We start from the raw sequence: 43,887 nt of genomic DNA on the forward strand, positions 1-43,887 counted from the left end.
TAACCTGTGACTGCATGCCGTTGGGTGTGTTCTGCACACCCAGCCCCATCCCTGCCGCGTATTGCACACCGTTGACATCCACACCGACCTTTATCGAATACAGCGCGTTCAGGTTGCCATTGATATCTGCAACTGCCTGAGCGTTAGTGGTGATGACCGTGGTCTGGTCGTTTACCGTGACGCTCAGTGAGTTGATTTTCGTCGCCGACGCCAGGCTGAAATCCGCCATCGCTTTCGAAAAATCAGTCACGTTTGATGTATTGCCACCAGCCGTGGCATCCAGGGTTTTCAGCGACTCGCTGAGTGCTTTCGTTGCATCGGCCATCACATTATCAACGCGATTAATGCCAGCCGCGTTGGCACCATACTGCGCACTCTGTTTTACCTGCTGGCTCACCTGCGCCAGTGTGTTCTGAATCAGTGCAATCGCCGTGTTTTGCACCCCTCCAGACGCATTAGCCGTTTTCCCTGACAGTTCGTCGAAACGGGATGCGGTAGAACTGTCGAGGGTGGACACCGCCTGTGTAAGCTGGGTTACGTTAGCGGCATTGTCCTCCGTTTGCGCCGTCAGTATATCAACCGCCGTGGCGCGGGCCTGCGTCTCGTCAGAGAGCGCCTGCGTGAGCTGCGTTACCTGTGCCGCGTTCTGGTCGGTTTTCGCCTCCAGGCGCGTCACGTCGGTAACGCGGGCCTGTGTTTCGGTGGTAATCACCTCCCGCAACTGAGTGAATGAGGCGCTGTTTGCGCCGTTCTGTGCAGATTGCCTGACAACTACGTCAGCGATGGCCAGGGCATTACCAATGATGGCCTCTGCCGTCTGCCGGTTCGCGCCCACTGCCGCCGCCAGTTGATCGGCGTTTTGACTTACCGCCTCTGCCAGTTCAGCAACCTTTTCACTGCTCTCCACGGCATTTTCAATAAGGTCTTTGAACAGTTCGGTATCCTTGATCTGCTCCAGCACGGCATCAGTGATATCAGACACATCAACACTGGACTGCCCCCTCACCCATCCGGTGTAACCCGACTCGTTCCCGGTCCTGTCCACCAGTTGTGCGCGGTACCAGAAAATCTGCCCCGCTTTGAGGCCCATCTGCTGATATTTGCGCAGCGGATACGGCACATCCGCCAGCAAAACCGCATCATCAGTCGTACCCGTGGCACTGTACTGAATTTCCGTTTTCAGCGTGTCGTCCGTGTTCGCAGGGAATCCCCAGTTCAGTTCAATGCCGAAAACCACATTGTCTGATGCGGTGAAACCGACAGGTTTCGGCGGGTTTCCTGTTTTCCCGGTCAGTGTTGTCTCGGTTGAATATCCCCAGCCTGAGGAAATTTCAGCCGCGTTAATAGCCCGCACCCGCGCAAGATAACGTCCGGTGTAAATGGCCGGCACCTCAAACGACGCAGTAGAACTGCGGGGTACGTTCACCCAGTCGCCATCGTTACGCCGCCACTGGGCCTCATACGAAATCGCGTTTGGTGCCTGGTCCCAACTGACGCGCATCGTCTCCAGGCTGATCCCCTGATTCACAACGGCGTAGCTGGAAATGACGATATTCGAAGGTGCAGACTGATTACCCGGCGGGATAACGCTTACCGGGCGCTGATCGATAATCGCGCCTGTATCGATGCGGGCATATTTATCCGGGTCGTGTGCGGCACCCACGATGGTGAATGTGCCGTCGTCATTTTCCGTAACACTGACGACGCGGTATTGCTGGGCATAAAGCGAATCTGACTCAACCACCCACACCGCCTGGGCTTCTGGCGTTGTCGTGAACACCGTCGAAACGGTGACTTTATTACCGCTGACAGCCTGAATGGTGCGGCTTTGTGATGCGCCTGTCGGCAGGTTCACCATGATGCGATCACCCGCCACGGCATCCGGCATACGGTCGAGCGTCAGTACCCGACCGCTTACCGCGCTGATGCGGCCGCCTGTCACTTTTCCGGCCAGATCCCTGTCACTGACCGCAATGATGTATCCCGGCTGCGGGATATTCCCGTCAAGACCAACGGAGAATGTAACCACGCGGTCTTTGTTATTGGTCAGAATGCCCCAGCGCCCCTTACGGTTTGCTTCCGATTGCCGGGTGCAACCGATAGCCGTCAGTTCAAGCTGGTTAAAGCCAAAGCGTCTGACCAGTTCCTGCTCGAAGACAGGTTCCATTGCGTCGGCGTAGCCGTTCGCCGGGTCGGAGTATGAAACCAGTGCAGTGGTATACCGGGTTTTTGAAGTGCTGCTGCTGTATGTGAATTTACCGTCAAGGGTATTCGCGTTGGTGTAGCTGTAATCGACGTCACGCGGCATATCAGCCAGAGCAACAATCTGATTGCCGCCCCAGTACGTCATACCCCGGAAAATAGCCGCAAAATCCCTCATGACTGTGTATGCGTCGTTACGGTCCTGCACATAAACATTGCAGGTGTAGCGGGGCTCCATACCATCTCCGCCCTTCCCGTCAGGGACAAGCTGATCGCAGTACTGCGCAACCTGATACAGCATCCATTTATCGATGTTAGCTGCCGTCAGCCTGTCGCCCAGCCCAAAACGATCCGTCACGACAAGATCGTAAAAAATCCACGCCGGGTTATCAGTCCAGGACCACTTAAAACCACCCTGCCATGTCCCAGAATATGAACGAGTAACGGGATCGTAATTATCCGGCACGCGGATAACACGCATATAGGGTTCGCAGGAAATCTGCGGCACTGAGCCATTAAACTGGCTGGAGTCGAACTCGATATAGAGAAGTGCTGTGTTGGGGTAGCGAAGCTTGGCATCGATAACCTCCGTGTAGCTCTGGAGCGTCATCGTGTCGCCGATTTTTGCGCTGTTTGCATCTGCCGTAATTTTGCGCAGTCGGACCGTCCACGTTGTGGCACCGGCTGGCAAATTGATGCGATGACTGCGCTCGTAACCGCTGGTCGTTTTACCGCTGACTGAGGTATTAATTACCGTCTGGAACGCGCCGCCGTCTGTCTGCAGATCAATGGCGTAGTTAATGCTGTAACCGACCAGATCGCCATCATCTTCCTGCCTGAAAATTGAGGGCCATTTAAGGCGCAGGCGAACTGCAGAAAGCTGGGGATTCGTAAATGTACGGGTCCAGGCTGTTGCGCTGGAAATGGTAATGCCGCCTGCGCTAATTTCGTTTTCACTGCCGGGCATCCCCTGAATGTAGGGCTGCGCCTGTGTGCCCGCACGAAACTCCCAGGTTACACCGCTGAAATTTGACGAACCGTCAGCATTAAGTAACGGCGTACCATCCAGAAAAATAGACTGCCCGGTTAGTCCGCCGGAAAATTCACCCTCACCAAGCGCCAGCAGGATTTTTGCTTTCGCGACCGACTGGAGGTCGTCAGGCTGTTCTGTCGGCGTGCGGGAACTGGAGCTGCCACCTTTGCGCCCCTGAATCTTTTTAGCCATATTGCGCCCATAAAAAAACCTCCCGAAGGAGGTTGTTAAATTGAGGTGATTTTATTGCTGGTCTTCAACGTAAATCCCCGCCGAAATAATTGCACCGCCGATACGACGCTTTCCATATCCCAATGGAACTGGATATCCTTGTGAGGCAGTATTCGTTACGCTCCCAAATGCATAAGACGGCTTATTATCAGCGTCTTGTTTACTGGCTAATCCCGCTGTTTGCGGGGAAAGCATCTGAATAACGCCACCAGCCATCATTGAAATCCCAAGGCTGGTTATTGCCCCACCGACTCCAACCCCTGCAACTGTCCAACTCGTGAATGTACTTATTAAGACACCAGCAACAACGAGTACGGCTCCCAAAACTGTTTGAAGCACTCCGCCACGTTTACTGCCAATCGCAACCGGAACAATTCGAATAACCTCACCCGACACAGGAAAACCAAGATCATCCTCACTAATATTCTTTTTGCCGCGAAAAACAGCATAAGTGAGCCCGCGGCGCTGGCTGGATATCATAAATTTTTCGAAGCCGGGAATGGTTGCCGCTAATGCTCGTGTTGCTTCATGAGTTGTACTGATCAGGCGATGATGAATTTTACCGAAGGTTTTACCCAGGATACCGCCAAGCTCAATTCTTGTCATAATTTCAGCCATAGATTCCCCATAAAAAAACCTCCCGGAGGAGGTTTCTTATTAATTTGATGTCGGCCTGATATCTAATCCAGTATTAGTATCACCCGCGATCCTGAATTTTTGAGTTTCATTATTAGAAATAACAGTGCTTGTTTCTTTATAAGGTTTACCGTTCCCGATGCCGCATAAACCTCCACCTTTAGGATCATCAGCAATGCCTAAAATATGTCTGCCAGCTTTAACTTTATAAGTGAGGGTCTCGCCCGTGCCAATTCTAGCAATGTGAGTACCGTCGAGAGTTAAAGTTGTGAAACAGCCACCACCGACCAACCATCCATTATCGCGCGTCACAATTAACTGAGCATCACCCCCACCCTCGGTTAAAACACGTTCATCTGGAACGATTTTAGCCTTGCTGGGTGAAACCGCTTCTGTTGCACAGCCAACTAAGCCCACAATCGCCAGCGCCAGTATGATTCGCTTCATATCCCTGCCCCTTCGTTTGTTTTGCCAAAGGTTAGCACAGAGTCTTATACCGCAGTATTTTCATTGTCCTTTCAGTCCAGTAACCACCGTACGGCACGCGATTGCTAAGCCTACCGTACAGGTGATGCAACATCATATTGCCTTCCAGCAAAACCCCTGCATGATTCCATTTGTTGGCCTGCACCTGCATGATCACCACATCACCCGGCTTCGGGTCGCCTGGCACCTCGCGGAATCCGCATTCATGCCAGTTATCCTGATATAAATTGTCTGGGTACTGGTCCTCCCACCACGGATAATCAACACGGTAATCCGGCAGTTCAATGCCGTACGTTTGCCGATAATAGGACATTACCAGCCCCCAGCAGTCGTAAATCCCCAGCACAAAAGGCCGCTCGAGCAACGGCAATTCGCCGCGCGGATTGATTGTGCGCAAGTCGCCTTCCGGCCAACTGACAATGTGCCAGGACACCGCCATCAGGTCGCATTGCGCTTTATCCAGTTCGCTGGGCTGGGTTGTCGCATCGGGGTGGCTATGCACAACAGCCGTAACCGTTCCCCAGTCTTCGGCGGCGGCGTAGTCTTCCGGGCAAAGGACAAAATTGTCCTCCGGCGCCACGGCAAGATTCCGACACGGGAAATACCGCTCAATGCGGCTTTTCTGTGCCACGACACCACAACATTCACGGGGATATACAGTGGCGGCATGCGCCATGATGGCATCTATGGTTTTCTGACGCATATCAGCTCCTGATGAGTGACGTGCCGGGGAATCCACCAAAAGAAAGTTCGTTATTTTCCCCAAAACGAAGTTTGCAGGCGGTCAGGGTGCCGTTGCACTGGTCCAGTGAAGGATCTGTCACCGGGTTGTTGTTTTTGTCGAAGTAGTTCGTGCCTGCATAGTCACAGCCATCACCGCTGCGGTACTTACCACGAATACACCAGGAGCAGAGAGAATGAAGCTGCCGGGTCGGGATCATTAACCCCTGCAGGTCCATCGGACTGGTTAACCGAAACTCGATAGCCTCTGATGTTTCGGTGTTTTTCCCGTCGATATACCAGACCTGCAATGTTTCCTGAGTGGGATCTGCAGTGGTATTGCCGGATGGGAAATTGCGCGCATCCAGATACTGCGCCAGCGTGTCATGTATCGTGACCGTCGCTTTCAACAGGTCGTCATATGCAAGACAAAGCGCCGTGATTGAACCATCGAGATTCGCAACAGTGAGTTTTGGCGTTGCACCACTACCGCTTGTCGATTTTTCAAGGCCATCAATCTGACAGGGCCATGCCGAATACTCAAAGCCCTGCCACCAGATGGATTTTGCCGTAAGTTTTGACTCATCCCCACCAGCAGAGGTTATTTCCGCTTCTGTATGGGGAATATTGTGATTGTGAAACCTCAAAACCTCGCCAGCGCCAAACGCGGTACCGTCCACCTCAAACAACCGAACGGTGTTACCCGGTTCCAGTTTCTGATAATCGTTGTTTAAACTCATGGTGCAAACGTCTGTTCAAAAGTCACGGAAAGGTTGTATTTTTTATTGCCCAGCGGCGTGGGTTTATAGCCTGCACAACGGTATAAGCCCAGCGGTTCAAGCGGCGGCGTCCACTGAAATGCTTTCACCCCACCATGCCTGTCCAGAAAGGCTTTAATAGTCGTGATATAGGTTTCGCTCCCCGTAAACTCCAGAGTCCACTTTTGCGAACGTGGATTGAGCCCATCGCCGGAAACCTGCGCATAACCATCACCAAACTGTGCTTTACGTGTTCGGAAACTGACTTCCTGCTCCGGGTTGATGCGCGGGCACCAGGTAAATGTTTCGATAGCCATTAACGACCTCCTTTAGCCAGATTCCATACGGCACCGCCTGGGGCAATATCACGCGCCATCAGTTCGCGATAACCCAATTCACGCAGTTCAGCAGCACCAGCCTTTGACGGCAAATCGCCATCCACCAGCGCACCACGGAAGAAAAGCGCATGCAGGACATCGACAGCAGCGCCGGATAGCTCTTTACTCATAGCCTTTTCAGGAGTAAGAAACCCACCACATGGATAATACAAATCATCAGAGACCGCTACGCCCCACCTGTCGTTAAATGGATGTGGCACGCCGAATTCATCCACAGCAATGGCTGAGAGTTCAAACCCATCGGGACAAATCACGGTCAGTGAACGTTTAAATCCACTCAGTGTTTTACCTAAAAAATCCAGTCGACCAACTAACAGCTTTTCAGCTTCATTGCTGGCGTACACGTGAACAGTAAGGTGATCACCGGAAAGTGTAGAGCCAAGTGATGAAATGCTGACGATCACTTTTTTAATGTGGCAGTTCATGTTTGTTTCCTTTTAGGTGTGAGCCTGTCGCACGGGAAGACCGCCCGATAACGCGGAATGCCCCAGGCTCACTACTGAAAGATATCGTTAGGCTGCGCGTGCGAGGCGCAATAAAAAAGCCCCGCGATTGCGAGGCTGATTTACTTCATATATTGCTTATTCCGGGCTATCTTCGACAATAAAATCGTCAGAGCCAAGACGATGAGTTTTATAGTCTCTGTCCAACATACCGTTTTTGTTCAGCCATTTTTTTGCGGCGAACACACCGACCAAATGCCAGTGGGTTAAAATTATATTATTTAGCCAATAGATATAATTAAACATGCAGCCCAATAACATTAATTCCAGGAATATTCTCTTTGAATGCCTTTGCCGACTGTTGATTTGTTATTACCGTAACCTCAGTAAAGGTGCATTTATAAAATGAGCAATTTAAAAATACTAACGCTCCATTTAGGTGTACCAACTCCTGAATATCTGGCAGTGCAATAACGTCGCCACAATTTGAAAAATTACTATGCTCAATCGAGCACCCTAAAATTGCGATAGTTAAGGGACCGACCAATCGGCAACGTCTAAATGTTTTATTTTGCTGTGCCTCAAGAACAGGCAATCTTAAATCGACAAGATGAATGATTGCATCAGAAAAATTTTCAGCCAATGGATTAACATCCGACTTAACCTCTAATAAATTGTTATAATATTTTTGTTGCGCACCAGCAAGAAGCGCTCTCTTAAACATATAAAAAGTTGCTGCAAGTAATAGTGAAGCTATTAATGCAATAGCAAATACACCAAACAAGCCAATATCTTTGTAGAAAGGAGCCGCCCTGGCTAAAACTCCAGCAATTGAACCACCAAAAAAAATCACAATAAAAGCTAGAAGTTTGTATATTCTCTCAGCAACTGAAAAATACGGATCTAATGACTTTAATTTTTTTAAGATTTCCATAGGTAGGTATTCTCTTATGAATTTTGAAATACTATCCATGAAGAATTACCTTTGGTCAATGGTGGATTATTACCAAAAACCAGAAAATATCTGCTGTAATGCCAGTTACTCAGCCTGTTGGTTGGATATCAATGTAATACTCTTTACCCTGCTCAAACTGGCTGAACGCAGCGGGGTTAGAGATGTGCATTTGCAGCAGGCCACGCGGCGTGTACTTCGACCAGGTTTTATTTTCTGACGTGTTGTCGGTAACGGGGCTCATGTGGACAGTGCAATGAGAATTGTCGTCAGCTTTTTGGATAAAGTGACAGCGGAACTTGGCACGAACGGTCATGGTGTATCCTCTGTTGGTTGATGTCGTTGTTGCTCAATGTAGCGAATTCCCGCTAACTGGTTATTCGCTGTTTCGATAGCGGCCAACAGTGGTTGAATCCACAACACCGCCTGGCAATATGTCAGGGTGCTGGTGGGAGTGGCGCCACTATCGGCTGAGTCAGCCCCGGCGGAATCGGCGTGCATTGCCCCGGCACGTAAACGGTTCGTGTATTCGAGCAGCCCACCAGCGATATCATCAGGAACAGGCAGATCGCAGGTTTTATCACGGCGTAATATCTCCCGGTATTTGATTACCGTTGTTTCGCTGTTCCCGGCCACAATTGCGTTTGCCCGCGCGGCGGTCTCAGCGGTTTTATTGAAGCGGTTTATGTTGAATGCCTGAGTGGCTATTACCTGACCCTGCAGAGCATTGTCTGATTTGAGTACGCGGTTTTCGCTCTCAGCAGTTGCGGCTTTGTCGCTGTAGTGAAATGCCGACCAGGACAGGCCACCGATGATGCTCAGAATAAAAGCGCCAATAACAATGAGGTACCTTGTTTTCACTGGTATTCCCCCCAGCACGTCAGGGCGCTTTCCTGATCCCGTCGCTCTACCTGGCCGTAACAGCCGTTCGCCTGGCCTTTGGTCAGCCGACAGTCGCGGCCCCCGTCTTTAATCCACCAGCGAATTGCTTCACATGCCCCTTTACGGTCGCCAGCATTAATGCGCTGGTAGAACGTCGAGGGGAAACACTTAGAGGGGCCAATGTTGTACGGACAGAATGACGCAATGCCTACTTTCTGGGGTTCAGTTAGCGGCACTTTTATATTTCGGTCTACCCATGCAAGTGCCTTATCACGCTCAACAGCGTTAACCTTCCTGCACTGTTCCTCTGTCGCTCTCTGCCCTTTGATAACTGGTTTGCCGTCAATGACCGTTACGCCATGACACAATGACCAGACGCCACCGGGATCGACGACGGCCACCAGCGCATTACCCTCTTTCTCGCTGATGAACTGATCAAACAGTACCGGCGCTGATGCGCCTGCAGCGATGAGAGACAACATTGCCGCGCTAAGCTTTGCCCTGTTTGCCATCACTCACCCCTGGCGGCTTTTCGCCGATCCTCTTTGATTTTGAAATACAGGCTTGTCAGATAAGTCAGCAAGCCAAAAAAAAGACTGCCAATTACACCAATCGCAGCCCACTGCTCAGGGGTGTAACCATCAAGAAGTTGTTTAAACCAGTAGGCGGCACTTCCGCCGGAAGCACCGTACGAAATGCCGGTTGTCAGTTTGTCCATTCGTAGCATGCTCCACCTCCGCATCCGGGAAGTGCTGTGTGAAGGAATTAAAAAGGCCGCCATATGGCAGCCTTGTGATGAGTAAAATAAGGGCATCGCTGAATCAAAAAAACATCATATTTGTCTGTGGCAAATGATAAAAAACTGCCATGATTGTTTTTTTACATTTTAGGGTATCTATGAAAAGCGAAGCTGAAATTATCGGGGGAGCGACTCTCAGAATTCTTAGGTCCTCACCACCCAGGTTACTATGCCGAAAATCTCTGATGATCGAAGTATCGAAAGAATTCGCAGAATTGTATGAACTGGATATGCATGTCGAGGATTCAATGACTTACGAGGCAGTCTTGCGGCTACTCATTAATTCCTCTGACTATCCATATAACATTCTAAAAGAGAACCCATTTTTGAACAGTCCTTACTAGAAGACGCGTATTGACCGTGCATGCTTAATGGTAAGCATCGATGCTTGTTAGCAAGGATGCTAAACATGGATATCAAGAGGCCCATAAACAACCTTGACGTTGTCTCCATGTTCAACCTCAACCCCACCATCAATAAGCCAGTAGTCACGTGCTTTTTGATCCCGTTCAACATCCCTTGCGCCTCCAGTGAGTAACAAAGCAATTTGAACCAGCCCGTTAAACTGAATCCAGTAAAATCCGTCTTTCATGGAAGCTCTCATATCCGTACGAAGTTGCACTCTGAAAACCAAAATGCGGCTTTACGATAAAAAATGGCCTGCTCGGACGAACAGGCTTCAAATCAGGTAAAGCATCTCTGAATGGTGCCGGGTGCCTCCCGGTGAAACGTCGACTGACTGCAACGTTCCGCATGCATATATAACTACAGGACCGTCAGTTATGCCCCTCCGCTTAGGGGGATTCACCATTTACTGAGCATTTTTTGTTTTTAATAACAAGACATGCAATGGAAGTGTAGCCCACCTTTCTGATAACTCACTGACAAGCGCAATTTTTTTCATGAAACATTAGATTCGGATCTCTCACCTTCGGTAGGCCGAGATGCAGTGCTGGTTGAAGATCTGGCCTTCGGGCTCTTTCGTAAAAGTGAAGGTTGTGTGTGATTCCCGAGGCCAGAAATGAAAAAGGCCCGCCGAAGCGAGCCTTAGAATTTGCTTTAATTTATTCACATGTGAACGATGGAGGAATCGAAGGTTTCAGCTCACTCCTGCAAGCCTGACACCATGATTGCACAATATGACGACCATCTCCCATGTCCCTGTCACCAAATTCTTCAATCCTGTAAAAAACGTGGTGACCAGCATCTGCTGAACATTTAGGACAAGACTTGTACTCCTGACCTTCAAGTTCTACGTACAGTGAATCGCGTAGTGGCTCTGAGCAACTGCTGCATCTATCCATATACTCTCCTTGCTGTGTGAAATCTCATTACTAGCAAGGGTTTAAATAAGATTCAATGACGAAAATCACGGCATAGAAGAATCTTTTAAGCTCGTGTCAATGAGACCACTCTTAACAGGTTAAAATAGTTTTTGCGTACGCGTTAGCTTTTTCGTATTCTCGTTGTAAAAATGATCTTGAGGAAACAAGGAATGGCTGGAATAGAGTTTTCTTTTGAAGGTTTATGTATTAACTGCGTGATCGCTCACAGAATTTTTCCCCGTTCTGCAACTAAGTCAATGACACCTGCCAAATTGAGTAAGCAGGTGCTCAATTTCAAAACAGAAGCCATAGATGCTTTACAACTGCGAATAACTGAGGCTTTAGCTGCTCGCTCCCATGGAATTGAAATGTCAATTCGACCAGGTGTCGCTGATAGTTTTCTAAATTTAGCTGCTTCTACATTTCGAAATAATGAGGCTACTTTCATCACTGTCAGTCATAGACTCGCAAATAAACTCACCGAAGCGCAGTTTAATAGTGGAGCCCCTGGCGGAATACTCTTGATAGTAAGTGGGCAGGTGGGAGAAGAACAGAGACCATTTTTAGCTGTGATTAAGGCTGAAACACAAACAGGTTTCAGCACGCAAGAAAATGAACAACAGTTAATGATGCAATATCTTAATGAACTTCTTCTCACACCATCTCAGCGGTTTTATAAAATAGGATTTATAGTTTCTATAGAGGATTGTGCTCCTGATGAGAAGGGAAACTACCCATCAGAATTATTTAAAGCATTTTTGTTCGATCACTTAATGACTTCTACAGACACTAGTAAAGCGGCTGCTTATTTTTACAACACATTCCTTGGGATGGACATCAATCAGTCTTCAAAAAAAATTACGCAAGACTTTTATGAGATAACTAGAGACTTTATTAACAATGCAGATATTGAGCAGGAAGAAAAACTAAACTTACATGAGGCGCTGCGCACCGAATTGCGCTCAAAAAAATCGACTTTAAATATAAATAATTTCGCTGACGAACACTTTCCTGATGAACTAAAAGATGATTACAAAAAAATAACAAAACAAAAGAAACTTCCAGAAACCTCTTTCATTAAAGATAACGATTATATAGCATCTAAATTAAAGAGAAGGAGCCGACTTATTTTCTCTAATGATATTTGGATGTCAGTACCGCCAGAAAACTTCAAAGAGTTAGTTGAAATAACACCAAATGAGAACGATAATACTACCACAGTTAAAATTAATGGTAGATTAACGAGTCGCTTATGACTGATTATGATGAATTTCAAAAGTACTTGGAGAATAACTATAAGGTATTTGAATCTTGGGGTCATTATGTGGCTGACACCATAATAGGTGATATCAGTGCAAAGTTAGGAGGCAGTCACATAAAGAGCTTCATTAAAATTCCAGTTGAACCAAGGGTCAAAGAAATAAATTCGGCTCTTGGAAAAGTCGCCAGAAAAGGTTATAGCGATCCAATATCGCAGATGACAGATCTTGTGGGAGCAAGGTTTGTTGTTCTTTTGTCTGAGGACTTAGAACTGATAAGCGATGTAATTGAAAACAATAGTTCGTTTATAGCTACGGTTTCAAAAAACTATCAAGAAGAAATAATGTTGAACCCGAAGTTGTTTGATTATCAATCGAAGCATTATGAAGTACGTCCTAAAGTTGCACTGGAGATCGATGGTTTAAAAGTACCTGAAAACATATGCTGCGAAGTTCAAATAAGAACACTTTTACAACATGCATATGCTGAGCTCGTTCATGATAATATATATAAACCGACAGGAGTTGTTCCGAAAGCAGCTGAACGTCACATAGCGCGCAGCATGGCCTTAATGGAAACCACCGATGATTTATTTTGTGCAACAATGAAGCTTCTTTACGATACTAACAAACATAGAAATCGTTTAAATGAGGCTTTATGTGAAATATATCGAGATACTATAGGATCTGGTTATATGCATTACGACGAGTCAACTAACTTTGTTGTTTTAGATGCTTTTAAAGAAAACTTTTCAAATGCAACGGAATCTGCAACCAGAGAGTTAATTTCGAAAAAATCATATCTCCCCCCCAGAATCAGGAGTCGCTCTACAAGTAAAACTTTATTTTCTCAGCCTTGCATTTTATTTATTTATTACTTAATTAAAAATCTCCCAGTTGAAAAAATAAGGGACCAATGGCCCCTTCCAGGTTATATTCATGAGCTTGAGTTAGCTTTTAGTGATTTGGGATTCAACTCAAGAAGATAGCAATTTTGATTCTTCAAGGGTGTATAGCACACCTTCAACATAACCTAATGCTGTTTGTAATTCTTTTCGAATAGTACCATCAGAACATCTCCTTTTTTTTGCAATTGTACGAAGCGATATTCCAATAACAAAATGAGCGATAATAATTTGGTATTCATTTGGTTTATTTTTTTTAAGTCTAGTAAGGCACCCATCAATCATCATTCCTTCATCGTCGCTGCATTGAAGTCGAGATTTTTTGCCATGTGGTAAGAGTCCCTTAAAACCTGCAGCTATTGGTTGCCAGTCCACTCCACTATTGTCTGATGCTGCCCATGCGCCCCATAAATCCATCACTTCATACATATCACGCATCAATTCTCTCCACATATTTACGCGAGCACGCCAATTGCTAACGCATGGTCTAAAAAACGAAACAGCAGCGTAAGCTGACTGCCATATTTGGCTTCGAAAGCCACAGGGTCCCGATGAAGTTCGTCGTGATGTGCTCTGCACAGCGGTATCACGAAGAGGTCGTGCGCTTTGGTTCCCATCCCTCCTTGTCCATGTCCAATAACGTGGTGTGGGTCGTCTGCCGGGTTGTTACAGCAGGCGCATCGTTGTGCTTTAACCCAGCGGGTGTATGTGGGGTTTTCCCAGCGGCGGCGCTTTGGGCGCAGCATGAAGGATTCCGGCGTCTCCGTGTCTATTGTGAGGGCCAGCACGCGCGCTGCGGTTTCCTGCACAATCTCAGAGGGTCCGCGTGTTGGCACAAGGTCGGCCTCTCTGGTTACTGATTGAATGACTGGTTTCGGCAGACGCAATACCTGACGCGCTGCGGTTTCGGGTATTGCATCAGCCAGGCCATTGCGGGCCAGCCACCAGCAAAGCTCGGGCAGCGTCAGTACGTGGGTATCATCAAACCCCAGCTCGCGGCGAACCGCTGTGAGGATGTAAGCGGCACAGTTCGCCAGGGCGATAGACTCCACTGCACTGGATTGCTGATCGCGTAGCAGGTTGTCGCAGTGCCAGCACAAGGCGTCTTGTCCCAGCAGTGTTCTCTCCGTTGTGGCGTCCTCAAGCGAGGTGCAGCGCTAGTAGTGGGATAAGACCCGAGAACCGACTGGGCAGATTGTTGTTTGCCAATACCAAAACAGGGCGTTCGGGAATTAAGCAGGGGTAGCGCCCTGGTGTCACAACTTAATTAGATTCGGAACGGGTCGCTCCTTGTCAGCATGAAGGGTGTGTTCTGGAGAAGGTGAACGACAAGTAGCCCTCCCTGGTGCAGCAGTGAAAGCGGTTGACGACGTAATCCCGCTTATAGAACGCCCTGCACGGCTTAAACCCCGTCCGACTGGTCCCCGTTAACGGACCACCACAATCAAAGAGCGCGGGCGTTCAAAACTGTAATCGACGTGGTGCGGCTGTTTTGTGTTCTCCCGGCAGCCTGCACAGGTAATCCCGGTACCTGCACCAATAGCGTGGATGGTTCGCTCTTTTTGATTGTGGTGAATGCGCAGGCTGATGCGCTATCAAAATGCGCTGTCGCCAGTCAGTAAAACCTGGCCGTGACGGACCTATGCCGGAGGTAGTTCAGCACCGGCCACCACAACCAAATCGCAGGAACGCGATAGCTGTGTGTAGTCTTTGGGCGGTATCAGCATCTTCCACTTATGAGGCAGATGATAATGTTCTGGCTGGTACCGCCCTCTTTTACACAACACACAAGAGCATCACCGCAGCGACGGCTCATAACCCAATCGCTACGGGCGGCACTCACCGCAGGTGCTCTTTTGTGTTGTGTGGAGAACTAACGGCGGGTGCAGCCGCCATTTTCAATCAAATCCAATTTATTTAATCGCCACTGGCGAGGGTTTCCTACAACCAAAAAACAGCGCGGTGCAGCGTGCACATATATGGAGAACTAACGATGAGAATGACTAAAGAGCAGTTGCTGGTAGCCGCACGCACAGCGGCAAAATATCTCCCGGCGGCTTCTGCCGACATCATGAACGAACTGGCTAACCGTCTGGACGTTACCAGCGTGGCGTTAAGCGAATCGCTGGAGCAGCGTAAGGCACTGGCAGTTGAAAATAACTTCTTGCTGGGGATGGCTGCTCGTGAACTAAGCACCTCATGGCTACATAACCGCGCCATGCTCGGTATGCAGGCGGCTTTGCTCTGCCTGTCTCAAGGCGACATCAAGGCGGCGCGTGAGTGGCTGGAGGGCACTACTGACGAAGCTGTTGCAGAAATGCCAGACGACATGACTCCGGATGGTTTGCAGTTGTGGTACGAGAGTTATATGCGCAGTAGTGACGGTAAGAATGGTTTTCTCACCCGCGAGGAATCTCTTCAAGAACTGAGTAAGCGGATACCAACCACCGACGCTCATATCGCAGCCCTACGTGCGGAAGTCCTCAATCATGCACGCAAGGAGGGGGCAATCTTTGCGGCAAACAGAATTCTGGCAGCGTGGGATGCTGGTTTTGTTGAAGACACGCCGGAAAATGCTGCCGATATTGCCCGAACTATCATCACATCAACTGAGTTTATGGATGATGCACCGGAAGGAGATTTTGACCGCTCTTTCGCTGATGAGATGATCAAAGCTATCGCCAACTTGATTCGCGAGAGCAAAGAGGAGGCCACCAGCAATGGCCGCTAACTCGTTCAAACTCATGTCCCGTTCTGGCGTTATCAAACGTGCTGATACCGGGATGTTTATCAGCCTCAACGATATTCACGTCAAAGAAGGATTTAACAAACGCGACGACGACGAACGCACCCGTCTGGCTGATGATGCTCTGTTTGAGTACCTCATGAACGGTGGCACAGTGCCACCTCTGGAAGTCACAGCCCGTAATGAAGGTGGTGTGTGGGTTGTTGAAGGGCACCGCCGCCGTCGCTGCTATGAACGCTGTAAAGCCGCTGGCAAACCCGTTGATCACATTCATATCGTTCCGTTTGTGGGCAATGACGTTGAGCGCCTGGCTCGTGTCATGACCAGTAATAACCAGTTGCCCCTCACCCCGCTGGAACAGGCGCAGGTAATTAAGGAACTGGCTACAACTTTCAACCTGACCACTCAGGAAATAGCGAAGCTTGTTCACAAGTCGGTCCCAACGGTTGAGAAGTTACTGACCCTCGCCACTGCTAACCATGATGTTCAGCAGATTGTTAAAAATGGCGAAGTTTCGGTAGGGATTGCGGTAGAGCGTGTAAGAGAGCACGGCGAGAACGCCGGGAAAGTTCTTGTACAGGATCGCGCTGTCGCAGCAGCCGCTGGCAAAAAGAAAATCACTAAAAAAGTTATCGCACCGGAGATCAGCGTCAAAAGCGCTCGCCGCCTCGTCGAACTAATCAGCCTAGCTGGTATTGATGATAATGGTGTAGTCACGCTTGAAGGGCTCGCGCTGGCAGAGGTACTGGCGATTGTTGATGAACATAAGGCTATTTCAGCACAGCGTGAAAGCAAAGGAGCGCGACCATGAAATGGGGACACAACGAATTAGCTCACGATCTGGCTGAACATTTACGCCAAAACACTGCTCGTATCTGCTGGGAAGATATGCAACTTGGTCCATCCGGGACATGCCGCCCTGACGTTTATTCAATGGCTCATAGCTACAGCAAGTTTTGCCCGGTGGTTTATGAGGTGAAAGTAAGCGTAAGCGACTTCCGCGCAGACGTCACAGCCGGAAAGTACACCAAATACTTCAAATACGCTGGCGGCGTAGTATTCGCGGTACCGGAAGGGCTACTTAAAAAGAGCGACATTCCAGAAGGGTGCGGCCTGATGATAAGGAAAGAATCAGGCTGGCACACTCTGAAAGGACCAACCATGCGCCAGATAGACAACCTTCCCCGCGATGCATGGATGAAATTGCTAATGGATGGTGTTACCCGGCAGGTAGAGCGCACACAAATTAAAAGTCGCGCAATTAACACCTACTTTGTTGACCAAAAACTTATGAAAACTCACGGTGCTGAGATTGCTGATCTTGTGTGTCGTGCTCTTCGGTCAAAAGAACGCCTGGAACAGGAAATTAAAGCCAGGGATGAACTCCTTAAAGAGGTTCGCAAGGAAAGCCAGGAAGAGATTGATCGCAGACGCAAGCGCCGTGAAGAGTCCGAAGAAAGGCTTACAGATGCACAGCAGGACCTGGCGAAGGCGTTGGGCCTTGAACCAAATGCGCCTATGTACATGTTAACCCGTACGCTCTGGGAGGCTACACGCCGACTTACTGGTGACGAAGAAATTCAAAGACTACGCGGTGTTTTAACTCGCTTGGAAAAAACTTTGAGTGAAGGATTGCAGGCTCTACCAGGGGAAAGCGCAGCATGAAAGCGACAAAAGAACAGGTTTTTGAAAAGCTCGAATCACTCATTACCGACGCATACCAGTTCGCTTGCTCCCTCGATATCGGCGAAGAACGCACGGAAGCGTTTGAACTGTATGAGGCACTTCGCAGGATGCAACGTCGAGGCGCAGCATCTGAAATGCTGGCAGCAACTAACCCACTCATTCGGCCTGGGATGATGGACTATGACAGTGATTGTTATGAGGACTGGGGTGAAGACGAGGATGACGACTGATGCCCAGTAAACTTAAACAACGGCGCTTGCGCCGCCTTAAATCAGATGTTACCTGGTGGCGCGATGAGGCCAAGGATTGGAAAGAGATCGCACTGGAGCACGCCGCCGAGATTGAGCGACTGAAAGGCCAGGTGATTCACGTAGTGTTGCCGATGATGGTGCCACCAGCAGTAATTCAGGATATGAAGGCGCGGCGTGTCGAACACGCGCTTTGTCTCAAATGTAACGAAGGTGCTCGCGGGGGCTGCTCCGCATGTGCCTACAATGAGCGATAACCGGGTGCAGCCGGTTATGTGGAGAGCTAGTAATGGGACAGCTTATAACTATCAATGATTGGGCGTCAGGTCCGAACGGTTTTAAAGAGCCAATCAGCCGAGCGGCTTTACATAAAATCGCCAAGACCAAACAGACCTACCCACCAGCAATTAAACAAGGTCGCCGTTGGGTGGTGGATGAAGATGCTCGTTTTATCGGTATGGTCGGAAAAGTCGATATTTCGTCTGGAATATCTGATACAGCCCGCCTGTTAGTGGAGAAAGCATTAAATGGCTGCTCGCCCAAGAAAGCATAATATCAACGTCCCTAACCTATATTCGAAATTAGATAAAAGAACTGAGAAAGTTTATTGGCAATACCGCCACCCATTAACAGGGCAATTTATCGGTTTTGGTACCGATCAGGAAGCGGCAAAATTAGCTGCTACTGAATTAAATCGTCTGCTTGCACAGCAGGAAGCCGCCCAGTCGTTTGCCCTTATTGATATGGTCAACCATAAAACGGTTAATTCCAAGAAATCCATACGCATGAATGCTTGGATCGGACGGTATCTGCAATTACAGGAGGAACGGCTTAAAAATAAGGAAATTAAAGTAAATACACTTAAGTCGAGAAAGACCTGCACCAACGTGCTGGCTGAAAGAATGCCTGACATCGGCATACAGGAGGTCACCACAAAAATGCTGGCAGCCATTACCGATGAATATAAATCCAATGGAAAGGCACGGATGGCCCAAACGCTCCGCAGTGTCTGGATTGATTTGTTTAAGGAAGCTCAACATGCGGGGGAAGTTGAACCTGGTTATAACCCAGCCCTTGCAACAAGAAAAATTTTTGTACGGGTAAGCCGCTCTCGGCTAAACCTCGAAATGTGGAAAGCGATCTTTGAAGCGGCCTCCAATATGGCACCCTACGTTCAAAATTCCATGTTATTGGCCGTAGTCACCGGACAACGACGCGGTGATATTGCAAAAATGAAGTTCTCTGACGTCTGGGACGGACATCTGCATGTTGAACAGCAAAAGACAGGGGCGAAATTAGCTATACCACTATCTTTGCGCTGCGAAATGTTAGATATCACACTTGCGCAGGTGATTAAGCGATGCAGAGACAGAGTTGTGAGTCCCTGGCTCCTTCATCACGTGGTATCAAGCGGTACTGTGAAAGCAGGAGATCAGATTGGAGAAAACAGCCTTAGCGTCTCCTTCAAACTCGCAGTTGATAGCACCGGCCTTTCAGTCGAGAGCGGCAAAACAATGCCGACCTTTCACGAACAACGCTCGCTATCCGAACGCTTGTATGAGGGGCAAGGCATCAATACCCAGCAACTCTTGGGTCATTCATCAGACAGAATGACCGCACAGTATCACAGCGATCGCGGTCTGGACTGGGTGAAAGTTAAGGTGTAGCTACGTGAAAAATTGGACCGTATCCCCCTGCAATTTTTACAGAATTTAAGGATTCATTTTGGGGAGGAATTTTGGAGGAGTTTTGGGGAAGAAAAAATCGGACAAAAAAACCGGGTATCACACCCGGTTCTTCTTTCTTGCTAAATGCGCGTTACTCGCTCAGGCCTCGGTTTTTCAGCATCGGTTCAATCTGCGGATCATGGCCGCGCCACTGGCGATAAAGTTCAGCTAAATCAGTACTATTGCCACGGGACAAAATCGCTTCACGGAATCTTTGCCCGTTTTCACGGGATAAGCCGCCCTGCTCCACAAACCACTGGAAGCCATCGTCCGCCAGCATTTGCGTCCACAGATAAGCGTAATAACCCGCAGCGTAACCACCACCGAAGATATGGGCGAAGTAGCTGCTGCGATAACGGGGCGGTACCGCTGCGATATCAAGCCCTTCGCGGTGAATTGCCTGCGCTTCGAAGGCATCGACATCGCTGACCTGAGTCGCGCCATCCAGACTGTGCCAGTTCATGTCCAACAAAGCCGCACTCAGCAACTCCGTCATGTCATAGCCTTTATTGAACCGCGTACTGCGCAACATTTTATTGCGTAGCGCTTCCGGCATCGGCTCACCAGTTTGATAATGGCGCGCATAACGCGTGAACACCTCAGGATGGCTTGCCCAATGCTCGTTAATCTGTGACGGGAACTCAACGAAATCACGCGGCGTATTGGTCCCCGACAGGCTGGCATAGCGCTGGCGGGCGAACAAGCCATGCAGCGTATGGCCAAACTCGTGAAACAGGGTGATGACATCATCCCACGATAAGAGCGCCGTCTGCCCGGCGGCCGGTTTCTGGTAATTGCAGACATTGTAAATAACCGGTTTGGTGGAAAGCAGCGTCGATTGTTCGATGAAATTCCCCATCCATGCGCCGCCGCTCTTTGAATCGCGGGCAAAGAAATCGCCATAAAACAGCGCCAGTCCTTCATCATTCTGGTCGAATATTTCCCAGACTCGCACGTCCGGGTGGTAAACAGGAATATCGGTACGTTCTACGAAACGAATGCCAAAGAGTTGGCTCGCTGCATAGAACACCCCTTCGCTCAGCACCGTGTTGAGCGCAAAATAAGGGGTTACCTGTGATTCGTCGAGGTCGTATTTCGCGCGTCTTACCTGCTCGGCATACCACGACCAGTCCCATGCCTGGGCGGTGAAGCCCCCCTGCTGTTCATCAATGACCTGCTGAATATCGGCCAGTTCACGTTCAGCGCGGGCACGAGCCGCCGGAGCAATACCGCGCATAAAATCAAACGCGGCCTGTGGATTGCCTGCCATCTGGTCGGCCATTTTCCAACTGGCGTAATCCGGGAAGCCAAGCAATGACGCCTGTTGCGCCCGTAATTGCGCCAGACGCAATACGATAGCGCGCGTGTCATTGGCATCCCCGCGCGAAGTCCGTGACCAACTGGCAGTAAACAGGTTTTCGCGCGTCTGACGATCCCGCAGCGCGGCCAGCGCCGGTTGCTGTGTGGTGTTTAATAGTGAAAGTAGCCAGCGATCGGTCAGCCCTTTTTCTCGCGCCGCATCGGCTGCGGCGGCGATAGCGTCATCGCTCAGTCCGTCGAGTTGATGGAGATAATCCAATACCAGACCACCGGCTTTGTCTGCCGCCAGCAGGCGCTGATTAAACTGGCTGGTGAGGGTCGCCGCCTCGGTATTTAATGCTCTCAGTACCGCTTTATCGTCAGCCGAAAGCGTCGCACCAGCCAGTATAAAGCGCTGATACATCACCTCGACCAGCCGTAAAGACTCATCATCCAGACCGGCTGATTCCCGATTGCGCCAGACGGACTCAACGCGCGCAAACAGTGTGTCATTGAGATAAATATCATTCGCCAGTTGCGCCAGTTCAGCGGAGAACGCTTCGTCGAGTTGCTGTAAAAAATCATTGGTATTCGCGGAGGTCATCGCGAAAAAGACACTGGTCACTCGCGTCAACAACTCACCGCTGCACTCCAGCGGCAACAGGGTATTATCAAACGTGGCTGGAGCCGGGTTTTGCGCAATGGCGGACACCTCGGCGCGTTTTTCCTCAACCCCACGGTCGAATGCGGGGCGATAGTGATCCTGATGGATAAGATCGAAGCGCGGTGCCTGATACGGCAGCGTGCTGACATCGAAGAAAGGATTCGTTACCGACATAATTTACTCCTGAATGCGGTTAGTTACCCCAGACCAGACATCCATGGTATTGGCTGTGATGATCTATCAGTAGCACAAAGTGAAGATTTTTTGCCAGGCTTAACTTAGGTTACCGCCACCGAGCGGTGCGTGCTATGGTAATACACCACAAAAAGCGTTGAGGAACAGCAAGATGATAATTTTGGTTACCGGGGCAACAGCGGGTTTTGGTGAGAGTATCACACGTCGTTTTATTGAAAATGGACACAAAGTCATTGCAACAGGCCGCCGTCAGGAGCGCCTGCAAGAGCTGAAAGACGAACTGGGCGACAATCTGTTTACGGCGCAAGTTGATGTGCGTAACCGCGCAGCCATTGAAGAGATGCTGGCAAATTTGCCTGCTGAATGGAAAGAGATTGACGTGCTGGTGAATAACGCCGGGTTAGCCCTGGGACTCGAACCTGCGCATAAAGCCAATGTGGACGACTGGGAAACCATGATCGACACCAACAACAAAGGCCTGGTGTATATGACCCGGGCCGTGCTGCCGGGCATGGTGGAGCGCAATCGCGGTCATATCATCAACATCGGTTCGACCGCGGGGAACTGGCCGTATGCCGGTGGTAACGTCTATGGCGCCACCAAAGCGTTTGTGCGTCAGTTCAGTCTGAACCTGCGCACCGACCTTAACGGCACCGCCGTTCGCGTAACCAATATCGAGCCGGGCCTGGTGGGCGGTACGGAGTTCTCGAATGTGCGTTTTAAAGGCGATGACGCGAAAGCCGAAAAAACCTATGAAAATACCAACGCCCTGACACCGGAAGATGTGACCGAGGCGGTCTGGTGGGTAGCGACGCTGCCAAAACACGTCAATATCAATACCCTGGAAATGATGCCAGTAAGCCAGACCTATGCTGGTCTGAGCGTACATCGCGCAGGCTAATTTTCCCGCCCCGGCCTGCGGGCCGGGTATGGGAACGGCGTCTATTTAATGGTATGGTAGCTGGGTTAACCTCTTAAAAAGTAAGTGCGAATGATCGTTGAAACCCAGCTCAACCCGACGCAACCCGTCAACCAGCAAATTTACCGTATTCTCCGTCGGGATATTGTTCATTGCCTGATTCCGCCGGGAACCCCGCTTTCTGAAAAAGAAGTGTCGATCCGTTTTGACGTTTCACGCCAGCCCGTGCGTGAAGCCTTTATCAAGCTGGCGGAAAACGGTCTGATTCAAATCCGCCCCCAGCGCGGCAGCTATGTGAATAAAATCTCCCTGGCTCAGGTCCGTAACGGCTGCTTCGTGCGCCAGGCCATTGAGTGTGCGGTCGCCCGTCGCGCCGCCGGGATGATGACGGACAGCTATTGTTATCAGCTTGAGCAGAATCTCAATCAGCAACGCACTGCCATTGAGCGCAAGCAGTTGAATGATTTTTTCCAGTTGGATGATGAGTTTCACCAGAAGCTCGCGCAGATTGCCGACTGTCAGCTTGCCTGGGATACCATTGAAAACCTCAAAGCGACCATGGACCGTGTGCGCTATATGAGCCTTGACCACGTATCGCCTCCGGAAATGCTGCTGCGCCAGCATCAGGATATTTTTGATGCGCTGGAAAAAAGAGACGCCGATGCGGTGGATCAAGCAATGACCCACCATCTGCAGGAAATCAGCGGTTCTGTGAAACTCATCAGCCAGGAAAATCGCGACTGGTTTAGCGAAGAGTAATTTCCCTCCTCCTGTTTTGTTTTTAAAACGTCGTGCTGTTTTTGCACGCTAAAAAGTGTGACGTTGATCAAAAACAAAAAATCATCTTAGCAAAAGCGTTTTCATAAGGCGTCCGTGACGGGGACGCTTTATGCCCCGGCATGTTTTGCGGATGATAAAAGGAGAAACCACCATGATGACTTATGATCGTAACCGTAATGCAATCACCACCGGCAGCCGCGTCATGATTAATGGCACAGGTCGTACCGGGAAAATTATCGCTATCCATGCCAATGGAATGACGCCAGCTCAGTTGCGTCGTAGCAAAACGGTAGAAGTGGAAGGTTGTGAAGGCCAGTTTGAACCTGTTGAACTGATTCGCCTTGGCCTGCACTAATGGTGTGATGCCGCCTGAGGGCGGCATTTAGATCAGAATTTCGCCGCGTACTGTGCAACCGTGGCTTTCGCCCCGTTCGCCAGCAATGCCTGATAGGCACGCGTTACCTGTTCAACAAAGGTCACATCTTTCGGCAGCTCAGTGCCAAAAATCGCCTCGATACCCAGCAATGCGTTAACGCGTGCTTCCCCTTCTGCACTGCCTGCTACAGCCTGCTGAATCACAGCCAGCAGCGGATCGCTCACTTCAATCGCATTGCCCTGCTCATCAACGCCGCCCACATAGCGCATCCAGCCTGCAACCCCCAGCGCCAGCAGATCAAAGGCATGCTGATGGACACGATGCCAGCGCACGGAATCCAGCATACGCTGAGGCAGTTTCTGGCTGCCATCCATCGCAATCTGCCAGGTACGGTGACGCAGAGCCGGGTTGCTGTAACGCGCAATGAGCAAGTCCGCGTAATGCGCCAGATCGACCCCTTTCACTTTCAGCGTCGGTGCCTGCTCCTGCAACATCAGGGCATGGGCAGCACGACGATAGTTATCGTCTTCCATGCACTCATTGATGTGCTGGTAACCGGCCAGATAGCCCAGATAGGCGAGGAAAGAGTGGCTGCCGTTGAGCATGCGCAGTTTCATCTCTTCAAATGGCACCACGTCAGCGACGAGTTCGGCCCCGGCTTTTTCCCATTCCGGGCGACCTGCCACAAAGTTATCTTCGATAACCCACTGACGGAACGGTTCACAGGCCACACCCGCCGGGTCGCGTACACCGGTCAGTTGTTCAATTTTATCCAGCGTATCCGCCGTCACGGCAGGAACAATACGGTCAACCATTGTTGACGGGAAGGTCACGTTCGCGTCAATCCAGTCGGCCAGTTCTGCATTAACCGCACGGGCATAGGCGCAAATAACATTACGTGTGACATGGCCGTTTTCCGGCATGTTGTCGCAGGACATCACAGTGAAGGCCGCCAGCCCTTTAGCTTTACGACGCGCCAGCGCTTCAACAATCACCCCGGCGGCAGATTTCGGCTGCTGCGGATTTTGTAAATCGGCGGCAATAAACGGGTGATCGAGCATCAATTGCCCGGTAGCCGGAGAGTGGCAATAGCCTTTTTCCGTAATCGTCAGTGAAACAATCGCCACCTGCGGTTCGCACATCGCCGCAAGAACCGCTTCCAGACCATCAACCCCGGCATGCAGTGCGCGTTTGGCGACACCGACAACACGCGCAGTCCACGCATCAGCAGACATTTCCGCCACGGTATAGAGATTATCCTGCGCTTTCAGATCAGCAATTTGCTGTTCGCCGCCAATCAGATTGACCTCACAGTAGCCCCAGTCGCTGCCATGCTCTGTTGCCAGAATGTCAGCATAGACAGATTGATGTGCGCGATGGAACGCACCGAATCCCAGATGCACAATGCGCGGGACAAGACGTTGACGGTCGTATGCCGGAACAACGGCATTCGCCTTTAACAGCTGATTTTCCATGGTTTTACTCATTTGATAGTTAAAAATCGCTTCATTGCGGTGAGTGACATCATCATGCTGTAAACCATCTCATTTGATTGGTATGACATCTTTGATTCAAGTCAACTACCATACAAGAAGGATGAGGTTTTGCAGTTTGTTTTACTGAATTCATTCCCCCTCCCAGTGAGGGGGCAACAAAAGAGCCGTAAGTCTGGTTTTTATCAGTGTTGTCCCCACTGTTGGTACTCGCCCTGGCGTCGGCGCGGCGCGGTTTCAGGCATCAGCGCCAGGCCAATCACCGAAATCACACCTAATACGATGACATACGCCGCCATACCGTAATAATGCCCACCGGTCATCTGCAGGATTTTCACCGCCACCAGCCCCAGAACACCGCTACCGATCAACGAGCCGACCTGCCAGATCAGGGCGATACCGCTGCAACGGATATGCGTCGGGAATAATTCCGGGAAGAACGATGCCTGGGGTGCGTAACACATGCTGTGGCCAAAGGTAATAACCATGACCATCGCAATCTGCGTCAGCCAGTAACTGTCCTGATTGATGGCGAGGAAGAACGGAATGATGGCAAGCACCTGCAATAAAGCCCCGGCGATATAAACCGGTTTACGGCCAATTTTGTCGCTTAATGCCCCCATCGCCGGGATGGCAATAATTTCCAACAGTACGGCGACGATCATGGCATCCATCAGGATATTGGCGCTTAAGTTATTTGCTTTACCGTAGGCCAGCACAATCACGGTAAACATGGCGAAGGTACAGGCTTCGATTAATTTCGCGCACACCCCTTTCACCACAATCCCCGGATAATGACGGATAACCTCAACAACCGGGCGGGATTCAACCGCTTTGGTTTCGCGGATTTTGGCAAACACCGGCGACTCATCAATACGTAAGCGAATAAACAGGCCAACGATGACCAACAGTGCGCTCAGCAGAAAAGGAATACGCCAGCCGTAATCCATCATCGCCTCTGGTGAGAGAACGCCGTTGAGTAAGGCAAAGAGGGCCATTGGCAACAGGAAGCCAGCCGGTGCACCAATTTGTACCCAGCTCGCAAAGAAGCCCCTGCGCGCCGGCACAGAGTATTCGGCGGTCATTAATACCGCCCCCGCCTGCTCACCTCCGACGCCAAAACCTTGTAAGACGCGGATCAGAATGAGCAATACCGGCGCCCAGATACCGATTTTTTCATAGGTTGGTAATAAGCCGATGCAGAACGTCCCCAGCCCGACGATTAAGATTGTGATAACCAGTGCTTTTTTACGCCCGACTTTATCGCCGATATGACCAAAGACAATGCCGCCTAACGGACGGGCTAAAAAGCCCACAGCATAGGTGGCAAATGCGGCAAGGGTACTGATAAGAGGATCGGTACTGGGGAAAAAAAGGTGACCAAAAAACAGAACAGCCGCCGTACCGTAAGCGAAGAAATCATAATATTCCGCCGCAGTACCGATGGCCGACGCGGTGGCGACACGTTTGATAACAGGTGTGTTATCTGTTGCATTTTTGATATCCACTGAACTTACCATAATTGTATTCCCGAGTAAGAAGCTTGTTATTTGGGCAACATCCTTATCAACGTGTTAACTACCAGTTCCACAACGTGCCATCTTCCAGCCGGGCGACCGGCAGACACGCTGGATCGTAGGGATATTTTGCCGCCAGTTTTTCGTCAAACTCGATGCCGAGGCCAGGTTTCTCGCCTGGATGCATATAGCCGTTATCAAAGCGCCAGCTATGCGGGAAAACTTCAAGCATTTGCTCTGAATATCCCATGTACTCCTGGACACCGAAATTCGGTACCCACAGGTCAAAATGCAGCGCCGCGGCATGGCAGATCGGCGAGAGATCGGACGGACCGTGCGAACCGGTACGGACCTGGTAGAGTGAAGCGAAATCAGCGATACGGCGCATACCCGTTATCCCACCCGCATGGGTAATCGTGGTACGGATATAGTCGATAAGCTGCTCTTCAATAAGTTGCTTGCAGTCCCAGATACTGTTAAACACCTCGCCCACCGCAATCGGCGTGACGGTATGCTGGCGAATCAGACGGAAGCACGCCTGGTTTTCAGCCGGCGTCGGGTCTTCCATCCAGAACATGCGGAATGCTTCAATGCTTTTACCAAAGCGCGCGGCCTCAATTGGCGTCAGACGGTGATGCATGTCATGCAGCAGGTGTTCGTGGAAACCGAATTTGCTGCGCACGGCGTCGAACAGTTTGGGCGTAAAATCGAGGTATTTCTCGGTGGACCACAGTTGCTCTTCCGGCCACAAGCCTTTGGTTGCCGGTTCGTAGGCGAGCCCTTTACCTTTCGCCATGCCGTAGGTGGTTTTCATTCCCGGTACGCCGCACTGTACGCGAATCGCTTTAAAGCCCATCTCTTTGTGCCGTGCGTAATCTTCCAGCACATCATCAATGGTGTGACCCGTTGTGTGGCAATAGACCATCACCCCATCGCGGGAAGCGCCACCCAACAACTGATACAACGGCATGTTGGCGGCTTTAGCCTTGATGTCCCACAGCGCCATGTCTATCGCGGATATCGCCGACATCGTGACCGGGCCACGGCGCCAGTACGCGCCTTTATAGAAAAACTGCCAGATATCTTCAATGCGCTGTGCATCGCGCCCGATTAACTGTGGGCAAAGATGGTCTTTCAGATATGAGGCCACGGAGATTTCGCGACCATTGAGGGTGGCATCGCCGAGTCCAACAATGCCTTCATCGGTGGTGATTTTTAGTGTAACGAAGTTACGCCCCGGACAGGTGACAAAAACTTCGGCCCCAACAATCTTCATTTTTCGTTCCTTACACCTTCACTGTGATGCAAGAAATTTATCTTTACGCATACTACCATACAAGTATAAAAGACAAGAAACCGATCCGTGATCACAAAAAAAAGCGCCTGGATTTTACGCGCACCAAACGACACAAGGCCGCGCCAGCTCTCACTGGTGCGGCCCTGGTAACCCTAAAGCCCGGCACATGTCTCTTAACGACATGACGTTTTACCTGTCGCCGCCTAAGCGGCAACTATGACCACCGGGCAGGCACATTAATTCGTCTGATGAATGGAACTGACCACCCGCTTCTGCGCCTGCACTTCTGCAGCATCTTCCAGAATGCTAAGATCGCGGTCTTTGACTTCTGGCATCAGAATCGCCGACACCAGGCCAATCAGTGAATAGACAATGACCATCGCCAGGATCGGCAGCCAGGAACCGGTCATGTTGCAGAAGATCCCCGCCAGAACCGGGCCAAAGCCTACGGCCACCAGACCACCCGCCTCTTTGGATATCGCCATCCGGGTAAAGCGATTACGCGAACCGAAGATTTCAGCCATGGTGATATTTTCCAGTGCGAACAGCCCCAGTACGGCAAAGTTATGGATAACAATCAACGCCGTCATGATAACGCCCGGACTGTAGCTTTTATCCACAACAATCGACAGCATCGGATACGCCAGAATGATCGCCGAGATATTCAACAGAATGTAAGGCAAACGGCGACCAAATTTGTCCGACAGCCAGCCCAGCAACGGAATGGTGACAAAACCAATGATGGAGCTGATCATCAACGCATCCGTAGGGATAGATTTATTGAACATCAGCGTCTGCACCAGATACCCGGCAAGGAAAGTTTGAATCAGACCAGAGTTACCAGCCTGGCCGAAACGTAAGCCGGTCGCCAGCCAAAACGATTTGCTCGTAAACATCGCCCCCAGCGAACTTTCTGATGACTTACTCTGTGCAGGTGCGTGTTCGCCTTCGTTAACTTTCTCAAACACCGGGCTTTCTTTGAGGTTCATTCGCAGCCAGATAGCAAAGATCATCACCACGACACTCGCCAGGAAAGGAATACGCCATCCCCATGCCAGCAGTTCTTCTCTGTCGAGAGCAAAGAACATCACTGCCCAGATAGCCGTTGCGCTCAGCGTACCGCAGTTAGTCCCCATCGCCACCAGCGAAGAGATAATGCCCCGCTTCCCTTTTGGCGCATATTCCGCCAGCATGGTCCCCGCTCCGGAAATTTCCGCACCGGCACCCAGCCCTTGAATAATACGTAACGTCACCAGCAACACCGGGGCAAATATGCCAATTTGCGCATAGGTTGGCAGTACGCCAATTAATGTCGTGCAGATCCCCATCATGGTGATGGTAATAAACAGCACTTTTTTGCGACCAATACTGTCGCCCATTTTGCCGAAAATAAACGCACCGACAATACGTGCGATATAGCCTGCACCGTATGTCCCCATCGCAAGAATAAGCGCCATCGCAGCGGACTGTTCAGGGAAGAATATTTCATGAAAAACCAGTGCTGCGCCTAATGAATAGAGCTGGAAATCCATAAATTCCAGCGCGGTGCCCAGCCAGCCGGATACAGCCGCTCTTACCAGGTCTTTTGTGCTTCGCTCATGTGTTGTTTCTGTCATAATAGCTATCTCTAAGAGGTAGATGCGTGTACGCCTAATCCTTCAGGCTGCCTCTTTAATTGGCTGCACTCATTTATCCCAGTTACGTACAACGCTTATGCGTCTGAGATGTCATTTATTTGCCGCCTCGATGCAACATGAATGATTTTGCGTAGATAAAAATGTCTTTATTGTTCATCGGAAAAAGTCAGTAACACCTTGCAGCACTTACGCTGGTCCTTCTCAAATACTTCTATTGCGTCGATAACGTGCTGATAATCAAAAGCATGAGTAATCAGTTTATCCGGGTCGATTAATCCTTTTTGCAACCACTCGATAACCGTGGGGAATTTATTCGCGTTCAGGCGAGAAGAAAAAATAGAGAGCTCTTTACCCGTAATACCCTGCTGAATAATCTGGCAAGGATCGCTGGAGAAGCCCATCAGAACAATACGCGCCGCCGGTGAAGCCAGGCCAATCGCCTCCTGCAGAATTGAAGGGTGGCAGGCAGCATCAACAATCAGAGTGGGTTTAAGCGCCTTCTCCGCTAAAAAGTCTTGCAGGGATTGTTGCCCGTTATTAATGACCCAGTCGGCACCGCAGTTTTTTGCCATGGCAAGACGTTCAACGATACGGTCAGCCACAATAATTTGCTTCACGTTATAAACGCCTTTCAGCGCCTGAACGGTTGTTAACCCCATCGGACCTGCACCGTAAATTAGCGCAACGTCATTTTCTTTGGGGGCGGCCTGACCGGTGACATTCGCAGCGATAGTAAAAGGCTCAATCATCACGGCATGTTTATCGGAGATGGTATCCGGAATAGTGAAAGCATTTTTAGCCGGTACCGTCGCATATTGGCTAAACCCACCGTCGCGATGCACACCTAATACGACTAATGAAGTACAAACATTCGGTTTACCAATTGAACAGGGATAACACTCACCGCAACTAATAACCGGATCAACCGAAACACGCTCACCGATACGTTTTTTATCAATCCCTTCACCCACCGCGTCGATAATGCCGAAAAATTCATGACCAATAACGCGCGGATATTTTGCAAAGGGATTATGGCCACGATAAATATGGCTGTCTGAACCACAAATTCCGGCGAGTTTCACTCTTACCCTGACTTCGCCTGCTGCGGGTACAGGCAATGGACGCTGTTCAATGACCAGGTTATTTGGCTCTCTGATAACCACACTTTTCATACGTAAATTCCTTACATCTTTTATTGCGTTTTTTATTGCGATGGAGGGAATTTACGCAACTGAACTACTACCATACAAGTATAACGATCAAAAAAGCTGCGAACGATCACAAAAAACGGGCGCTTATGCGCGCCCCCACCCGGCAACGATAATCAGCATGCCGCAAAGTGCGATAGCGGCCCCCGTCCAGTCATACAGGCTGAGTTTCTCACCATCCACCACCCTCAGCCATAATAAAGCCGTGCAGACGTACACCCCGCCATAAGCGGCATAGACTCTCCCGCTGGCGGCAGGATGCAGGGTCAGCAGCCAGACAAAAAGCGCCAGCGCAAGCGCAGCCGGAAGCAGCAACAGCGGCGTAGCGCCCCGTTTCAGCCACAGCCACGGTAAAAAGCAGCCGACGATCTCACATAAGGCGGTCAGGAAAAATAGCAGGGTTGTTTTGATCATCTCTCGCGTTTTCATTGTGTCGTGGTTGAACTATCTTAACGGATAACCCACTAATATGTGGACACCCGGCAGGGTATCCGCCCTGGGATGAATCGAGTAGAATTGCTCTGTAGCTTTTAGATCCCCTCAAGAAGGAAATTGCAATGAACATTTCACTTAGCAAACGCCTGTGCCTGACGGCAATGCTGACGCTGGGTGCCATCGTGTACACCGCCAGCGCCCCAGCGCAGACCAATAAGTTAGTGATTGAATCCGGCGACAGCGCGCAAAGTCGCCAGCAAGCAGCCATGGAAAAAGAACAGTGGGATGATACCCGTTCGCTGCGCCACAAAGTTAACAAACGTGTGGAAAAAGAGTGGGATAAAACTGACGTCGCCTTTGACGCACAGGATAATTGCCACAAAAGCGCTAACGTCAACGCATACTGGGAACCTAACACCCTGCGTTGCCTTGACCGCCGTACCGGTCGTCAGATTACGCCATAACCCCTTTCATATTACGGGCGTTTCCCCACGCCCGTCTTCGCTGTTGTCAAAAAGGATGTCCTATGACCGACGTTGCCCATGTCAAACTTCGCCCGCTCGAACGTGAAGATCTGCGTTTTGTGCATCAACTGGATAACAACGCCAGCGTCATGCGTTACTGGTTTGAAGAACCGTATGAAGCATTTGTCGAGCTGTCAGATTTATATGACAAGCATATTCACGATCAGAGCGAACGCCGTTTTGTGGTGGAGTGTGATGGGGACAAAGCCGGACTGGTCGAGCTGGTTGAGATTAACCACGTCCACCGTCGGGCCGAGTTCCAGATAATCATCTCGCCAGAGCATCAGGGAAAAGGTCTCGCCACACGCGCGGCAAAGCTGGCGATGGATTACGGCTTTACAGTGTTAAATCTCTATAAGCTCTATCTGATCGTGGATAAAGAGAATGAGAAAGCCATCCATATCTACCGTAAACTCGGGTTTATGGTGGAAGGCGAATTGATTCACGAATTTTTTATTAACGGCGAGTACCGTAATACTATTCGCATGTGTATTTTCCAGCAGCAATACCTGGAAAACCATAAAAGCAGCGGCGGGACATTGCTGAAACCCACCGCACAGTAAGCGCGGTGGTGAATGCCATTAATAGTATTCGATGGTGTTCTTAATGCTGTATTTCTTCGCAACAGAAGGCGTCACGCTCGTATCGACAATCTCCAGTTGGCAGGCCACCGGGTTATCATGCTTGTCGTACTCGCAGGTCTGTTTGACAGTACCCAGTGGTTTATCATTCAGCGTGCTGACCGACGTATAATCGAGCTTCTTACCTTTTACATTCGATGGGGTCGAGACAACGGACAGATGCATATCTTTCGAGGTTGTTGATTTACCCAGTGGATAGCCTTCGTCATCGTAACGGTAGTTGACTTCAACATCTTTACCACGCGCAGAAGAGATAAAGCCGCGCTCATCCGTATCCCACGTCAGCCCCGCGCTGGGAAATTCCGCCAACTGGCATTTCCCCTGTAGACGAAGACGTTTTTCCTGGGTGTCCGCATCAAGGTAATAGTTGGCGTCCAGTACCAGTGAAACCCCGGTATTGTTTTCCAGATCATGCAGTTCCAGTGAATCGAAACACCCTTCTTTGGACATCGTGCCGCTGACGCGCTTCGATACCTCACCTTTTTCATTCAGTAATGTCTGGCTGAAATCTTTTACTGGACCGCGCAGTGGGTCAAAGTCGAATTCATTCGAAAAACTCGCCATCTCCGGCGTAAAAGATACAGGTCCTTTGTTGTCATCACACCCCGCCAGAATGGCCATCAGCGCGATGAGTATCATTTGTTTTTTCAATAGGTTCACCCAAATATCACAATGCGTTGCGCTTATCTTAGCAAATCTTGTAATTATTCGGGCAGAGACAATATCATTTCATCACATAAAGAGCGATTTCGCGCCCGTAAGGTTCCAGGCGACCCCACAGACGGCCAATAGCAATAAAAAGAGCGCCGCACAGGCGGCAAAACGTCGACTTTGCGTGACAGGGAGAAAACGTTTGATGACGACGATATAGCCCGCCATGATGGCAAAATCGAACACGATCCACAGCAGGCAAAGCGTGGTAATGCTGGTGGTAAAATCGCGGCTAATGGCAATAAACTGCGGGAAAAATGAGACAAAAAAGAGAATATCTTTCGGATTGGAAATACCGGTGAAAAATCCGCGCATAAACCCACCTGCCAGCACAGCCTTACCCCCCTCCTGCACCGGCCTTTGCGCCCAAATCTCACGCAATGACTGCACCGCCCCCCAGCCAATAAACACAGAACCGCCGATGCCCAACAGCGCCAGATACCTTTTGTCGAGCGATACCGCTCCGGCGAGAGCGAGTACGGCCAGGGTTATCAATACCAGCGAGGCGAGATTTGTTCCCAGAAGGGTTAGAAACGCCCTGGCATACCCCACGCGTGCCGCCGTCCCGGTCACTAACAGCACAACGGGACCGGGTGTTAAGAGTAAAAAAAGCACTGCGATAACATACGCGCTCAGGAGCGCAAGATTTAGTTCAGCCATAACGCGTTTCCCCCTGTTTTATCGTTCAGGGTAAAGGCGTACGCACCGGATGAAAAACGAGTTAAACTGGCTTCAATCGTGAGTAAAACTCAATGTAAATAAATCGCTATGAAACAAAATATTCCGCATCTCTATGCCTTACGCGCCTTTACCGTAGCAGCACAATCCAGCTCATTCAGCCAGGCCGCCGAATTACTCAATGTAACCCCGGGCGCAGTCAGTCGCCATATCCGCACGCTGGAAGATCACTTCGCGTGCCAGCTTTTTGAGCGTAATGGGCCGAAGGTGATGCTTACTGATGCCGGGCGCATGCTGGCAGTGCAGTTACAACAAGGGTTTTCACAACTGGAAAATGCCTGTCGGCAACTGCGCAGTACCCATGTGCAGTTGCGGCTCAAGGCCCCTTCCACGCTGACGATGCGCTGGCTCCTGGATGTGATGGCAGATTTCCGGGCGCAACACGAGACGCCGGAAGTCGAGGTGTCCAGTATCTGGATGGATATCGACAATGTCGATTTCACCAAAGAGCCTTTCGATTGCGCCATCCTGCTTGGCAATGGACATTTCGGTGCGGGAACGCGCTGTTTGCGACTGTTTGATGAATGGCTGCTCCCCCTTTGCGCTCCTGATTTGCTTGATAAGGCGCGTGATAATCTGGCGGCCTGTGAGTTTATCCACCCCTCACGCGACCGCCGGGACTGGCGACGCTGGCTGAACAGTAGCGGCTTGTTTAGCGGGTTGAGTCTGGCGGGCGGCAAAGTATTTGATACCCTCGAACAGGGCATGCTGGCAGCGATGGGGGGACATGGTGTAACGATTGGCGATCTTCTGCTCAGCCAGAGCGCGATGGATCAGCATCTGCTGGTCGCGCCGTTCCCGCAGGCGATCGGTACCGGCGATGGCTATTACCTGGTCTGGCCTGGCGATTCGGCACGGCAGAATAATATCGACAAACTTGCCCTTTTTTTGCAGAAAAATATCCCTCGCTATGTACATAACGATATAACGATACAAAACTAAGATAATGCGCATTCCTGTTTTGCGCAGATTTCGCTTAGCCTTACTTCTCAGTGCTACGCATTGAGCATTATTAATTAATAAGGAGTCGCAAATGAAACATTCACTCTGGTTAGGTGCACTTTTGTTCATCGGCTCGGCATCTGCTTATGCCGCACCGGATTCCTGCGAAAGAGTAAAAAGCGATATACAACAACGCATTATAAATAACGGCGTACCAGAAACAGACTTTACGCTTACCATCGAACCCAACGATCAAAATAGCGCGTCGGGTGCCCAGGTTGTGGGCCATTGTAGTAACGATAACTGGAAAATCCTTTATACCCGCACCCGTGGTAGCGCGAATGCACAAGCGGGGGAAATAACGCCGCAAGAGAGTGGCAAACCCGTCGCACAATAAATTCATTTCCCTACAAAAATAATGGGGATTAGTCCTCTTCTTGATCCCCATTAAGGTCCCTCTGGCTCTTATTAAGTAGCATCACTCTCATCGTTAGCCTGCTCGTAATTTCGACGGGTAATATTTTTCTATTATAAGCTATAACGGAGTGAGCTATGTCCATTGTTGAGAGCGGTGGCGGGATCAGCCGCCGAACACTCGTGAAATCCACTGCGCTGGGTTCGCTGGCGCTGGCGGCAGGCAGTTTTTCTCTGCCTTTTGGCATGCGGAACGCTGCTGCTGCGGTTCAAAGCGCCCTGCAACCCGCAGAGGATAAAGTCGTATGGGGCGCCTGCTCCGTCAACTGTGGTAGTCGCTGTGCGTTGCGTTCACACGTACGCGATAACGAGGTCTACTGGGTCGAAACAGACAATACCGGGGAGGATGTTTACGGAAATCACCAGGTTCGCGCCTGCCTGCGTGGGCGTTCCATCCGCCGTCGTATCAACCACCCGGATCGCCTGAACTACCCCATGAAACGCGTGGGTAAACGTGGCGAAGGGAAATTCGAACGTATCTCCTGGGATGAAGCACTTGATACTATCGCAGGCAGCCTGAAAGGGATTGTGGAAAAATACGGTAACGAGGCGGTGTACATTAACTACTCCTCCGGTATCGTCGGCGGCAACATCACCCGTTCTTCCCCTTCAGCCTCTATTATTGCCCGCCTGATGGCCATTTACGGCGGCTTCCTCGGCCAGTACGGCACTTACAGTACGGCGCAGATCGCCTATGCGATGCCTTACACCTACGGATCCAACGAAGGCAACAGTACGTCAGACATCGAAAACACCAAACTGGTGGTGATGTTTGGCAACAATCCGGCTGAAACCCGTATGAGCGGCGGCGGCATTACTTATTTTCTGGAACAGGCGCGCGAACGCTCCAATGCGCGCATGATCGTCATCGACCCACGTTATACCGATACCGCTGCCGGGCGCGAAGATGAGTGGATCCCCATACGTCCGGGCACCGATGCCGCACTGGTTGCCGGTATCGCCTGGGTATTGATTAACGAAAACATGGTCGATCAGCCATTCCTGGACAAATACTGCGTCGGGTATGACGAGAAAACCCTGCCAGCGGGCGCGCCAGCCAATGGTCATTACAAAGCCTATATTCTGGGCCAGGGCGACGACGGCATTGCCAAAACGCCGCAATGGGCTTCTGCCGTGACCGGCATCCCGGTCGACCGCATTGTGAAACTGGCGCGTGAGATTGGTCAAACCAAACCCGCCTGTATTTGCCAGGGCTGGGGTCCGCAGCGTCAGGCAAATGGCGAATTAACCGCCCGCGCTATCGCGATGCTGCCCATTCTGACCGGTAACGTCGGTATCAACGGCGGGAACAGCGGCGCGCGTGAGTCCACCTATACCATTACCATTGAACGCATGCCGATGCCGGAAAACCCGGTAAAAACCAAAATTTCCTGCTTTAGCTGGACCGATGCCATTGAGCGCGGCGCAGAGATGACCGCCCTGCGTGACGGTGTTCAGGGTAAAGACAAACTCGACGTCCCGATCAAATTTATCTGGAACTATGCCGGTAACACCATCACCAACCAGCATGGCGACATCAACCATACCCATGACGTTTTACAGGACGACAAGAAATGCGAAATGATTGTCGTCATTGAGAATTTCATGACCTCATCGGCGATGTACGCGGATATCCTGCTGCCCGATTTAATGACCGTTGAGCAGGAAGATATCATCCCGAATGATTACGCCGGCAACATGGGTTATCTGATCTTTATCCAGCCGGTTACCGCACCGAAATTCGAGCGTAAGCCGATTTACTGGATAACCAGCGAAATTGCCAGACGCCTGGGGCCGGATATTTACCAGAAATTCACAGAAGGGCGTACACAGGAAGAGTGGCTTAAGTACCTTTACGCCAAAATGCTGGCAAAAGATCCCCAACTGCCCTCCTATGAAGAGCTGAAAAAAATGGGGATTTACAAGCGTAAAGACCCCGCCGGGCACTATGTAGCCTATAAAAAATTTCGCGACGATCCGCAGGCTAATCCGCTGAAAACGCCCTCTGGCAAAATTGAAATCTACTCCAGCAGCCTGGCCAGAATTGCCAATACCTGGGAGATACCAGAAGGGGAAGTGATCAGTCCGTTACCGGTTTATGCCTCGACGCCAGAAGGCTGGGACGATCCGGCGCGTAATAAATATCCGCTACAGATGTTTGGTTTTCATTACAAATCCAGGACGCACTCCAGCTACGGCAATATCGATATCCTTGAGGCCGCCTGCCGCCAGGAGGTGTGGATCAACCCGATTGATGCGCAAAAACGCGGCATCGTCAGTGGGGATATGGTCAGGGTGTTCAACGGACGCGGCGAAGTACGCATAGCCGCTAAAGTCACTCCGCGCATCATGCCGGGAGTGAGCGCCATGGGCCAGGGGGCCTGGCACAACGCCGATATGCAAGGCGATCGCGTTGACCATGGTGGCTGCGTGAACACGCTGACCACCCATCGTCCGTCACCGCTGGCGAAAGGTAACCCGCAGCACACCAATCTGGTCGAAATCGAAAAGGTTTAAGGAGTAGCCGATGACCACACAATATGGATTTTATATCGACTCCGCACGCTGCACCGGCTGTAAAACCTGTGAGCTGGCGTGTAAGGATTACAAGAACTTAACCCCGGATGTTAGCTTCCGCCGCATTTACGAATACGCGGGGGGAGACTGGCAGGAAGATAACGGCGTCTGGCACCAGAACGTTTTCGCCTATTACCTCTCCATCGCCTGTAACCACTGCGAGGATCCGGCCTGTACCAAAGTCTGCCCCAGCGGGGCGATGCACAAACGCGAAGATGGCTTTGTGGTAGTGGACGAAGATATCTGCATCGGCTGTCGTTACTGCCATATGGCCTGCCCGTACGGTGCGCCGCAGTTCAACACCGAAAAAGGCCATATGACCAAATGCGACGGCTGCTACAGTCGTGTTGCCGAGGGCCATAAGCCGATTTGCGTGGAATCCTGCCCGCTGCGTGCGCTGGACTTCGGTCCCATTGAAGATCTGCGTAAAAAATACGGTGAGCTGGCGGCAGTCGCCCCGCTCCCGGCGTCGCACTTCACCAGGCCGTGCATCGTGATTAAACCTAACGCCAACAGCCGCCCGACAGGGGATACCACCGGCTATCTGGCAAACCCGCGGGAGGTGTGAGATGGGTAACGGATGGCATGAATGGCCGCTGGTACTGTTCACGGTATTAGGGCAATGCGTGGCAGGTGGCCTTATCGTCACCGGGATGGGCTGGATGGCGGCGAAAAACGATGCGCCCGGACAGCAGCGAATTACGCGGAGCATGTTCTTTCTTTGGGTGTTAATGGGCATCGGCTTTATCGCCTCTATGATGCACCTTGGTTCGCCGATGCGCGCACTGAACTCACTCAACCGGATGGGCGCCTCTGCGTTAAGTAACGAAATCGCCGCAGGCTCGATTTTCTTCGCCGTAGGCGGCTTCTGGTGGCTGGTGACGGTGCTGGGTAAAATGCCGGCTGCGCTGGGCAAAATCTGGCTGGTGGTCAGCATGGTGCTGGGCGTAGTATTTGTCTGGGCTATGAGTCGTGTCTATCAGATTGATACGGTACCCACCTGGCATAACGGATATACCACCGCCGGGTTCTTCCTCACGATGCTACTCGGCGGCCCGCTACTGGCGGCACTGCTGCTGCGTCTGGCACACGTCACTTTCAATGGCGCGACCTTAGCCTCGCTGAGCGTGGTGGCGCTGCTGGCAAGCCTCGGTCTGGTGATTCTGCAAGGGATGAGCCTTGCCGGGATCCACAGTTCCGTACAGCAGGCCAGCATGCTGGTGCCAGCCTGGAGTGAAATGCAGGTCTGGCGTATGGTCCTGCTGGCCGCAGGTCTCGGCTGTTGGCTCTGTCCGTTGATCATGCGAAAACAGCCACGTGCTGTCAGCCTGCTTGCCGGTGTCATACTGGTGGTTGCAGGCGAACTGGTGGGGCGCGGTCTGTTCTATGGGTTACATATGACTGTCGGTATGGCGGTTGCAGGTTAAGCAGAGATTCAGGGAACGTAATGACTGACACTTTTTACACAGCCGATTTCGCCTTTTCGGCACGCATTCTGGGGGCGCTGTTTTACTACCCGCCGGAAAGTGAACAGACGCAGGCGCTGATCGCCGCATTCCGCCAGGGGGAATGGCAAACCCAATGGCCGCTGGCGCCGGAGGCGTTGGCCCCGCTCGTGCCGTTATTTTGCGCAGAAAGCAAGGAAACGATTCCTGAGGCCTGGCAACGGCTATTTATCGGCCCGTGGGCCCTGCCTGCGCCGCCCTGGGGATCCGTCTGGCTGGATAAAGAAAGCGTACTCTTTGGCGACTCCACGCTGGAGCTTCGCCAGTGGATGCGTGACAACCACATCGTCTGGGAGGCCAGTCAGAATGAGCCGGAAGATCATTTTGGCACCCTGTTGATGCTGGCGGCCTGGCTTGTTGAGAATCAGCGCTACGCCACCTGTGATGAGCTGCTTGCCTGGCATCTTCTGCCCTGGGCCGGACGCTTTCTTGAGATTTTTGTAGCGGAAGCCCGTCACCCATTCTGGCAGGCGGCGGGCAGGCTTGCCCGGTTAACACTTAGCGACTGGCAGAGCCATTTATTAATGCCGGTTGCCCAAAAAGCGTTATCGCGTTAATCCCTGCCAATGCGCCCTTACGGTGACAACGTCACTTTAAGGGCGCATTTTTAAGACAATTCTTTAGTTACCCTCTTAGCCGTTATCTCATCAGCGATAGCGTAAATCCTCCGCAAAATCCGCAGGTTAAAAGATTCGCGCCAAACTGGAATCCTTCCCAGGTGCTTGCTATAGCTCAAATACCCTGCCGAACATGGCATAACAACACGCAACTCTCCGTTGCCATAACGCATGCACACAGGGAGACACACTGCAATGCACACTTCCGCACTCTCACGCGCCCTGCTGTTTACCGCGGCTATCGCCGCCGTACTGGCGCTCCTGGTTTGGGGTATTGGTCTGGATACAATTAGAGCCCGCCAGGTGGATTTGGTCTATCTCGGGCAACAACACTTGATACTGGTGTTCAGCTCTATGTTCTTTGCTCTGCTGATTGGTATTCCCAGCGGGATTGCGCTTAGCCGCCCGGCTGCGCGCGGTGTCGCAGAATACGTGATGCAGATTTTTAACGTCGGTAACACGCTGCCACCGCTGGCCGTACTCGCGCTGGCGATGGTCATCATCGGGATTGGTGATAAACCCGCCATTATTGCCCTTTTCCTGGCCTCACTGCTGCCCATTGTGCGTAACACCTATGCGGGGCTCTGCTCGGTTCCGGCATCGCTGCTGGAAGCCGCGAACGGTATCGGTATGACCAAATGGCAACGGCTGTATCAGGTGGAGTTGCCCAATGCACTGCCGGTGATCCTCTCCGGGGTGCGTATCGCCACGGCCATCAACGTGGGCACCGCGCCGCTGGCCTTTTTAATCGGCGCCAGCAGTTATGGCGAGCTGATCTTCCCGGGCATCTATCTGAACGATTTCCCGACCCTGATTCTGGGTGCGGCGGCAACCGCGCTGTTTGCCCTGATTCTGGATACGCTGCTGGCGGCGCTTGGGCGTTTTTTGAGCCCTCACTCAGCCTGAACCAGATAATAAGAAAAGGAATCCCTATGAGACTGACTTCACGCCTGTTGGGGCTGTTGAGTGCCACGCTGCTTTTTACGGCAAGCGTGCACGCCGCCCCACTGATTCTGGCGACCAAAAGCTTTACTGAGCAGCATATTCTCTCGGCCCTGACGGTGCAGTATCTGCAAAAGAAAGGGTTTCAGGTGCAGCCGCAAACCAACATTGCCACGGTGATTTCCCGTAATGCGATGATCAATAAACAGGTTGATATGACGTGGGAATATACCGGCACCTCGCTGATTATCTTCAATCATATTAAAGAGCGTATGACGCCGGAACAGTCTTACGAAACGGTAAAACGGCTGGATGCAAAACATGGCCTGGTGTGGTTAAAACCTGCCGATATGAACAATACCTACGCCTTTGCGATGCAGCGTAAACGCGCCGAGGCCGAGCATATCAATACCATGTCGGACATGGTGGCGAAGATTGAGCAGATTCGAAAAACCGATCCTAAACATAACTGGATGCTGGGGCTGGATCTCGAATTCTCCGGGCGTAGCGACGGCATGAAACCCTTCCAGCAGGCCTATAACCTTGAGCTGGACAGGCCGCAAATCCGTCAGATGGACCCCGGACTGGTCTATAACGCCGTCCGTGATGGCTTCGTCGATGCCGGTCTGGTCTACACGACGGATGGCCGGGTAAAAGGCTTCGATTTGAAAGTGCTGAAAGACGATAAAGGCTTCTTCCCCAGCTATGCCGTAACGCCGGTGGTGCGTAAAGACACGCTGGAGGCCAATCCGGGGCTGGAAGAGGCGCTTAATACGCTTTCTGGTCTGCTCAACAACGACGTCATCATGACGCTCAACGCAAAAGTCGATATTGACCATCAGACGCCACAGCAGGTGGCGCACGACTTCCTGCGTGAGAAAGGTCTGCTGTAAGGAGCGCCTATGGATACGATTCACTACATAATGGATAACTGGAGCTATCTGGCAATGCTCACCTTCCAGCACCTCTGGCTGGTGCTGCTTGCAGTCGGTCTGGCAATTGTGACGGGTGTGCCACTGGGGATCCTTATCGTAAGGCATAAATGGCTGGCAACGCCCGTGCTGGGGCTGGCAACGATTGTGCTGACCATCCCGTCGATTGCCTTATTCGGCCTGATGATCCCGCTATTTTCGCTGATCGGCCAGGGGATTGGCGCCCTGCCCGCGATCACCGCCGTATTCCTCTACTCCTTACTGCCGATTGTGCGTAATACCCATACGGCGCTGGACAGTCTGCCTCCCGGCCTGCGGGAAGCCGGGCGCGGCATTGGCATGACCTTCTGGCAACGTCTGCGCTGGGTAGAGATTCCCATGGCGCTGCCGGTGATTTTCGGCGGCATCCGTACTGCGGTGGTGATGAATATTGGCGTTATGGCCATTGCGGCGGTCATTGGCGCAGGCGGCCTGGGGCTACTGTTGCTCAATGGTATCGGCGGCAGCGATATCCGCATGTTGATTGCCGGGGCGCTGATGATCTGTTTACTGGCCATTGTGCTCGACTGGTTACTGCATCGCTTGCAGGTGGTTCTGACACCGAAGGGGATTCGATAATGATAAAACTGGAAAATTTAACTAAACAATTCACCCAGAAAAACGGCCAGACCGTGAAGGCCGTCGACAATATCAACCTGCACGTGCCGCAAGGTGAAATGTGCGTACTGTTGGGCCCGTCCGGCTGCGGCAAAACGACCACGCTTAAGATGATTAACCGCCTGATTATGCCCAGCAGCGGTAAGATCCTGGTCAATGACAAAGATACCAGCGACATGGATACTGTCAGCCTGCGTCGTAATCTGGGCTATGTTATCCAGCAGATCGGTCTGTTTCCCAATATGACCATCGAAGAGAACATTACCGTGGTGCCGCGCATGCTGGGCTGGGATAAAGACCGCTGTAAGCGTCGTGCCGAAGAGTTAATGGATATGGTGGCGCTGGATGCGAAAAAATTTCTTCACCGCTACCCGCGTGAGATGTCCGGCGGTCAGCAGCAGCGTATCGGGGTGATTCGCGCACTGGCGGCGGATCCACCGGTCCTGCTGATGGATGAACCGTTCGGCGCGGTCGATCCCATTAACCGCGAAGTTATCCAGAATCAGTTTCTGGAGATGCAGCGCACGCTGAAAAAGACCGTCATGCTGGTCAGCCACGATATAGATGAAGCGTTAAAGCTGGGGGACCGGATTGCGGTGTTCCGCCAGGGGCGTATTGTGCAGTGCGCCAGCCCGGATGAGCTGCTGGCCAAACCGGCGAACGAGTTTGTCGGCTCTTTTGTCGGCCAGGACCGTACATTGAAACGTCTGCTGCTGGTTTCCGCAGGCGATGTCACCGACCAACAGCCAACGCTGACGGTACGTGAGTCGACGGCGGCTCAGGAAGCGTTCGCGATGATGGACGATAACGATATTCGCGCGATTACCGTGGTGGATGGCGACGGTAAACCGCTGGGTTTTGTGAAGCGTCGCGAAGCGCGTGGCGCGCAGGGCGATTGCGCCGGACTGCTGCATCCGTTCCGAATCACCGGCAAAGCTGAGGATAATCTGCGCGTGGTACTGTCGAAGTTGTATGAGAGTAATACCAGTTGGATGCCGATTGTTGATGAAGCCGGGCGCTACAACGGGGAGATTTCACAGGATTATATTGCAGATTATTTAAGCTCCGGCAAAACACGCCGGGTGCTAAATATTCACAGCGATGCCTGATCCCGGCTGGCGCTTCGCTTAGCCGGGTTACGTATGTGCCGCACCGAACGTGTAGCTACTGTGAATGTCTTCAACATAAGGGGAACGGAACCCACCACCTGAGCCGCATATTCCCCTCACCCAACCCTCTCCCCGGGGGCTGAGGAATCCCCAGTAATCTTACGTTTTACAGCGACAACGCCGCTTAATAAGAATAAAACAGTGACAGCGATGACAGGGTCCGGCTGAAAATCGATGAGGCGTTGGCGGCTGACCGGGGCCG

The 43,887-nt window shown here is 51.2% G+C and carries 47 protein-coding genes and 1 pseudogene; 24 read left to right on the forward strand and 24 right to left on the reverse strand.

What is annotated here, in order from left to right; genetic code table 11:
- The 13 genes from ABU190_RS25055 to ABU190_RS25115 all read right to left on the reverse strand — a co-directional run.
- On the reverse strand, positions 1–3,427 hold a 3,427-nt coding region (locus ABU190_RS25055; protein ID WP_354692680.1), incomplete at its 3' end, for a DUF1983 domain-containing protein.
- A 51-nt stretch (positions 3,428–3,478) separates the two neighbouring features.
- Positions 3,479–4,084, reverse strand: coding sequence for a tail assembly protein (locus ABU190_RS25060; RefSeq protein ID WP_354692681.1), 606 nt, complete (start codon positions 4,082–4,084; stop codon positions 3,479–3,481).
- Positions 4,085–4,123: 39 nt separating this feature from the next.
- Complete coding sequence (locus ABU190_RS25065; RefSeq protein ID WP_107224708.1) at positions 4,124–4,549, reverse strand: hypothetical protein; 426 nt, start codon at positions 4,547–4,549, stop codon at positions 4,124–4,126.
- A gap of 31 nt (positions 4,550–4,580) precedes the next feature.
- Complete coding sequence (locus ABU190_RS25070) at positions 4,581–5,291, reverse strand: C40 family peptidase (RefSeq protein ID WP_354692682.1); 711 nt, start codon at positions 5,289–5,291, stop codon at positions 4,581–4,583.
- Position 5,292: 1 nt separating this feature from the next.
- Positions 5,293–6,048 carry a phage minor tail protein L gene (locus ABU190_RS25075; RefSeq protein WP_354692683.1) on the reverse strand — a complete coding sequence of 252 codons (756 nt, stop codon included), beginning with the start codon at positions 6,046–6,048 and terminating at the stop codon, positions 5,293–5,295.
- Positions 6,045–6,383 (reverse strand): phage tail protein, encoded by a 339-nt coding sequence (locus ABU190_RS25080; RefSeq protein WP_354692684.1) that lies wholly within the window; start codon positions 6,381–6,383, stop codon positions 6,045–6,047. The genes ABU190_RS25075 and ABU190_RS25080 overlap by 4 nt, the downstream gene beginning before the upstream one ends.
- On the reverse strand, positions 6,383–6,889 hold the full coding sequence (locus ABU190_RS25085; RefSeq protein WP_354692685.1) for a hypothetical protein: 507 nt from the start codon (positions 6,887–6,889) through the stop codon (positions 6,383–6,385). The genes ABU190_RS25080 and ABU190_RS25085 overlap by 1 nt, the downstream gene beginning before the upstream one ends.
- Before the next feature lie 316 nt (positions 6,890–7,205).
- Positions 7,206–7,880: a hypothetical protein gene (locus ABU190_RS25090; RefSeq protein ID WP_354692686.1), complete on the reverse strand. Its 675-nt coding sequence runs from the start codon at positions 7,878–7,880 to the stop codon at positions 7,206–7,208.
- Positions 7,881–7,950: 70 nt separating this feature from the next.
- On the reverse strand, positions 7,951–8,175 hold the full coding sequence (locus tag ABU190_RS25095; RefSeq protein ID WP_354692687.1) for a hypothetical protein: 225 nt from the start codon (positions 8,173–8,175) through the stop codon (positions 7,951–7,953).
- On the reverse strand, positions 8,172–8,684 hold the full coding sequence (locus ABU190_RS25100; RefSeq protein WP_354692713.1) for a hypothetical protein: 513 nt from the start codon (positions 8,682–8,684) through the stop codon (positions 8,172–8,174). Before ABU190_RS25100 ends, ABU190_RS25095 begins: the two co-directional genes overlap by 4 nt.
- A 32-nt stretch (positions 8,685–8,716) precedes the next feature.
- Positions 8,717–9,253, reverse strand: coding sequence for a lysozyme (locus tag ABU190_RS25105; RefSeq protein WP_354692688.1), 537 nt, complete (start codon positions 9,251–9,253; stop codon positions 8,717–8,719).
- Positions 9,253–9,468: a class II holin family protein gene (locus tag ABU190_RS25110; protein ID WP_047371017.1), complete on the reverse strand. Its 216-nt coding sequence runs from the start codon at positions 9,466–9,468 to the stop codon at positions 9,253–9,255. The genes ABU190_RS25105 and ABU190_RS25110 overlap by 1 nt, the downstream gene beginning before the upstream one ends.
- A gap of 475 nt (positions 9,469–9,943) precedes the next feature.
- On the reverse strand, positions 9,944–10,132 hold the full coding sequence (locus ABU190_RS25115) for a hypothetical protein (protein ID WP_354692689.1): 189 nt from the start codon (positions 10,130–10,132) through the stop codon (positions 9,944–9,946).
- 903 nt (positions 10,133–11,035) lie between these two features.
- On the opposite strand from ABU190_RS25115, the gene ABU190_RS25120 reads away from it, so the two are divergent.
- Together ABU190_RS25120 and ABU190_RS25125 are read left to right on the forward strand one after the other, a co-directional pair.
- Positions 11,036–12,121, forward strand: coding sequence for a nucleoid-associated protein (locus ABU190_RS25120; protein ID WP_354692690.1), 1,086 nt, complete (start codon positions 11,036–11,038; stop codon positions 12,119–12,121).
- Positions 12,118–13,113, forward strand: a complete 996-nt coding sequence (locus ABU190_RS25125) for a RelA/SpoT domain-containing protein (RefSeq protein ID WP_090089274.1) — start codon at positions 12,118–12,120, stop codon at positions 13,111–13,113. Before ABU190_RS25120 ends, ABU190_RS25125 begins: the two co-directional genes overlap by 4 nt.
- Here the strand turns inward: ABU190_RS25125 and ABU190_RS25130 are convergent.
- Positions 13,102–13,467 (reverse strand): antiterminator Q family protein, encoded by a 366-nt coding sequence (locus ABU190_RS25130; RefSeq protein ID WP_090089276.1) that lies wholly within the window; start codon positions 13,465–13,467, stop codon positions 13,102–13,104. The two genes, ABU190_RS25125 and ABU190_RS25130, sit on opposite strands and share 12 nt — an antisense overlap.
- Before the next feature lie 17 nt (positions 13,468–13,484).
- Positions 13,485–14,129: pseudogene (locus ABU190_RS25135) on the reverse strand (DUF968 domain-containing protein); the annotation flags it as partial.
- Between the two features lie 893 nt (positions 14,130–15,022).
- Between ABU190_RS25135 and ABU190_RS25140 the strand changes: the two are divergent.
- From ABU190_RS25140 to ABU190_RS25170, 7 genes are read left to right on the forward strand one after another with little or no spacing between them, the layout of a single operon-like run.
- A complete protein-coding gene (locus tag ABU190_RS25140; protein ID WP_354692691.1) occupies positions 15,023–15,760 on the forward strand; it encodes a hypothetical protein in 738 nt (245 codons plus the stop codon).
- Positions 15,750–16,586 carry a chromosome partitioning protein ParB gene (locus ABU190_RS25145; RefSeq protein ID WP_354692692.1) on the forward strand — a complete coding sequence of 279 codons (837 nt, stop codon included), beginning with the start codon at positions 15,750–15,752 and terminating at the stop codon, positions 16,584–16,586. Before ABU190_RS25140 ends, ABU190_RS25145 begins: the two co-directional genes overlap by 11 nt.
- A complete protein-coding gene (locus ABU190_RS25150) occupies positions 16,583–17,440 on the forward strand; it encodes an MmcB family DNA repair protein (protein ID WP_354692693.1) in 858 nt (285 codons plus the stop codon). Before ABU190_RS25145 ends, ABU190_RS25150 begins: the two co-directional genes overlap by 4 nt.
- The gene (locus tag ABU190_RS25155; protein WP_354692694.1) at positions 17,437–17,691 is read left to right on the forward strand and encodes a hypothetical protein; all 255 of its coding nucleotides are present in this window, start codon (positions 17,437–17,439) and stop codon (positions 17,689–17,691) included. The genes ABU190_RS25150 and ABU190_RS25155 overlap by 4 nt, the downstream gene beginning before the upstream one ends.
- A complete protein-coding gene (locus ABU190_RS25160) occupies positions 17,691–17,966 on the forward strand; it encodes a hypothetical protein (RefSeq protein ID WP_354692695.1) in 276 nt (91 codons plus the stop codon). Before ABU190_RS25155 ends, ABU190_RS25160 begins: the two co-directional genes overlap by 1 nt.
- 32 nt (positions 17,967–17,998) lie before the next feature.
- Positions 17,999–18,262 (forward strand): excisionase, encoded by a 264-nt coding sequence (locus ABU190_RS25165; protein ID WP_354692696.1) that lies wholly within the window; start codon positions 17,999–18,001, stop codon positions 18,260–18,262.
- Positions 18,237–19,376: a phage integrase Arm DNA-binding domain-containing protein gene (locus ABU190_RS25170; protein WP_165158565.1), complete on the forward strand. Its 1,140-nt coding sequence runs from the start codon at positions 18,237–18,239 to the stop codon at positions 19,374–19,376. The genes ABU190_RS25165 and ABU190_RS25170 overlap by 26 nt, the downstream gene beginning before the upstream one ends.
- 151 nt (positions 19,377–19,527) lie before the next feature.
- On the opposite strand, the gene dcp is transcribed toward ABU190_RS25170, so the two are convergent.
- Complete coding sequence (gene dcp, locus ABU190_RS25175) at positions 19,528–21,573, reverse strand: peptidyl-dipeptidase Dcp (RefSeq protein ID WP_354692697.1); 2,046 nt, start codon at positions 21,571–21,573, stop codon at positions 19,528–19,530.
- 172 nt (positions 21,574–21,745) lie between these two features.
- On the opposite strand from dcp, the gene ydfG reads away from it, so the two are divergent.
- The 3 genes from ydfG to ydfZ all read left to right on the forward strand — a co-directional run bounded on the left by ydfG (position 21,746) and on the right by ydfZ (position 23,648).
- Entirely contained in the window at positions 21,746–22,495 is a 750-nt protein-coding gene (gene ydfG, locus ABU190_RS25180) for a bifunctional NADP-dependent 3-hydroxy acid dehydrogenase/3-hydroxypropionate dehydrogenase YdfG (protein ID WP_071194294.1), read from the forward strand.
- Positions 22,496–22,585: 90 nt separating this feature from the next.
- Complete coding sequence (locus tag ABU190_RS25185; protein WP_039078880.1) at positions 22,586–23,272, forward strand: GntR family transcriptional regulator; 687 nt, start codon at positions 22,586–22,588, stop codon at positions 23,270–23,272.
- 172 nt (positions 23,273–23,444) lie between these two features.
- A complete protein-coding gene (gene ydfZ, locus ABU190_RS25190) occupies positions 23,445–23,648 on the forward strand; it encodes a putative selenium delivery protein YdfZ (RefSeq protein WP_039078879.1) in 204 nt (67 codons plus the stop codon).
- A gap of 32 nt (positions 23,649–23,680) precedes the next feature.
- Here the strand turns inward: ydfZ and ABU190_RS25195 are convergent, their stop codons facing one another.
- The 6 genes from ABU190_RS25195 to ABU190_RS25220 form a co-directional block, all read right to left on the reverse strand.
- Positions 23,681–25,144, reverse strand: a complete 1,464-nt coding sequence (locus ABU190_RS25195) for a fructuronate reductase (protein ID WP_354692698.1) — start codon at positions 25,142–25,144, stop codon at positions 23,681–23,683.
- 203 nt (positions 25,145–25,347) lie between these two features.
- A complete protein-coding gene (locus tag ABU190_RS25200) occupies positions 25,348–26,682 on the reverse strand; it encodes an MFS transporter (protein ID WP_039078877.1) in 1,335 nt (444 codons plus the stop codon).
- A gap of 58 nt (positions 26,683–26,740) precedes the next feature.
- Positions 26,741–27,955, reverse strand: coding sequence for a D-mannonate dehydratase ManD (gene manD / locus ABU190_RS25205; protein WP_354692699.1), 1,215 nt, complete (start codon positions 27,953–27,955; stop codon positions 26,741–26,743).
- 257 nt (positions 27,956–28,212) lie between these two features.
- Positions 28,213–29,592 (reverse strand): MFS transporter, encoded by a 1,380-nt coding sequence (locus ABU190_RS25210; protein WP_354692700.1) that lies wholly within the window; start codon positions 29,590–29,592, stop codon positions 28,213–28,215.
- 167 nt (positions 29,593–29,759) lie between these two features.
- Positions 29,760–30,785 (reverse strand): Zn-dependent oxidoreductase, encoded by a 1,026-nt coding sequence (locus ABU190_RS25215; protein ID WP_354692701.1) that lies wholly within the window; start codon positions 30,783–30,785, stop codon positions 29,760–29,762.
- 123 nt (positions 30,786–30,908) lie between these two features.
- Positions 30,909–31,235, reverse strand: coding sequence for a YnfA family protein (locus ABU190_RS25220; RefSeq protein WP_354692702.1), 327 nt, complete (start codon positions 31,233–31,235; stop codon positions 30,909–30,911).
- A 143-nt stretch (positions 31,236–31,378) separates the two neighbouring features.
- On the opposite strand from ABU190_RS25220, the gene ABU190_RS25225 reads away from it, so the two are divergent.
- On the forward strand, positions 31,379–31,720 hold the full coding sequence (locus ABU190_RS25225) for a DUF1283 family protein (RefSeq protein ID WP_039078872.1): 342 nt from the start codon (positions 31,379–31,381) through the stop codon (positions 31,718–31,720).
- Between the two features lie 62 nt (positions 31,721–31,782).
- On the forward strand, positions 31,783–32,343 hold the full coding sequence (speG, locus tag ABU190_RS25230) for a spermidine N1-acetyltransferase (protein WP_071194299.1): 561 nt from the start codon (positions 31,783–31,785) through the stop codon (positions 32,341–32,343).
- 18 nt (positions 32,344–32,361) lie between these two features.
- Here speG and ABU190_RS25235 read toward each other — a convergent pair whose 3' ends face one another.
- Positions 32,362–33,060: a YnfC family lipoprotein gene (locus ABU190_RS25235; protein ID WP_354692703.1), complete on the reverse strand. Its 699-nt coding sequence runs from the start codon at positions 33,058–33,060 to the stop codon at positions 32,362–32,364.
- 93 nt (positions 33,061–33,153) lie between these two features.
- Positions 33,154–33,792 (reverse strand): LysE family translocator, encoded by a 639-nt coding sequence (locus ABU190_RS25240; protein WP_354692704.1) that lies wholly within the window; start codon positions 33,790–33,792, stop codon positions 33,154–33,156.
- Between the two features lie 108 nt (positions 33,793–33,900).
- Between ABU190_RS25240 and ABU190_RS25245 the strand changes: the two genes are divergently transcribed.
- The 10 genes from ABU190_RS25245 (at position 33,901) to osmV (ending at position 43,625) form a co-directional block, all read left to right on the forward strand.
- Positions 33,901–34,812, forward strand: coding sequence for a LysR family transcriptional regulator (locus ABU190_RS25245; protein ID WP_354692705.1), 912 nt, complete (start codon positions 33,901–33,903; stop codon positions 34,810–34,812).
- A 91-nt stretch (positions 34,813–34,903) separates the two neighbouring features.
- On the forward strand, positions 34,904–35,209 hold the full coding sequence (locus ABU190_RS25250) for a DUF1161 domain-containing protein (protein WP_354692706.1): 306 nt from the start codon (positions 34,904–34,906) through the stop codon (positions 35,207–35,209).
- 155 nt (positions 35,210–35,364) lie between these two features.
- Entirely contained in the window at positions 35,365–37,803 is a 2,439-nt protein-coding gene (ynfE, locus tag ABU190_RS25255; protein WP_354692707.1) for a selenate/tellurate reductase subunit YnfE, read from the forward strand.
- Positions 37,804–37,813: 10 nt separating this feature from the next.
- Positions 37,814–38,431 (forward strand): DMSO/selenate family reductase complex B subunit, encoded by a 618-nt coding sequence (locus ABU190_RS25260; RefSeq protein WP_354692708.1) that lies wholly within the window; start codon positions 37,814–37,816, stop codon positions 38,429–38,431.
- Position 38,432: 1 nt separating this feature from the next.
- On the forward strand, positions 38,433–39,290 hold the full coding sequence (locus tag ABU190_RS25265) for a dimethyl sulfoxide reductase anchor subunit family protein (RefSeq protein WP_354692709.1): 858 nt from the start codon (positions 38,433–38,435) through the stop codon (positions 39,288–39,290).
- Positions 39,291–39,310: 20 nt separating this feature from the next.
- Positions 39,311–39,925: a Tat proofreading chaperone DmsD gene (gene dmsD / locus ABU190_RS25270; RefSeq protein ID WP_354692710.1), complete on the forward strand. Its 615-nt coding sequence runs from the start codon at positions 39,311–39,313 to the stop codon at positions 39,923–39,925.
- 255 nt (positions 39,926–40,180) lie between these two features.
- A complete protein-coding gene (gene osmY, locus ABU190_RS25275) occupies positions 40,181–40,891 on the forward strand; it encodes an osmoprotectant ABC transporter permease OsmY (RefSeq protein WP_354692711.1) in 711 nt (236 codons plus the stop codon).
- A 26-nt stretch (positions 40,892–40,917) separates the two neighbouring features.
- Positions 40,918–41,820, forward strand: a complete 903-nt coding sequence (gene osmX, locus ABU190_RS25280) for an osmoprotectant ABC transporter substrate-binding protein OsmX (RefSeq protein WP_071195528.1) — start codon at positions 40,918–40,920, stop codon at positions 41,818–41,820.
- Between the two features lie 9 nt (positions 41,821–41,829).
- Positions 41,830–42,477 carry an osmoprotectant ABC transporter permease OsmW gene (gene osmW, locus ABU190_RS25285; RefSeq protein ID WP_354692712.1) on the forward strand — a complete coding sequence of 216 codons (648 nt, stop codon included), beginning with the start codon at positions 41,830–41,832 and terminating at the stop codon, positions 42,475–42,477.
- The gene (gene osmV / locus ABU190_RS25290) at positions 42,477–43,625 is read left to right on the forward strand and encodes an osmoprotectant ABC transporter ATP-binding protein OsmV (protein WP_039078847.1); all 1,149 of its coding nucleotides are present in this window, start codon (positions 42,477–42,479) and stop codon (positions 43,623–43,625) included. The genes osmW and osmV overlap by 1 nt, the downstream gene beginning before the upstream one ends.
- Positions 43,626–43,887: the final 262 nt, after the last annotated feature.

This window comes from Phytobacter sp. RSE-02 (assembly GCF_040578655.1).
Taxonomy (GTDB): Bacteria; Pseudomonadota; Gammaproteobacteria; order Enterobacterales; family Enterobacteriaceae; genus Phytobacter; species Phytobacter diazotrophicus.

Coding starts and splice junctions, on each gene's coding strand:
- ABU190_RS25265 (WP_354692709.1), top strand. CDS start 38,433: ATGGGTAACGGATGGCATGAATGGCCGCTGGTACTGTTCACGGTATTA.
- ABU190_RS25115 (WP_354692689.1), bottom strand. CDS start 10,132: ATGAAAGACGGATTTTACTGGATTCAGTTTAACGGGCTGGTTCAAATT.
- osmY (WP_354692711.1), top strand. CDS start 40,181: ATGCACACTTCCGCACTCTCACGCGCCCTGCTGTTTACCGCGGCTATC.
- ABU190_RS25160 (WP_354692695.1), top strand. CDS start 17,691: ATGCCCAGTAAACTTAAACAACGGCGCTTGCGCCGCCTTAAATCAGAT.
- ABU190_RS25245 (WP_354692705.1), top strand. CDS start 33,901: ATGAAACAAAATATTCCGCATCTCTATGCCTTACGCGCCTTTACCGTA.
- ABU190_RS25085 (WP_354692685.1), bottom strand. CDS start 6,889: ATGAACTGCCACATTAAAAAAGTGATCGTCAGCATTTCATCACTTGGC.
- ABU190_RS25110 (WP_047371017.1), bottom strand. CDS start 9,468: ATGCTACGAATGGACAAACTGACAACCGGCATTTCGTACGGTGCTTCC.
- ABU190_RS25090 (WP_354692686.1), bottom strand. CDS start 7,880: ATGGATAGTATTTCAAAATTCATAAGAGAATACCTACCTATGGAAATC.
- ABU190_RS25105 (WP_354692688.1), bottom strand. CDS start 9,253: ATGGCAAACAGGGCAAAGCTTAGCGCGGCAATGTTGTCTCTCATCGCT.
- ABU190_RS25060 (WP_354692681.1), bottom strand. CDS start 4,084: ATGGCTGAAATTATGACAAGAATTGAGCTTGGCGGTATCCTGGGTAAA.
- ABU190_RS25125 (WP_090089274.1), top strand. CDS start 12,118: ATGACTGATTATGATGAATTTCAAAAGTACTTGGAGAATAACTATAAG.
- ABU190_RS25095 (WP_354692687.1), bottom strand. CDS start 8,175: ATGACCGTTCGTGCCAAGTTCCGCTGTCACTTTATCCAAAAAGCTGAC.
- osmX (WP_071195528.1), top strand. CDS start 40,918: ATGAGACTGACTTCACGCCTGTTGGGGCTGTTGAGTGCCACGCTGCTT.
- ydfG (WP_071194294.1), top strand. CDS start 21,746: ATGATAATTTTGGTTACCGGGGCAACAGCGGGTTTTGGTGAGAGTATC.
- ABU190_RS25150 (WP_354692693.1), top strand. CDS start 16,583: ATGAAATGGGGACACAACGAATTAGCTCACGATCTGGCTGAACATTTA.
- dcp (WP_354692697.1), bottom strand. CDS start 21,573: ATGTCGGTAACGAATCCTTTCTTCGATGTCAGCACGCTGCCGTATCAG.
- ABU190_RS25165 (WP_354692696.1), top strand. CDS start 17,999: ATGGGACAGCTTATAACTATCAATGATTGGGCGTCAGGTCCGAACGGT.
- ABU190_RS25260 (WP_354692708.1), top strand. CDS start 37,814: ATGACCACACAATATGGATTTTATATCGACTCCGCACGCTGCACCGGC.
- ABU190_RS25120 (WP_354692690.1), top strand. CDS start 11,036: ATGGCTGGAATAGAGTTTTCTTTTGAAGGTTTATGTATTAACTGCGTG.
- ABU190_RS25200 (WP_039078877.1), bottom strand. CDS start 26,682: ATGGTAAGTTCAGTGGATATCAAAAATGCAACAGATAACACACCTGTT.
- ABU190_RS25070 (WP_354692682.1), bottom strand. CDS start 5,291: ATGCGTCAGAAAACCATAGATGCCATCATGGCGCATGCCGCCACTGTA.
- ABU190_RS25185 (WP_039078880.1), top strand. CDS start 22,586: ATGATCGTTGAAACCCAGCTCAACCCGACGCAACCCGTCAACCAGCAA.
- ydfZ (WP_039078879.1), top strand. CDS start 23,445: ATGATGACTTATGATCGTAACCGTAATGCAATCACCACCGGCAGCCGC.
- ABU190_RS25195 (WP_354692698.1), bottom strand. CDS start 25,144: ATGGAAAATCAGCTGTTAAAGGCGAATGCCGTTGTTCCGGCATACGAC.
- ABU190_RS25235 (WP_354692703.1), bottom strand. CDS start 33,060: ATGATACTCATCGCGCTGATGGCCATTCTGGCGGGGTGTGATGACAAC.
- ABU190_RS25075 (WP_354692683.1), bottom strand. CDS start 6,048: ATGAGTTTAAACAACGATTATCAGAAACTGGAACCGGGTAACACCGTT.
- ABU190_RS25240 (WP_354692704.1), bottom strand. CDS start 33,792: ATGGCTGAACTAAATCTTGCGCTCCTGAGCGCGTATGTTATCGCAGTG.
- ABU190_RS25080 (WP_354692684.1), bottom strand. CDS start 6,383: ATGGCTATCGAAACATTTACCTGGTGCCCGCGCATCAACCCGGAGCAG.
- ynfE (WP_354692707.1), top strand. CDS start 35,365: ATGTCCATTGTTGAGAGCGGTGGCGGGATCAGCCGCCGAACACTCGTG.
- osmW (WP_354692712.1), top strand. CDS start 41,830: ATGGATACGATTCACTACATAATGGATAACTGGAGCTATCTGGCAATG.
- ABU190_RS25145 (WP_354692692.1), top strand. CDS start 15,750: ATGGCCGCTAACTCGTTCAAACTCATGTCCCGTTCTGGCGTTATCAAA.
- ABU190_RS25210 (WP_354692700.1), bottom strand. CDS start 29,592: ATGACAGAAACAACACATGAGCGAAGCACAAAAGACCTGGTAAGAGCG.
- speG (WP_071194299.1), top strand. CDS start 31,783: ATGACCGACGTTGCCCATGTCAAACTTCGCCCGCTCGAACGTGAAGAT.
- dmsD (WP_354692710.1), top strand. CDS start 39,311: ATGACTGACACTTTTTACACAGCCGATTTCGCCTTTTCGGCACGCATT.
- ABU190_RS25215 (WP_354692701.1), bottom strand. CDS start 30,785: ATGAAAAGTGTGGTTATCAGAGAGCCAAATAACCTGGTCATTGAACAG.
- ABU190_RS25065 (WP_107224708.1), bottom strand. CDS start 4,549: ATGAAGCGAATCATACTGGCGCTGGCGATTGTGGGCTTAGTTGGCTGT.
- ABU190_RS25155 (WP_354692694.1), top strand. CDS start 17,437: ATGAAAGCGACAAAAGAACAGGTTTTTGAAAAGCTCGAATCACTCATT.
- ABU190_RS25170 (WP_165158565.1), top strand. CDS start 18,237: ATGGCTGCTCGCCCAAGAAAGCATAATATCAACGTCCCTAACCTATAT.
- ABU190_RS25140 (WP_354692691.1), top strand. CDS start 15,023: ATGAGAATGACTAAAGAGCAGTTGCTGGTAGCCGCACGCACAGCGGCA.
- ABU190_RS25130 (WP_090089276.1), bottom strand. CDS start 13,467: ATGCGTGATATGTATGAAGTGATGGATTTATGGGGCGCATGGGCAGCA.
- osmV (WP_039078847.1), top strand. CDS start 42,477: ATGATAAAACTGGAAAATTTAACTAAACAATTCACCCAGAAAAACGGC.
- ABU190_RS25250 (WP_354692706.1), top strand. CDS start 34,904: ATGAAACATTCACTCTGGTTAGGTGCACTTTTGTTCATCGGCTCGGCA.
- ABU190_RS25220 (WP_354692702.1), bottom strand. CDS start 31,235: ATGATCAAAACAACCCTGCTATTTTTCCTGACCGCCTTATGTGAGATC.
- ABU190_RS25225 (WP_039078872.1), top strand. CDS start 31,379: ATGAACATTTCACTTAGCAAACGCCTGTGCCTGACGGCAATGCTGACG.
- manD (WP_354692699.1), bottom strand. CDS start 27,955: ATGAAGATTGTTGGGGCCGAAGTTTTTGTCACCTGTCCGGGGCGTAAC.